The sequence below is a fragment of the Microbacterium gilvum genome (assembly GCF_039543865.1).
In the GTDB taxonomy this organism is placed as follows: domain Bacteria; phylum Actinomycetota; class Actinomycetes; order Actinomycetales; family Microbacteriaceae; genus Microbacterium; species Microbacterium gilvum.
In genome coordinates this window covers 1-56,233 of record NZ_BAABKO010000001.1, presented here as the reverse complement: position 1 = coordinate 56,233, position 56,233 = coordinate 1, and the positions used below count along the sequence as shown (strand labels likewise).

The window sequence follows — 56,233 nt, the reverse complement described above, 5'->3', positions numbered from 1 at the left end:
CCCGACGACGAACCCGTGGAGTCGAGGTCCTTCAGCTTGGTCTCGAAGTAGCTGCGCAGCTGCTGGCGGTAGTCGCGCTCGAACTGGCGGAGCTCCGTGATGCGACCCTCGAGCGTCTTGCGCTCGGAGTCGAGCTGCGCGGTGACCTCGCGCTGCTTCGCCTCGGCGTCCGCGACGATGCGGCTCGCCTGCGACTTCGCGTCGGAGACGATCTGCTCGGCGGTCGCCTGGCCCTCGGCGACGTGCTCGTCGTGGAGGCGCTGAGCGCGCTCGATGATGCTCGCGGCGCTCGACGCGGTCGCGGTCGGCGCGGGCGCGGCGGGCGCGGCCTCGACGACGGGAGCGGGCGCCGGAACGGGCTCCGGCTCGACGACGGGAGCGGGCTCGGCCACGGGCTCCTCGACGGCGGCAGGGGCCTCTCCCGACTCGTAGGCCGCGAGCTTCGCCTTCAGCTGCTCGTTCTCCTCGATGGTCTTGCGCCACTCGACGACGATCTCATCCAGGAAGTCGTCGACCTCGTCCGGGTCGAAGCCCTCTTTGAACCGGACGTGCTGGAACTGCTTGGTGACGACGTCATCCGGGGTCAATGCCATGGTGTTGGCTCCTCTTTCGATGAGTACTCGGTCGGCGGCCGGGATGCGCCCTGGGCCGTGTCCGTGGTTGACAGCATAACCACCGCTCCCGGACGTTGCCGTTCCGGAAGCGGCGGATGAGGGTCTAGATGAACGCCCGTGTGACCGACAGGAGGATGAAGCACACGAGCATCGTGAGGGCGAAGGCGAAGTCGATCGCGATGCCCCCCACGCGCAGAGGGGGGATGACGCGCCGGAACATCTTGATCGGCGGGTCGGTGAGCGTGTACGCGACCTCGGCGAGGACGAGAACGGCTCCCCGGGGACGCCACTCGCGGTTGAACATCGGGATGTACTCCAGGACGAGACGTCCGAACAGCACGAAGATGTACAGCAGGAGCGCGAAGTTCAGGATCGAGGCGATGACGCCGATGATGCTCACGACGGCGGATCCTGATCGATCGCGACGCGCGGACGCGTCACGACTGCGCGAACGGCGCCGACTCGATGTCGGCGTGCGCGATGCCTCCGTCGCCCGAGACGGCGATGTTCTCCGGCGAGAGGAGGAACACCTTGCTCGTGACGCGCTCGATGCGTCCGTAGAGTCCGAGCGAGAGGCCGCTCGCGAAGTCGACGAGCCGACGTGCGTCGGCGTCGCTCATCTGCGAGAGGTTGATGATGACGGGGATGCCCTCGCGGAAGTGCTCCGCGATGGTCTGCGCGTCGCGGTACTGCTTGGGGTGGACCGTCACGATCTCGTTGACGGCGCCGGCAGCGGGCTGCCGGACGACGGCGGGACGGCGCAGCGGCGTGACCGGTGCGGGGGCCAGCTCTTCGATGACCTTCTCCTCTCGGTGGGGGCGCTCGTCGCGCACGACGCGCTCCTCGCGGTGCGAGCGGGGCTGGGAAGCCTCCTCCTCGTACTCCTCCTCGTCGGCGAGGCCGAGGTAGACCATCGTCTTCTTGAGCGGGTTCGCCATGACGTCCTCCGTTGTCTTCGCGTCTTCTCAGAGGCTAGCCCCGCGTGTCGCGCGGGCCGGTGATTGCGGAGCCGATCCGCAGGTGTGTCGCGCCGCAGGCGATCGCCTCGGCGAGGTCGGCCGACATCCCGGCCGAGATCCAGGTCGCGTCGGGAGCGAGGGCGCGCACGCGGTCGGCGCATGCGGCCAGCCGCGCGAACGCGGCAGCGGGCGCCTCGTCGAGCGGCGCGACCGCCATGACGCCGCGCAGCGCCAGCGACGGCGCGGCGAGCACGCGCTCGGCGAGCGCCTCGACATCGGCGGCGGGGACGCCGCCCCGGGACGGATCGTCCGTGAGGTTCACCTGGACGAGCACGTCGAGCGCAGGGGCACCCGGCTCGGCTGCCGTGTCGAGCGCGTCGACGAGGCGCTCCCTGTCCACCGAGTGCACGGCCGACGCACGCCGACGCACGGCCCGCGCCTTCTTCGTCTGGAGCTGGCCGATGAAGTGCCAGCGCAGGGGGTCGAGGTCGGAGAGCTCCTCCGCCTTCGCCACGAGCTCCTGCTGCCGGTTCTCCCCCACGTCCGTCACGCCGAGCGCGTGCAGGTCCCGCACGAGCGCGGCCGGATGGAACTTCGTCACGACGATGCGCGTGATGCCTGCGGGATCGCGCCCCGCCGAGCGCGCCGCGTCCGCGATGCGCGCATCGACGGAGGCGAGGCGCTCGGCGAGACCGCTCACTTCAGGAAGTCGGGGATGTCGAGGTCGTCGTCGGCGAACGCCGGGTCGAATCCGCCGGCATCGGGCAGCACGGGGCTCGACGTCGCGGCCACGCCGACCGCCTCCCGCTCCGAGCCGGTGTCCGCCGGCTTGTCGGCGGCCGGCTGGGCCGCTGGCGCGACAGGGAGGGCGGTGGGCTTCTGGGGCTCCGTCCGACCGCCGAAGGCGGGGACGTCGACGCGCGGCTGGGGCTCTCCGCTGTCGAATCCGGCCGCGATGACGGTCACGCGCACCTCGTCGCCGAGCGTGTCGTCGATGACCGTGCCGAAGATGATGTTCGCCTCGGGATGAGCCGCTTCCTTGACGAGCTGGGCGGCGTCGTTGATCTCGAAGATGCCCAGGTTCGAACCGCCCTGGATCGACAGCAGCACGCCGTGCGCGCCCTCGATCGACGCCTCGAGGAGGGGCGATTCCACGGCCAGCTCCGCCGCCTTGATGGCGCGGTCCGCTCCACGCGCGGACCCGATGCCCATGAGCGCCGACCCGGCGCCCTGCATGACCGACTTGACGTCGGCGAAGTCGAGGTTGATGAGACCGGGGGTCGTGATCAGGTCCGTGATGCCCTGCACGCCGGCGAGCAGCACCTGGTCGGCGGTGGCGAACGCCTCCACCATCGAGATGCCGCGGTCGCTGATCTCGAGCAGGCGGTCGTTCGGCACGACGATGAGCGTGTCGACCTCCTCCTTCAGGGTCGCGACGCCCAGCTCCGCCTGGTTCTGGCGACGTCGCCCTTCGAACGAGAACGGCTTCGTCACGACGCCGATCGTGAGGGCGCCGATCGACTTCGCGATGCGGGCCACGACGGGCGCGCCGCCCGTACCCGTGCCGCCGCCCTCGCCCGCCGTCACGAACACCATGTCGGCACCCGCGAGGGCCTGCTCGATCTCCTCGGCGTGATCCTCCGCCGCGCGACGGCCGACCTCGGGGTCGGCGCCCGCTCCGAGTCCGCGGGTCAGCTCGCGTCCGACGTCGAGCTTGACGTCCGCGTCGCTCATCAGGAGCGCCTGCGCATCGGTGTTGACCGCGATGAACTCGACGCCGCGCAGCCCGAGCTCGATCATGCGGTTCACCGCGTTGACGCCACCGCCGCCGACGCCGACGACCTTGATCACGGCGAGGTAGTTCTGGTTCTGGCTCATGCCGGCCTCCGTATCGAACCCAAGCTTTCCGGGCTTCAACCTTCACGTTCAGCTGGAGGGTTAAAGTGTTGCCCGGTATGTATTTCTTCCGTGCTCGACGCTACGGGGCGCACCGTCGGGTGCGCGGCAATGCGCGTGGGCGTGTCGGCAGAAAGTGGCGGATCCGGTCGTCAGCGCACGATGACGTTGCCCGGCGCCGAGACGTCGAAGGTCGTCACGCCCTCGGGCAGCTCGGCGCCGAGGGCGGCCGTGAGTGCGCTCGCCTTCTCCGGCGAGTCGTCGACGCTCCCCCAGATGACCTGCAGCGCTCCGCCGTCGAGCGCGAACGCGACGTCCTCCGGCGAGGTCGCCGTGACGTTCGAGACGCGCGCACGCAGGTCGGCGGGCAGCGAGCGGACGACCTGCCCCGCCGCGAGGAAAGCCGAGGAGCCCGCTCCGCCCGAGGCGTCGATGAGGGGCAGTCCGGCCGGCGGCTCGGCGGAGGTCGCGAGCGCCACGCCCGCGGCGTCGACCGAGGTGAACCCGGCCTCGCCCTGCACGACGCCCACGGGGGTCCGCTCCACGACGCGCACGACGAGGTCGTGCGGCGGGCGCGCCTCGAGGGCGTACGTCTCGATGAGGGGGAATCCGACGAGAGCGGCCTTGACCGCGCTCGCGTCGACGAGCGGGAGCGGCGTCCCGACCTGCTCGGCGAGGGCGGCCTCCACGGCGGGGACGTCGAGCTGATCCGCGCCCTCGACGACGATCCGCTCGACGGCGAAGAGCGGGCTGTACGCCGCTCCGGCGCTCGCCGCCACGACCGCGAGCACGGCGCCGATGCCGATGAGCCAGGCGCGACGACGGCGGCGGGTGCGCGCCGTGAACCGCTTGACCTCGGAGCGCAGCGCCCTGCGGCGCGCCCGCGCCGCACGCCACACGGAGGCGCGCGGCGTCCGCGGCTCGTCCGAGACGCCGACGGACGGTTCGTCCCGTCCGTCGGCGGACGGGTCTGCGGGGCGCAGCACCGCGATCGGCGCGGTGTCGACGTCGGGCTCCCTCGCGGGCTCGCGATCCTCGATGCCGAGCCGCCGCATGGTGGAACGCCGTTCCGCCTCCCGACGCGTCTCGTCGGCGGAGACGTGCTCCGCCTCCGCGCGGGAGGAGGACGGCAGCGGACCCGGACGCCGCATGGCCGCCTAGTGGGCCGCCCCGTCGCCCGTGCGGGCGAGCGAGCCGAGGACCTGGGGGATGATGCGGTACACGTCGCCGCAGCCGAGGGTGATCACGTAGTCGCCCTCGCGCGCGACGGAGGCCGTGTAGTCGGCCGCCGCCTGCCAGTCGGCGACGAAGTGCACGTTCTCGGGGTCGGCGAACGCGCCGCTCACGAGTTCGCCCGTGACGCCGGGGATGGGGTCCTCGCGCGCGCCGTAGACGTCGAGCACGACCGTGTGGTCGGCGAGGTCCTCGAGGACGCGCGCGAACTCGCCCGCCATGAGCTGCGTCCGGGAGTAGGTGTGGGGCTGGTGCAGGGCGATGAGGCGCCCTGAGCCCACCACCGTGCGCGCGGCCGACAGCGCGGCCGCCACCTCGGTGGGATGGTGGGCGTAGTCGTCGTACACGCTGACGCCCCGCTCGACGCCGTGCAGCTCGAACCGGCGCACGGTGCCGCCGAATCCCTCCACGGCCCGCAGCGCCGGCTCCAGCGCGTAGCCGAGCGAGATCAGCACAGCGACCGCGCCGGCGGCGTTGACCGCGTTATGGCGGCCGGGCACGGCCAGGGCGCCCGGGACGCGGACGCCGTCGTGCTCGAGGGCGAAGGACACCGGGCCGTCCGTCGCGATGTCGACCACGCGGATGTCGGCGCCCTCGGCCTCGCCGAAGGTCAGCACGCGGGGATGCGCGAGACGCGCGGCGACGCGCTGGGCGCCGGCGTCGTCGGAGGAGATGACGACGGCCTCGCTCGCCGCGTCGGCGAAGCGCACGAACGCGTCGTCGAACGCCTCGTGCGAGCCGTAGTGGTCGAGGTGGTCGGCGTCGACGTTGGTGATGAGCGCGACGGCCGTGTCGTACAGCAGGAACGTGCCGTCCGACTCGTCGGCCTCGACGACGAAGAGCTCGCCCGAGCCGATGCCGCTGGACGCGCCGACCGACTGGATGACCCCGCCGTTGACGAAAGAGGGGTCGGCGTCGAGGGCCGTGAGCCCCGTGACGATCATCCCCGTCGACGTCGTCTTCCCGTGCGCGCCGGCGACAGAGACGAGGCGGCGTCCGCGGATGAGGTGGTGCAGGGCCTGCGAGCGGTGGATGACCGCGAGACCGCGCTCCTTCGCGGCGAGGAACTCCGGGTTCTCGGGCCAGATCGCCCCCGTGTACACGACGGTGTCGACGTCGCCCAGGTTCGCGGCGTCGTGGCCGATCGACACGGTCGCGCCGAGCGCCTCGAGATCGCGCGTGTTCTGGCTCTCCGCGCGGTCCGACCCCGACACCGGGATGCCGGCGGCGAGGAACATGCGGGCGAGCCCCGAGATGCCGGAGCCGCCGATGCCGATGAAGTGCACGGCGTCGATGCGCTCGGGGATGGGGACGGTGAGGTCGGGCTTGATCATGGCTCCCCGAGTCTACGTGCGGCGCCTGGCAGGTCGGCCGTGGCGCGCCCGGTCAGCGTGCGGCGCGGGCCGCGTCGAGGTGGGCGATGACGTTCTCGGTGCCGTGCCGCGTCCCTGCTCCCTCGGCGGCGGCGGCCATCGCGTCCAGCCGCGCCCGGTCGGCGAGGAGGGGCAGCACGGCGGTGCGCACGGAGGAGGGCGTGAACGCGGCGTCGTCGACGAGGACGGCCGCACCGGCTTCGACGGCGGAGGCGGCGTTGAGCCGCTGCTCGCCGTTGCCCACCGCGTAGGGGACGTAGACGGCGGGGATGCCGAGCGCGCTGATCTCGCTCACCGTCGACGCGCCCGACCGCGAGACGACGAGGTCTGCGAGCGCGAAGGCGAGGTCCATCCGGTCGACGTAGCGGCGCAGCGCGTACCCCGGCGCGCCCGGATCGGCGAGATCGGAACGCTCCCCCGTGATGTGGAGCAGCTGCCATCCCGCGTCGAGGATCTCCTGCCACGTCGCGGCGATCGCCTCGTTGATCCGGCGGGCGCCGAGCGATCCGCCGAAGACGAGCAGGGTGGGCGCGTCGGCATCCAGGCCGAAGTGCTGTGCCGCCTCGGCGCGCGAGCCCGCGCGGTCGAGGTGCACGATCTCGGGGCGCAGGGGCATGCCGACGACCTCGCCGCGCGCGAGCGGCGTGCCCTCGAACGCCACGCCGACCGCCGCGGCACGGCGCGCGCCGAGCACGTTGGCGAGGCCGGGGCGCGCGTTCGCCTCGTGCACGACGAAGGGCACGCCCTCCTTGCGGGCGGCGACGTAGGCGGGTGCCGAGGCGTATCCCCCCACGCCCAGCACGACGTCGACGTGGCGTTCGCGGATGTGCCGCCGCACCTCGCGCACGGCCTTCCGCCAGAGCGCGGGGAAGCGCAGGGCGTATCCGTCGGGTCGTCGCGGGAACGGCACCTTGTCGACGAACAGCAGCTCGTAGCCCCGTTCGGGCACGAGACGCGACTCCAGCCCCTCGCGGGTGCCCAGCACGAGGACGTCGTCGGAGGCGTCGCGCGAGCGGAGGCCGTCGGCGACGGCGAGGAGCGGGTTCACGTGGCCGGCGGTGCCGCCGCCGGCGAGGAGGTACGTCGTCACCCCCCGATCCTCGCATGGAGGCCGCGGCGCACAGGGGCGTCAGGCGCGCCGGGCCGCACCCGGGCGCGTCGGGGGCCGCGCCGGATCGGGCCGCATCGGGAGCGTGCGCGCGCACGCGAGCAGGACGCCGCAGGCGACGAGGAGCGCGATGAGCGAGGAGCCGCCCGCCGACATGAACGGGAGCGGGACGCCGAGGACGGGGAAGACCCGCAGCACGACCCCGATGTTGATGAGGGCCTGGCCGATGATCCACACCGTGATGCCGCCCGCCGCGATCTGCACGAAGAGATCGTCGCTGCGGCGGACGATGCGCAGCGCCGCCCACCCCAGGACGACGAACAGCCCCAGCACGACGAGGCAGCCGAGCAGGCCGAGCTCCTCCCCCACGATGGCGAAGATGTAGTCGTCGGCGGCGGCCGGCAGCCAGTCGTACTTCTCCTTGGAGTTGCCGAGGCCCAGGCCGAACAGGCCCCCGCTCGCGATCCCCCAGATGCCGTGCAGCGGCTGGTAGCAGTCGTTGAGGTAGCAGCTGAGGTCGTCGGGGTTCAGCAGGCTGAGGATGCGCTTGAGCCGGTTCTCGCTCGTCACCGCGAGGGCGACGACCGCGACCGCCCCCAGGATCGTGGGGAGGACGAACATGCGCAGCGAGGCGCCGGAGAAGAAGATCGCGCCGAGGACGATCAGCACGACGACGATGGCCGTGCCGAGGTCGTGGCCCACCAGGATGAGCCCGGCCGCGAGCACCGCGACGGGGATGACGGGCACGAAGACGTGCTTCCACGACGTGAGGAGCGTGCGCTTGCGGAAGAGGACCGCCGCGATCCAGATGACGAGGGCGAGCTTGATGAACTCGGACGGCTGCAGGGACACGCCGCCGATGTAGATCCAGTTCTGGTTGCCGCCCACGGCGCGTCCGAAGAGGATCACGAGGAGCTGCAGCGCGAGCGATCCGATGAGAGCCGGCCACGCGAAGCGCCGGAGCACCCGCACCGGCATGCGGCTCACGACGAGCATGAGCGGAACGCCGACGACGGCGACGATGAGCTGCGAGAGCCCGCCGTCGAAGGGGCTCTCCCCGCTCTGCAGCGAGGTCACCGTCGTCGCGGATGTGATCATGACGACGCCGAAGGCCGTCAGGAGCACGACCGCCGAGAGGATGAGGAGGAACTCCAGCGGGACGGGCTGGAGGGCCCTGCCCAGCGAGACGCGCGCCGACAGCGCGCGGCGCGGCCCGTCAGTGCCCGAGGGAGGCGTCGTCGTCTGCGTCATCGTCCTCCCCGAACCTCTCCCTCACCGCCGCGGCGAAGCGGTCCCCGCGGTCGCCATAGCTCCGGAACTGGTCGAACGAGGCGGCCGCGGGGGCCAGCAGCACCGTGTCGCCCGCGAGGGCGACGGAGGCCGCGAGCTCCACGACGCGCGCCATGACGTCTTCAGTGTCGGCGTGGTCGACCTCGAACACGGGCACCGCCGGCGCGTGTCGCGCGAACGCGTCGACGACCTCGGCGCGCTCCACGCCGATGACGATCGCCGCGCGCACGCCAGCGCCTCGCGCCGCGACGAGGTCGGAGATGTCGACGCCCTTGAGGAGGCCGCCCACGACCCAGACGGCACCGGGGTAGGCGGCGAGCGACGACGCCGCGGCGTGCGGGTTCGTCGCCTTCGAGTCGTCCACCCACGTGACGCCGCCGGACGCGGCGACGACCTCGATGCGGTGCGGGTCGAGGCGGAAGCCCGCGATGGCCGATCGGACGGCGGCGGGCGCGACGTCGAGGGAGCGTGCGAGGGCGGCCGCGGCCAGGATGTTCGCGACGATGTGGGGCGCGGCGAGCCCCGCGGCGGCGAGCTCGTCGACCGTCGCGAGCTCGAGGGCGCTCGTGCGGCGGTCGTCGAGGAAGGCGCGGTCCACGAGGATGCCGTCCACGACGCCGAAGTCGCTGGGCCCCGGCACGCCGAGGTCGAAGCCGATCGCCCGCGCGCCCTCCACGACGTCGGCGTCCTCGACCATCCGCCTGGTCGCCTCGTCGGCCTTGTTGTACACGCAGGCGGCGCGGGTGTTCCGGTAGACGACGGCCTTGGCATCGCGGTAGGCGGCGGCCGATCCGTGCCACTCGAGGTGGTCGTCCGCCAGGTTGAGGCACACGGCGGCGTGCGGGCTGACGGCACCGGGGCCCTCGCCGTCGGCGAGCCCGAGGTAGAACAGCTGGTGGCTCGAGAGCTCGACGACGAGCACGTCGAACCCGGCGGGGTCGCGTACGGCGTCGAGCACGGGCACGCCGATGTTCCCGCACGGAGCGGCACGCAGACCGCCCTCGGCGAGCATGGTCGCCGCGAGCCGCGTCGTCGTCGTCTTGCCGTTGGTTCCCGTGACGAGCACCCACGCGGCCGGCGTCCCGTCGGGGCGCACCACCTTGTCGCGCACGCGCCAGGCGAGCTCGATGTCGCCCCAGAGCGCGATGCCGCTCTCGCGCGTCCACCGGACGACCGCGTGCGACGGCGGGAAACCCGGCGAGGCGACGACGACGTCGGGCGCGAAGTCGACGAGCTCCTGCGGGGCGGCGTCGAGGGCGCCCTTCCACAGGCGTGCGCCGATGACCGGCAGCAGCCGTTCGTACTCCTCCGCGGCGGCCTCCGTCACGACCAGCACGTCCGCGCCGAGCTCGACCAGGGTGTCGGCGGCCGAGAATCCCGTCATCGACAGGCCGAGCACGGCGACGCGCAGGTCCTTCCAGTCCGCATGCCAGCTCGTGAGGGTGTCGAGCCGCGATCCGGCGGCGTCGTGCGCTTCGGTCATACCTGGGAGAGCCATTCGACGTAGAAGAGGCCCACGCCGCTGACGGCGAGGAGGCCTGCGATGATCCAGAACCGCACGACGATGGTCACCTCGGGCCATCCGCGCAGTTCGAAGTGGTGGTGGATGGGGCTCATGAGGAAGAGCCGCTTGCCCTTGGTCGCCTTGAAGTAGAGGCGCTGCAGGATGACCGACCCGGACGACATGACGAACAGGCCGGCGATGAGCACGCCGAGCAGCTCGGTGCGGGTGAGGATGGCGAGGGCCGCGACGACGCCGCCGATCGCCATCGAGCCGACGTCGCCCATGAAGACCTTCGCCTTGGGCGCGTTCCACCACAGGAATCCGACGAGCGACCCGACGAACGCGGCGGACACGATCGCGAGGTCGAGCGGATCGCGCGCCTGATAGCAGGCCTGCAGGTACTCGTCGGCGAGCTGCGTCGTCGAGCAGGCCTGGTTGAACTGCCAGAACGCGATGAGGCTGTAGGCGCCCACGACGAAGATCCCCGCGCCGGCGGCGAGGCCGTCGAGCCCGTCGGTGAGGTTGACGCTGTTGGAGAAGCCCACCCCGAGCAGCGAGAGCCACGCGAGGTAGAGGAACCATCCGAGCACGGGCCCGAGCGCCATGAACGACAGCACCGGGATGTCGCGGAAGAAGGAGATGTAGGCGCTCCCCGGCGTGAGCGCGTAGGTGTCGCCGAAGTTCATCGCCACGATCCCGAACGGGATGACGACGAGGATCTGGCCGATGATCTTCTTCCAGCCCGACAGTCCCGCATAGTGCTGCATGCGCACCTTGAGGAAGTCGTCGATGAAGCCGACGGCGCCGAAGCCCACCATCATCCACAGGACGAGCCAACCCGACGCGGTGGGCGGGTTGTAGCCCGTGTACGCCCCGACGAGGTAGCCGACGATCGTCCCCGCGATGAAGACGACGCCGCCCATGGTGGGGGTGCCGCGCTTGAGCTCGTGCTTGGGGGCGTTGAAGTTCTCGCCGTCCGTGCGGATGACCTGGCCCCAGCCCCATCGGCGGAACGCGCGCAGGAACAGCGGGGTGAGGAAGAGCGTGAACGCCAGTGAGATCGCCGCGGCCGTCAGGAGTGATCTCACGAGAACGATTCTCCCAGACGATCGCCGAGGAACCGGAGCCCCGCCGAGTTCGACGACTTGACGAGCACGCGGTCGCCGTCGCGGAGCTCGCCCGCGAGGTAGTCGTAGGCGGCGTCGGCGTCGGCGAAGAAGACGGCCTCGTCGTTCCAGGAGCCCTCCGCCACGGCCGCGAGGTAGAGCGCGCGCGCCTCCTGGCCGACGACCACGATGCGCGGGATGCGGAGGCGGACGGCGAGCAGGCCGATCTTGTTGTGCTCGTCGACGGCGTGCTCGCCCAGCTCGCTCATGGCGCCGAGCACGGCGACCATCCGCTCGCCCTCGCCCGTGATCTGCGCGAGGGTGCGCAGCGCCGCCTGCATGGAGTCGGGGCTGGCGTTGTAGGCGTCGTTGATGATGCGGACGCGATCGGAGCCCATCACCTGCATGCGCCAGCGCTCGGCCAGCTCGACCGTCTCGAGTCGGGCGATCGCGTCGGAGAAGCGCACCCCGAGCGCCATCGCGGCGGTCGCGGCGGCCAGCGCGTTCTTGATGTGGTGTCCGCCCAGCACGCGCAGGTGCAGCGGCAGCCGCTCGCCGGCGGCCGTGACGACGGAGTGCGTGCCCGACGCCGTGACGTCGAGCTCCGCGGCGCGCACGTCGGCGGACTCCGACTCGCCGAACCAGCGCACGGCGAGCCCCCGCTCGCGCGCGATCGACGCCATGCCCGCCACGCGCGCGTCGTCGGCGTTCAGCACGGCCGTGCCGCCGGGGCGGATGGCCGACACGAGCTCGGACTTCGCCCTGACGGTCGCCTCGATGCCTCCGAAGCCGCCGGCATGGGCCATCCCGACCATGAGGACGACGCCGACGTCGGGGGTCACGAGGCCCGCGAGCCGCGCGATCTGACCGGACGCGTCGGCGCCGAACTCGCACACGAGGTACCGCGTCGACTCCGTCACGCGGAGCATCGTGAGCGGAGCGCCGACGGCGTTGTTGTACGAGCCGACGGGCGCGACGGTCTCGCCCTCCTCGCGCAGGATCGTCGCGAGCATGTTCTTCGTCGTCGTCTTGCCGTTCGAGCCCGTGATGCCGACGACCTGCAGCGCGCCGAGGGCGCGCACGCGCGCGACGACCTCGCGGGCGAGGTCGGCGATGGCGCGCACGACGTCGGGGACGACGATCTGCGTGACGGGCTCGTCGACGATGCGCTCGACGAGGGCGAGCACGGCGCCCTGGGCGACGGCTCGGCCGACGAACAGGTGCCCGTCGGTGACCTCGCCGGGCTTCGCGACGAAGACGCCGCCGGCGCCGATGGCGCGCGAGTCGGTGTCGACGTCGCCGCTCACGGTCGTCTCGGGCGTGGCGTCGCCGTGCAGGCGCAGCTCGCCGCCGACGGCGCGCGCGATCTCGGACAGGGACAGGGCGATCATGTGATGGGGTTCCTCCGCGCGCTGCGCGTCATTCCGCGAACTTGGGAAGCGGGTCCTCCGACGTCTCCGAGGGCATCACCCGGTAGGTCTTCAGAGTCTGGGTCATCGCCTTCTGCAGGGCGGGCGCCGTGGCCGCAGACGATGTTACCCGGGTGGGCTCGTCGAGCGTGACCATGACGATGTACTGGGGGTCGTCCGCGGGGACGACGCCGAGGATGCTCGTGAAGTAGAGGCCCGCCTTGTAGCCGCCGTTGCCGTCGGACTTCTGCGCCGTCCCCGTCTTGATTCCGATGCGGTAGCCGTCCACGGCGACCTGGTCGGCGAGCGTGCCCTGCGTGGCGACGTTCTCGAGCAGCTGGATGGTCGTGTCGGCCGCCTCCTCGCTCACGACGCGCTCGGGGTCGCTCAGCTCGGGCTCCGTCACGGTGCCGTCGGCGGCCGTGCACGACTCCACGATGTGGAGGGGCTCGCGCACGCCGCCGTTCGCGAGCGTCTGGTAGGCGTTGACGACCTGCGGCATGGTCGTCGTGAACGCCTGGCCGAATGTCGTCGCGTAGTGCGTCTGGCCGTCCCACTGGTCGGCGGGGTAGATGAGCCCGGACTCCTCGCCGGGGAAGCCGATGTCCGTCGCGGTGCCGACCCCGAAGCGCTGCAGGTACTCGTAGCGCGTCTCGTCCGAGACGAGCTCGCCGAACTTCGACAGCGCCACGTTGGAGGAGTCGATGAGCGCGCCCGTCAGCGTGTAGTCGTACGCGGGGTGCACGAAGGCGTCGCCGACGACGGCGCCGTTCGGGAACGTCTCGTGCGACGACGCCGTGACCGAGGTCTCGGGCGTCGCCGCGCCCTGGTCGAGCAGGGTCGCCGCCGTGATCGCCTTGAACGTCGATCCGGGTTCGAACGTCGTCGAGAAGATGCGCGAGCCGCGGTCGGCCTCCTCCGTCGCGCCGGGGTCGTTGGGGTCGACGGTGGGATACTCCGCTGCGGCGCGCACGGCGCCTGTCGCGACCTCGACGACCATGACGGCTCCGGCCCTCGCGCCCTGGATGCCGACCTCCTCGGCGATCATCTGCTGCATGTACCACTGCAGGTCGCTGTCGATCGTGAGCTGCAGCGTGCCGCCGTCGACCGCCGCCTCGGTCGTCTCCGTACCGGGGATGATGAGCCCGTCGGAGCCCTGCTGGTAGGTGAGCGCGCCGTCCTCCGCCTGCAGGCAGGAGTTCTCGGCCGATTCGTAGCCGGCCAGCGGCTCGCCGTCCGTGCCCACGAAGCCGAGCAGGTTGCCCGCGACGGCGCCGTTGGGATACGCGCGGGACTGGCTCGATTCGAAGTAGAGGTACGGGAGGCCGAGGGACACGAGCTCCCGGTACTGCTCTGTCGTGAGGCCGTCCGCGAGCAGAGCGTACTCGCTGTCGGGGTCGGCGGCGAGGGCGTCGGAGATGATCTTCTCGACCTCGAGACCCGTCATGCCGACGATCGCGCCGATGTCGGCCGCGCTCTCCGCCCACGTGACGGTGTACTCCTCGCCGTCCTCGCCCTCGTGCTCGATGTCCTTCACGTGCTGCGGATCGAACTTCGCGAGGTACTCCATGGAGCTCGAGGCGAGCACCGTGCCGTCGGAGTCGACGATCGTCCCCCGCGTGCCGTAGAGCACCTGCGAGTTCGTGATGCCGCTGTACGCGGCGCGGTTCTCCATGTGCTCCTGCGCGTTGACGACCTGGATGTCGACGAGCCGCACGGTGAACCCCGCGACGATCACGACGACGACCGCGCCGGCGACGGCCGTGCGCCTGCGTACGCTTCGCCGGGCCTTGGCGTGCATCTGTCCTCCTCGGTCGGCGGGCGGGGTCTGTCGGCGTCGGCTCAGTGGGTGCTCGGGCTCGGAAGCCCCTCGTCGATCGCGGGGGGCAGCTGCTCCGCGGGCTCCTCCGCCGCGGCGGCCTCCTCTGCCGAGGGTGCCTCATCCGCCGCAGCCTCCTCGGAGGACGCCTGCGTGTCCGCGAGAAACTCGTTGCCGACCGCAGCGGTCCCGTTCGCGTCAACGGTCGAGGCGGACCCCGCCGCGACGCCGCCGCCGATGACGGCGCCGTCGCTCAGGCGCAGGTATCCGGGCGCGGCATCGATGACCATCCCGAGGTCGGCCGCCTTCTGGGCGAGGTTCTGCGGCGAGCTCAGACCCGCGACCTCCTCGTAGAGCTGCTGCGACTCGAGCGTGAGCTCGCGCTGCTGCGCGTCGAGCGCCGCGACCTCGAACGTGCTCTGCGTCGTCATGACGCTGAGCCCCATCTGCGCGGCGGCGATGAGCACGGCGCCGGCGACGGCGACGACGGCGTACGCGACGCGGGGGCGTCGGCGGCGGGACGGCGCCTCGACGGGACGCAGGTCGGGGCGGCGCCGCTCCTCGTCCCGGCGTGCGGGCGCGACGCGGGCGGCGGCCAGGGCTGCGGGGCTCATGCGGCCTCCTTCACTCGCTCGACGGCACGCAGGCGCACCGGCTTGGCACGGGGGTTCGACGCCGCCTCCTCGTCGCCGGCGAGCTCGGCGCCGCGCACGAGCAGGCGGAACTCGGCGGCGTGCTCCGGGAGTTCCATGGGGAGCCCGGCTGGCGCCTTCGAGGCGGTCGCCTCGCCGAACAGGCGCTTCACGAAGCGGTCCTCGAGCGACTGGTACGACAGCACGACGAGGCGCCCGCCGACGGCGAGCGAGGCGAGGGCCGCGGGGATGGCCCGTTCGAGCGCGGCGAGCTCGCCGTTCACCTCGATGCGGAGCGCCTGGAAGACGCGCTTGGCGGGGTGGCCGGCGTTCTTGAGCGCCGACGGCGTGGCCTCCTGCAGGATGTCGACGAGCCGGCCGGATCGCTCGATGGGCGCCTCGGCGCGTGCCGCGATGATGGCCCTCGCGTAGCGGCCGGCGAGCTTCTCCTCGCCGTAGCGCTCGAAGATGCGGCGGAGGTCGCCCTCGCCGTAGGCGGCGACGACGTCGGCTGCCGTCATGCCGCCCGTGGGATCCATCCGCATGTCGAGCGGCGCGTCCTGCGCGTAGGCGAAGCCCCGCTCCGCCTCGTCGAGCTGCAGCGACGAGACGCCGAGGTCGTAGAGCACGCCGTCCGCCCGCTCGAGGCCTGCCGAGGCGAGCGCCTCGCGGATGCCGTCGTACACGGTGTGCACGAGCGTCGTCCGCGATGCGAACCGCTCCAGTCGCGCCCCCGCGATGCGGAGGGCGTCGGGATCGCGGTCGAGCCCCACGAGGCGGATGCCCGGGAAGCGCTCCAGGAACGCCTCCGAGTGCCCGCCCATCCCGAGCGTGCCGTCCACGTACACGGCGCCGTCGTGGTCGAGCGCGGGCCCCAGCAGCTCGACGCAGCGCTCGAGCATGACGGGGGTGTGGATGTCGCGGATGCCCATGTCGTCTCCCTCGTCCGTCCCCGGCTCTGATTCCCAACCGCTCGACCTGCTGCCGGGGAAGTGGCGTCAGGGCTGCGGGTGGGGATCACAACCGGGGTCAGAACAGTCCGGGGATCACCTCCCCCTCCAGCTCGGAGTAGCTCTCCTCGTTGCTCTCGAGATATGCGTTCCAGGCGGCCGCATCCCAGATCTCTGCGTGTGCGCCGACACCCGTCACGACGAGCTCCTTCTCGAGGCCCGCGTAGGCCCGGAGATGCGACGGGAGCGTGATCCGGTTCTGGCCGTCCGGCGTCTCGGCGCTGGCGCCGGACAGGAACATGCGCAGGAAGTCTCGCGCCTGCTTGTTCGTGAGCGGAGCCTCCCGGATGCGCTCGTGCACGCGCTCGAACTCGGCCGTGCTGAAGACGTACAGGCAGCGCTCCTGTCCGCGCGTGACGACGATGCCGCCTGCCAGCTCCTCGCGAAACTTCGCGGGGAGGATGACGCGGCCTTTGTCGTCGAGCTTGGGGGTATGCGTGCCCAGCAGCATCGGCCATCACACCCCCCTTCGTTCCGGCCAACTCGAGGTGCGCTCCACTTTACTCCACTTACCTCCACTGTCTAGGGGCGAACGGAGATTCCCAGGGAGCTGCCACGACGAGAACCCCGTATTCCCAAGGGAAAGCGGGGGTGGAGGAAAAGGGAGGCCCTGTGGCGGACCGGACCGGTCGCGGGCACAGAAAAAGCGCCGACCCAGAGGTCGGCGCTTCTCGAGTGGAGCGGGGTGGAGGCTACTGGCCCTGCTGCCGGCGGTCCCATCGGTCGTTCATGCGGTCCATGAAGTTGCCGGACTGCGTGGGCGCCTGCGGCGGACGGCCCGTTCGCGGCTCGTCCCCGGCGTCGCCGCCCTTCGCCGGCGTGGTGGCGAGGATGACGCCGCCCACCATGGCCGCGAAGCCGACGACGCCGAGCGCGATGCCGACGGCGAGGACGCTGTTCCAGACGGCGATCCCCGCGACGACGGCGGCGAGGCCGACGAGCACGAGGACGGCCCCGTAGATGACATTGCGATAGCTCAGCGCACGGCGGCCGGAAGCGCTCACGACGTCCGCGTCGTTCTGCATGAGATGGCGTTCCATCTCGTCCAGCAGGCGCTGCTCCTGTTCGGAGAGTGGCATGGTGTCCCCCTCGGGTGAAACTCGTGGTTCATTCTATCGCCGCGTGCGCTCACTAGGCTAGGCCCGTGACGCCCGCCTCCCCGCTGATCGACGTGATCTCCCAGCGACTCGAAAGATTCTCCGCCGATCGCCTGGACGCGGCCGCCGATCTGGGAGACGAGGCGGTCGGATTCGTCGCCTCCGCAGCGGACGCGCTGCGCGGCGGGAAGCGGCTGCGCGGGCGCTTCTGCGCAACCGGGTGGCGCGCCGTGCGCGGATCCGACGGGGCGCTCCCGGCGCCCGTCGTGGACGCCTGCGCCTCCCTCGAGGTGTTCCAGGCGGCGGCGCTCGTCCACGACGACATCATCGACAACTCCGACACCCGCCGCGGACGTCCCTCCGCTCATCGCGCGCTGCAGGCGCAGCACGCGTCGGCCGGATGGACCGGCGACGGCGACGCGTTCGGGAGGTCGGCCGGCATCCTGCTGGGCGACCTGCTGCTCGCCTGGAGCGCCGACCTGTTCGACGACGCCCTCGACGGGATCGACGCGCCCCGCGCGCGACCGCGCGCGGAATACGCGCGGATGCGCGCAGAGGTGATGATCGGGCAGTACCTCGACGTCGCCGAGGAGTCGGCGTGGCCCCGCACCCCCGATGCGCAGCATGCCGGACGGGCGCTGCGCATCGCGTCGCTGAAGTCGGCCAGGTACAGCGTGCAGCAGCCGCTCGTCATCGGCGGCGCGCTCGCGGGTGGCGACGAGGAGCGGCTGTCGGCCCTCGCCGGGCTCGGGCACCCGCTCGGCCTCGCCTTCCAGCTCCGCGACGACGTGCTCGGCGTCTTCGGCGACACCGCCGTCACGGGCAAGCCGGCCGGCGACGATCTCCGCGAGGGGAAGCGCACGATCCTCATCGCCTACGCGCGCGAGCGGTCGGATGCCCCGGGTCGTGCGCGGATCGACGAGCTGCTCGGCGACCCGGACCTCGGCGCGGACGAGATCGAGGAGCTCCGCGCGGTCATCGTCCGGACCGGCGCGCTCGACCGCATGGAGGCGCTCATCGACGCTTACGTCGCGGAGGCAGGGCGCGCGCTCTCCGACGCTCCCTTCGACGCCCGCGCAGCGGAGGAGCTCGGCGATCTGCTCCACGCCGCCACACGGCGCTCCGCCTGATCCGCTCGCCCTGATCCGCTCGGCCTGATCCGGCTCGGCGTCAGGCCAGGGTCTGCGCGACGCGGCGGACCTCGCTCTTCCGGCCCGCCAGGAGCGCCGTGATCGGCGCGACGCCGATCGTCGGCTCCGGCGCGAGGAGCCAGTCGATGGCCTCGTCGTCGCTGAACCCCGCATCCGCGAGCACGATCGCCGTCCCGCGCAGCGACGAGAGCGGCTGCCCGCCGACGAGGAAGACGGCGGGCACCTTGACGGGGCCCTCGCGACGCGAGCCGAGGAGGACGCGCTCGTCGAGGAGACGGCGCACCCGGCTCTGGGTCTCGCCGAGGATCTCGACGAGGTCGGGGATGGTCAGCCAGTCGGTGGGCACGACGTCAGGGTTCTCCGCAGTCACTCCCCCAGTTTCGCATCCCGGACGGTCGTCGCGGCGGCCACGTCAGTCACATCCGTCACATTCGCCACTTCCGCTACCACACATCACGGCAGGTGTCAGCAATTGACTTGATAACACTTCCGTGACAGCGTGAGATCGTCCGACCGTTGGGGGTACCACCGTGCATCGACCGTCTCCGCGCCGCCGGCGCGACCTGCTCACCGCCGTTCCCGTCGCCGTCACCGGCGCGCTCGCCGTGACGATCGCCGCTCCCGCGGCCGCCGTCGCCGCCGAGCCGAAGCCGCGCGAGACGGGCCGTCAGCTGCCGTCCGCGTTCGGCCACACCGTGGGTGCCCTCGCACTCGCCACGGTGGCGAAATCCGTGCCGGCCGCCGTCTCGTCCGCGCCCTCGACCTACACGGTCGCGGCCGGCGACACCATCACGGGCATCGCCATCCGGCACGGGCTGCGCACGATCGACGTGCTGACCTGGAACGGCCTCAGCTGGTCGAGCACCATCTACCCCGGTCAGAAGCTGGCGCTGGCCGCCTCCGGCACGGCGACGGCGCAGGCGGCCCCCGTCGCGGAGCTGTCCGTCTCGACGGAGACGAACCGCACGACCCACACCGTCGAGGCCGGCGACACCGTCTGGTCGATCGCACAGCGGTACGACGTGCCTGTCGCCGACGTGCTCTCCCTCAACAGCCTGTCGTCCGACGCGGTGATCTTCCCCGGACAGAAGCTCGTGGTCGCGGGTGCCGTGGTCGTGAAGCAGCCCGCGCAGCCGGTGCAGGAGGCGCAGGCCCCCGCTCCCTCGCCCTCCGCCTCGGACGAGACCTACATCGTGCAGGCGGGGGACACGCCGTGGAGCATCGCCGACGAGCACGGCGTAAGCGTGAGCGAGCTGCTCGCGGCCAACGGCCTCGGCGGCTCGAGCATCATCTACCCCGGCCAGAAGATCGTCATCCCCTCGGCCGATGCGCCGGCTCCCGCCGCAGCCGACACCGAGACCCCGTCGACCGGCTCGATCTACGACTCCCCCGAGGACCAGCTCTGGCTCGCGCTCAACGCGCCGCAGACCGAGAACGCGCAGATGATCATCCGCATCGGCCGTGAGCTCGGCGTGTCGGACCGCGGCATCGCCATCGCGCTCGCGACGGCGATGGTCGAGTCGTCGCTGCGCAACGTCAGCTGGGGAGACCGCGACTCTCTCGGCCTCTTCCAGCAGCGTCCGAGCACCGGGTGGGGCACGGAGGAGCAGATCCTCGACCGCGACTACGCGATCCGCGTGTTCTTCGGCGGCCCCGGCGACCCCAACGGCTCCGCCACGCGCGGCCTGCTCGACCTCTCCGACTGGGCCGGCATGGAGTTCGGCGCGGCGGCGCAGGCCGTGCAGATCTCGGCGTTCCCCGACCGGTACGGCCGGTGGGAGAAGGCGGCCTACACCTGGCTGTCGCAGCTCGGCTGAGCCTCGCCGCGGGGCGCCGGGATCGTCATCGACCCGTGACCGGCGCCCTGGCGCGGCGCTCGCCGGCGACTCAGGAGCCCTTCCGTAGACTTCGAGGGTGTCCATGAGTCCGCAGGCCGACCCCCTCATCGGGCGGCTTGTCGACGACCGCTACCGCGTGCGTGCGCGCATCGCGCGCGGCGGGATGGCGACGGTCTACGTCGCGACCGATCTGCGGCTCGAGCGGCGCGTCGCGCTCAAGGTCATGCACAGCCACCTGAGCGACGACAGCGTCTTCCAGAGCCGCTTCATCCAGGAGGCCAGGACGGCGGCACGGCTCTCCGACCCGCACGTCGTCAACGTCTTCGACCAGGGCCAGGACGGCGAGCTCGCGTACCTCGTCATGGAGTACCTGCCCGGCATCACGCTGCGGGAGCTCCTGAAGGAGCAGCGGCGCCTCACGGTCACGCAGACGGTCACCGTGATGGACGCCGTGCTCTCCGGCCTCTCCGCGGCGCACCGCGCCGGGCTCATCCACCGCGACGTGAAGCCCGAGAACGTGCTGCTCGCCGAGGACGGCCGCATCAAGATCGGCGACTTCGGCCTCGCCCGCGCCACCTCGGCGAACACCGCCACGGGCCAGCAGCTGCTCGGCACGATCGCATACCTCGCGCCGGAGCTCGTGACGCGCGGCACCGCCGACACGCGCAGCGACATCTACGCCCTCGGCATCATGCTGTACGAGATGCTCGCGGGCGAGCAGCCCTACAAGGGCGAGCAGCCCATGCAGATCGCGTACCAGCACGCCACCGACTCTGTGCCGCGCCCCAGCGTCCGCAACCCCGGCGTCCCCGAGCAGCTCGACGAGCTCGTGCTGTGGGCCACCGAGAAGGAGCCCGACGAGCGTCCGCGCGATGCGGCCGAGATGCTCGACCGCCTGCGCGAGATCGAACGGGAGCTGGGCGTCTCACCCATCCCCACCCGCACGGCCGCCGCGAGCCGCTTCCCCGAGGCCGTCGACGACGAGCCGGCGGACACGGGGGGCCAGACGAAGATCCTCCCCTCCGACGGCGCCACCGCCGTGCTGTCGTCGACGGGCGCGGTGCCGTCGGCCGACGGCGCCGACAACGCGCAGACCCTCCGTCGTCGAGCGCGCGGACGGCGCTCCCGCGGGGTCTGGGCGCTCATCGCGACGCTGCTGCTCGCCGCAGGCGCCGCCACGGCGGGATGGTGGTGGGGCTCCGGACCGGGTTCACTCATCGCCGTGCCGCAGGTGGAGGGGCTCGCGTTCGCAGAGGCGCAGGACGCGCTGGAGGACCTCGAGCTCGCCGCGACGGAGCGCCAGGAGAACACCCTCGACGTGCCAGCCGGCGACGTCATCCGCACCGAGCCCGGCGCCGGCGCACGCGTGGAGCGGGCGACGGAGATCACGGTCGTGACGTCCGCGGGCCCGGCATCCGCGGAGATCGCGGCTCTGGCCGGACTCACCGCCGACGAGGCGCGGCAGGTGCTCGGGGAGAGCGTGATCGCGGTCGCAGACGACGAGACGCCGCTCTTCTCCGATCAGGCGGAGGGCACCGTGCTGGGCGCCGTCGTGACGCCGGCCGCGGGCGGCGACCCCGTCGACTGCGCCGAGGGGTGCACCGTGCACGAGGGCGACAGCGCCCAGCTCACGGTGTCGATCGGCGCGCTGCCGAACGTGGTCGGGATGACCGCCGACGAGGCAGCGGCGACGCTCGAGGCCGTCGGCGTGGGGACCGAGGTCGTGTCGGAGGAGTACAGCGACTCGGTCGCCGCGGGCGACGTCATCTACTACCTCGAGCGGGACGGCGGCGGCAGCTGGCGGCCCGGCGACACCGTGCGGCTCGTGACGTCGCTCGGGCCTCAGCTGTTCGAGGTCCCCGACGTCGTCGGCATGACGCGCGACGAGGCCAAGGCGGCCCTCGACGCCGCAGGGTTCGCGTACTCGTACAACGGCCTGTGGGACGCCGTCATCGACAGCTTCACGCAGGTGGTCGCGATGACGCCGGAGGGCCTGTCCGCGCAGCCAGCGGGTACCACGATCACGCTGACGATCAACGGCTCGTTCTGATCCAGGCTCGGCGGAAGCCGATGCCGCCGACCCGATCGACCGACCGGGACCGGCGGCGTGCGATCAGCGCTTCTCGAGCTCCTCGGCGACGAGGAAGGCCAGCTCGAGCGACTGCATGTGGTTGAGGCGCGGGTCGCACAGCGACTCGTAGCGCGTCGCGAGCGTCGCCTCGTCGATCTGCTCCGAGCCGCCCAGGCACTCCGTGACGTCGTCGCCCGTGAGCTCGACGTGGATGCCGCCGGGGAACGTCCCCACCGCGCGATGCGCCTCGAAGAAGCCCCGTACCTCGTCGACGACGTCGTCGAAGCGGCGCGTCTTGTAGCCCGTCGGCGTCGTGATGCCGTTGCCGTGCATGGGGTCGGTCACCCACAGCGGCTGAGCGCCGGACGCCTTCACGGCTTCCAGCAGCGGCGGGAGCGCCTCGCGGATCCGCCCCGCGCCCATGCGCGTGATGAAGGTGAGCCGGCCGGGCTCGCGCTCCGGGTCGAGCTTGTCGATGAGGGCGAGCGCCGTGTCGGTCGACGTCGTCGGCCCCAGCTTGACGCCGATGGGGTTGCGGATGTGCGAGAAGTACTCGACGTGCGCGCCGTCGAGCTCGCGCGTGCGCTCGCCGATCCACTGGAAATGGCTCGACGTGTTGTAGATCTCGCCCGTGCGCGAGTCGATGCGGGTGAGGGGGCGCTCGTAGTCCATGAGCAGCCCCTCGTGCCCCGTGTAGAACTCGACGCGGCGCAGCTCCTCGAAGTCGGCGCCGCATGCCTCCATGAACTTGATGGCGCGGTCGATCTCGTGGGCGAGGCCCTCGTAGCGCTTGTTCGCGGGGTTCTCGGCGAAGCCCTTGTTCCACGAGTGCACCTCGCGGAGGTCGGCGAAGCCGCCCTGCGTGAACGCGCGGATGAGGTTCAGCGTCGATGCCGACGTGTGGTAGGCCTGCAGCAGGCGCTGCGGGTCGGCCTGTCGCGACGCCGTCGTGAAGTCGTATCCGTTGACGATCTCGCCGCGGAAGGCGGGCAGCGTCACGTCGCCGCGCGTCTCGACATCGCTCGAGCGGGGCTTGGCGAACTGCCCGGCCATCCGCCCCATCTTCACGACGGGCATCGACGCGCCGTAGGTCAGCACGACGGCCATCTGCAGCACGGTCTTCACGCGGTTGCGGATCTTGTCGGCGGTGGCCCCCGAGAACGTCTCGGCGCAGTCGCCGCCCTGGAGGAGGAACGCGCGGCCCGCTGCGGCCTCGGCGAGCCGGGCGCGGAGGGTGTCGACCTCGCCCGCGAACACGAGCGGAGGGAGCGCGGTCAGCTCGGAGGCGACCTCCGCGACGGCCGCCGGATCGGGATACTCGGGCTGCTGCTTGATCGGCAGGGTCTTCCAGGCGTCGAGTGCATCCAGCGTTCGGGGCATTGTCCGATCGTATCGCGAGCGCGCGTCGCGCCGGTGCACGCGGTCGACGTCAGGAGGCCGCCAGACGGCTCTTTACGGTGGAGGCGTACTCGTCGCTGTACTCCTGCCCTCCGAGCCGCTGCAGCGCCACGATGATCTCGTCCGTGACCGACCGGAGCACGTAGCGGTCGTTCTCCATGCCCGCGTAGCGCGAGAAGTCGAGCGGTTCGCCGATGACGACGCCGGGGCGCATGATGCGCGGCAGCTTCGCGCCGATGGGCATCATCTCACCGGTGCCGACCATAATGACGGGGATGATCGGGACCCTCGCCTCGAGCGCCATGCGCGCGAGGCCCGTACGTCCGCGGTACAGCTTCCCGTCGGGGCTGCGTGTGCCCTCGGGATAGATCCCGAGCAGGTCTCCGCGGCCGACCACCTGGAGGGCCGTGTTGAGCGCCGCCTCCGAGGCCGATCCTCCCGATCGGTCGAGCGGGATCTGCCCCGTGCCCTTCATGAACCACCGGGTGGCCCATCCCTTCAGGCCCCTTCCCGTGAAGTACTCAGCCTTCGCGAGGAACGACATGGGGCGGTCGAGCATGAGCGGCAGAAAGATCGAGTCGATGACCGACAGGTGGTTGCTCGCGAGGATGGCCGCGCCCTTCCGGGGGACGTTCTCCCTGCCGGTGATCCACGGCCGGTAGACCGCCTTCACGAGCGGCCCCACGACGATGTGCTTCATGAGCCAGTAGAACATGTGCCCCTCCCCTGTCGGCATGGCGGCGCCTGGAAGTCTAGCCTTGTAGGAACCGTGCACGTGCGGTGGGAGACCCATGCGTCGGCATATGCTGGCAGCACCCGCAGCCGGTACCGAAGGAGATGCCGTGAACGAGACCTCGACGCCCGCGATCGTCCCCGCCGACCCCCACGCGAACGTGTCGGACCTCCTGGTCGACAGGGTCGCCGAGACGCCCGACCGCCCGCTCTTCGGCGTCCCCGACGGTGCGGGCGGATGGCGCGACGTCACGGCGCGCGCGTTCCACGACGAGGTGGTCGCGCTCGCGAAGGGCCTCGTGGCCGCGGGCGTCCAGCCGGGTGAGAAGGTCGGCTTCCTCGCCAGGACGACGTACGAGTGGTCCGTCGTCGACTTCGCCCTGTTCTTCGCCGGCGCCGTCATGGTGCCCGTGTACGAGACGAGCTCGCCCTCGCAGATCCAGTGGATCCTGTCGGACTCGGGCGCGACCGCTCTCATCGTCGAGTCGGCGGAGCATGCGGCACGCGTCGAGGAGGTCCGCGGGGAGCTCCCGCTCGTGCGCACCGTGTGGCGGATGGACGAGGGCGCGATCGCGACGCTGTCGGCCGAGGGCGCGGGTGTCGCCGATGCCGAGATCGAGCGCCGCCGCTCGCTCGCCGACGCCGACGACATCGCGACGCTCATCTACACCTCCGGCTCGACGGGCCGCCCCAAGGGATGCGTGCTCACGCACGGCAACTTCGTCGAGCTCGCGCGCAACTCGGCGCAGTCGCTCTCCGAGATCGTCCTGCAGCCCGGGGCGTCGACCGTCCTGTTCATCACGACGGCGCACGTGTTCGCCCGCTTCATCTCGATCCTCTGCATCCATGCGGGTGTCCGCACGGGGCATCAGCCCGACACGAAGCAGCTCGTCCCGGCGCTGGGGTCGTTCCGGCCGACGTTCCTCCTCGCCGTGCCGCGCGTGTTCGAGAAGGTCTACAACTCGGCCGAGCAGAAGACCGAGTCGGAGGGGAAGGGCCGCATCTTCCGCGCCGCCGCCAAGGTGGCCGTCGAGCACTCACGTCGCCTGCAGGACGGGGAGCGCATCGGTCTCGGCCTGCGTCTGAAGTTCGCGCTCTTCGACCGACTCGTCTACGCCAAGCTGCGCGCGCTCATGGGCGGCAGGGTCCGCTACGCGATCTCGGGCTCGGCGCCGCTCGGCGCGCGCCTCGGGCACTTCTTCCACAGCCTGGGCATCAGCATCCTCGAGGGCTACGGCCTGACGGAGACGACGGCCCCCGCGACCGTCAACCTGCCCGCGAAGTCGAAGATCGGCACCGTGGGCCCCGTGCTCCCCGGCGTAGGCGTGCGCATCGCGGAAGACGGCGAGGTTCAGGTGCGCGGCATCAACGTCTTCCGCGAGTACTGGCGTAATCCCGAGGCGACGGAGGCGGCGTTCGACGGGGAGTGGTTCCGCACGGGCGACCTGGGCGCGCTCGACGACGACGGCTACCTCTCCATCACGGGGCGGAAGAAGGAGATCATCGTGACGGCGGGCGGCAAGAACGTCGCGCCGGCCGCACTGGAGGACCCGATCCGCGCCAACCCGATCATCGGGCAGGTGGTCGTCGTGGGCGACCAGAAGCCGTTCATCGCCGCGCTCGTCACGCTCGACCCCGACATGCTGCCCGCCTGGCTCGCCACGCACGGCGAGTCCTCCGACCTCACGCTCGAGCAGGCGGCCGTCAACCCGACCGTGCGCGCGGAGGTCCAGCGCGCGATCGACGAGGCGAACACGCGCGTGTCGCGGGCGGAGTCGATCCGCAAGTTCGCCATCCTCGGCACCGAGTGGACGGAGGCGTCGGGCCACCTGACTCCGAAGATGTCGATCAAGCGCGCGGAGATCGTCCGCGACTTCGCCGACGAGATCGCCGGCATCTACGACGCGCCGATCGCCACGACGAACATCGCGATCGGCTGACGCCTCAGACGAGCCAGATCTTCTCGCGCACCTCGCGCATGGCCGACCGGCGGTCGTCGGGCGAGAGCCGCTTGAGGTAGAGCGTGCCGTCGAGGTGGTCGGTCTCGTGCTGGAGCATCTGGGCGAACAGCCCCTCGCCCTCGAGCACCACCCGCGCACCGTCGAGATCGACTCCCTCGACACGCGCATAGGGATGGCGGAGCGCGTCATGCCAGAGGCCCGGAACCGAGAGGCACCCCTCCCCCGTGGGGACGGGCTCGCCGCGCACCTCCACGATGCGCGGATTGAGCACGTAGCCGATGTCGCCGTCGATGTTGTAGCTGAAGGCGCGCACGCCGACGCCGATCTGCGGGGCGGCGACGCCCGCGCGGCCCGGCACCTTCACGGTGTCGACGAGGTCGTCGACGAGCGCGCGGACGCCGTCGTCGACAGCCCCCACCTCGCTGCACGCCTGGGCGAGCACGGGGTCGCCGATGACGCGGATCTCCCGGATGGCCATGTGCCCCGCCCTCAGACCGCCGCGCGCGTGCGCAGGCCCTCGACGACGCGCGCCGCGAGCTCGCGGGCCGCGTCGCGCGTGGACTCCTGGAGCTCGCCGAACGCGATCGAGCTGCCCGTCGCGAGGCGCGGGTCGTAGGGGAGGCGGACGACGGCGCGCACGCGCGTGCGGAAGTGCGCCTCCAGTTCGTCGAGCCGCACGAGCGGCGCTCCGGGGGTCGACTGGTTCAGCACGACGACGGCCTCGCGCACGCGGTCGGCGTAGCCGTTCGACTCGAGCCACGTCAGGGTCTCGCTGGCGAGGCGCGCCTCGTCGACGCTGAGGCCCGCGACGACGACGAGCTGGTCGGCGAGGCCGAGCGTCGCGCCCATGACCGAGTGCACGATCCCCGTGCCGGTGTCGGTGAGCACGATCGAGTAGTAGTGCGCCGCGACATCGGCGACGGCGCGGTAGTCGTCGTCGCCGAACGCCTCCGACAGACGCGGATCGGGGTCGGACGCGAGCACATCGAGGCGCGTCTCGTCGCGGACGACGTGCGCGGACATGTCGGCGTAGCCCTGGACGGACGCGCGGCTGCGCACCAGATCGCGCACGGTGCGGGTCGCGCTGCGCGCGATGCGCTCGGCGAGCGTCCCGCGGTCGGGGTTGGCGTCGACGGCGATGACGCGGTCGTCGCGGGCGTCGGCGAGGGCCATCCCCAGGAGGGCCGTCACGGTCGTCTTGCCGACGCCGCCCTTGCGGCTCAGCACGGGCACGAAGCGCGCGGCGCCGTCGAGCGGAGCCGCGATGCGCGTCAGGAGCTCCTTGCGCTCGCGCGTGCGGCGGCTGTCTCCCAGGTTCACGAGCCGGCCGGTCGCGCGGTAGACGAGCTGACGCCAGGGCCCCTCGGGGGCCGGGCGGCGGACGGCGCCCGTGTCGAGGAGCCTGTCGGCGGTCAGCACGTCGGCGCTCTCGCGCCGCGCGCTCTCGCTCACCTCTCCCGCACGACGCGATGCGACCTCCGCAGGGCGGACGGCCGGGGCCGCCGGTACCGCCTGCTCGATGAACGAGGGGCGCGTGAGCGGCGGGCGCTCGTCGTCGGCTGCGGGCATGTCGGTGTCCTCCTGTCGGTCGAGATCGGCGGCGTCCGCCGCGACCTCGTCGTCGTCTCGCGTCGCGGCGACCGAGCGGAGGAACGACTCGTACCCCGTCGGAAGGGCCGCGTCTCCCGCCTCATCGGCGCCGTCGGGCGCAGCGGCGTCCGTCTCGTCGGCCTCCTCCGCTTCGACAGCGGCGTCGTCGCCGGGGTCCGCCTCGTCGGCAGGCTCCGCGATCCCCGGGGCCTCGCCCCGGTCATCCGCCTCAGCGCGCGCGTCGCCGTCGACCTCGACCACGGCCTCGGCCTCGGCCTCGGCGGAGGCCTCCTGCGGCGCGTCGCGGGACGCCTCGTCATCCGCCGCCGGCGCGTCGGTCTCGTCGTCCTCTGCGCGGATGTCGTCCGAGCCGTCCGCCGGGACGTCCTCCACGTCCTCGCCGACCGGCCCGTCGTCCTCGGTGAGGGGGACGTCCGTCTCGAGGACGAGCTCCGCGTCCTCCGCGGTGGGCGCTTCGTCCTGGTCGACGATCTCCTCAACGGTCTCGGCGTCCTCGTCGACCGGCCCCGCGTCCTCGTCGACCGGCTCGACCTCGTCGACCGGCCCCGCGTCCTCGTCGACCGGCTCGACCTCGTCGACCGGCTCCACGTCCTCGTCGACCGGCTCGTCATCCTCGACGGCGGGCTCGGCCGCGTCTCGCGCGGCGGCCACGGCGCTCTCGTCGAGCTCACCCGAGATGACGTCGAGGTCGTCGTCCGGCTCGTCGGCCGGCAGCTCGATGACGATGCCGCCGCTGCGGACATCACCGCCTGGCAGGTCGTCGTCGACGACGTCGGCGTCGGGGTCCTCGAGGCGCTGGGGCAGCACGACGCGCACCTGCGCCGTCTGCGTGCCGAGGAGGCCCAGGGCCGTCGTGTCGATGCCGGCCTCGTCGAGGACGCCGTGGTCGTCGCCCGGCTCCTCCTCAGGCCGCCCGTTGCGGTCCGAACTCAATTCAGTCAACTCCCCATACGGGGCGCGGCAGGCGCCGCACCCCGCACAAGGTTACTGGGCGGGTGCGACGACGACCAAAAGGTCGCCGGCCTCCACCTGCTGCGTCGCCGCGATGGCGATGCGCTCGACGACGCCGTCGACCGTCGCCGTGATGGCGGCCTCCATCTTCATCGCCTCGATCGAGGCGACAGGCTGGCCGGCGCTCACGCGGTCGCCGGGCTCCACCTTGATCGTCACGACGCCGGAGAACGGCGCGGCGACCTGGCCCGGCCGCGACGTGTCGGCCTTCTCCGTCTCGTGCACCTCGACGGCGATCGTCCGATCGCGGGCCGCGACCGGCCGCAGCTGCCCGTTCAGAGTCGTCATGACCGACCGGATGCCCTTGTCATCGGCGGCGCCGATCGACTCCAGGCCGGCGTACAGCTGCACGCCCTTCTCCAGCTCGACGACGTGCTCGCGCCCGTCCTGCAGACCGTAGAGGTAGTCCGCCGTGTCGAGGAGCGACAGGTCGCCGTAGGTCTCGCGCTGCTCCTCGTAGATGCGCGTCGGCTGCGGGAACAGCAGCCGGTTGAGCGCCCGGCGCCGGGTCGCGGAGTCTCCGTCGAGCGCGGCGCGGTCGTCGTCCGACAGGGGCGTCACACCCGTGCGCGCCGTGCGGCCCGCGAGCACCTTGGTGCGGAACGGCTCGGGCCATCCGCCCGGCAGGTCGCCGAGCTCGCCCGCCATGAAGCCGACGACGGAATCGGGGACGTCGTACGTGTGCGGGTTCGCGGCGAAGTCGGCCGGGTCGGCCTTCACGGCGGCGAGGTGGAGGGCGAGGTCGCCCACGACCTTCGACGAGGGCGTCACCTTCGGCACGCGGCCGAGGATCTCGTTCGCGGCCGCGTACATGTCCTCGATGAGCTCGAAGTCGTCCGCGAGGCCGAGGGCGATCGCCTGCTGCCGGAGGTTCGAGAGCTGCCCCCCGGGGATCTCGTGCGCGTACACGCGGCCCGTGGGTCCCGCGAGCCCGGACTCGAAGGGGCGGTACAGGTGGCGCACCGCCTCCCAGTACGGCTCCAGGTCGGACACCGCCCGCAGCTCGAGACCCGTGTCGCGCTCCGTGTGCGCGAGCGCAGCGACGAGCGACGAGAGCGAGGGCTGGCTCGTGGACCCCGCCATCGGAGCGGACGCCGCGTCGACGGCGTCCGCGCCCGCGGCGCTCGCGGCGAGCAGCGTCGCGAGCTGGCCGCCGGGGGTGTCGTGCGTGTGCACGTGGACGGGGACGTCGAAGTTCTCCCGGAGCGCCGCAACGAGCTTCGCCGCCGCCGCGGGGCGCAGGAGCCCCGCCATGTCCTTGACGGCGAGCACGTGCGCGCCCGCGTCGACGATCTGCTCCGCGAGGCGCAGGTAGTAGTCGAGCGTGTAGAGGTCCTCCGCGGGGTCGAGTAGGTCGCCCGTGTAGCAGACGGCGACCTCGGCCACCGTGCTGCCCGTCGCGAGGACGGCGTCGATGGCCGGCCGCATCTGCGACACGTCGTTGAGCGCGTCGAAGATGCGGAAGATGTCGATGCCCGAGGTCGCCGCCTCGCGCACGAACGCGTCGGTCACCTCCGTCGGGTACGGCGTGTAGCCGACCGTGTTGCGTCCGCGCAGGAGCATCTGGATGGCGATGTTCGGCAGGGCGTCGCGCAGCTTGGCCAGGCGCTCCCACGGGTCCTCCCCGAGGAACCGCAGCGCGACGTCGTACGTCGCCCCACCCCACGCCTCCACCGACAGCAGCTGCGGCGTCGTCCGCGCGACGTACGGCGCGACGACGGCGAGGTCCCTGGTGCGGACGCGGGTCGCGAGCAGCGACTGGTGCGCGTCGCGGAACGTCGTGTCCGTCACGGCGAGCGCCGTCTGCTCGCGCAGCGCTCTGGCGAACCCCGCGGGCCCGAGCTCGAGGAGACGCTGGCGCGAGCCGGCGGGCGCAGGCGAGGAGAGGTCGACATCCGGCAGCTTGTCGCGCGGGTCGATCGACAGCGGGTTCTCGCCGTTGGGCTTGTTGACGGTGACGTCGACGAGCCAGTTGAGGATCTTCGAGCCGCGGTCCTTCGACTCCCGACCGCGGACGAGCCCGGGCCGCTCGTCGATGAAGGCCGTGGACAGGTCGCCTGCGAGGAACGCCTCGTCGTCCAGCACGGCCTGCAGGAAGGGGATGTTCGTGCTCACGCCGCGGATCCGGAACTCCGCGAGCGCGCGACGGGCCCGGCGGACGGCCGCCGTGTAGTCGCGCCCGCGGCACGTGAGCTTCGCCAGCATGGAGTCGAAGTGGGGGCTGATCTGCGCGCCCGCGGCGGTCGTTCCGCCGTCGAGGCGGATGCCCGCGCCGCCCGGCGAGCGGTAGGTCGTGATCTTGCCGGTGTCGGGGCGGAAGCCGTGCGACGGGTCCTCCGTCGTGATGCGGCACTGCAGTGCGGCGCCGTGAAGCCGGATGTCGTCCTGGTGGAGGCCGAGGTCGGCGAGCGACTCCCCCGCGGCGATGCGCATCTGCGCCTGCACGAGGTCGACGTCCGTGACCTCCTCGGTGACGGTGTGCTCCACCTGGATGCGCGGGTTCATCTCGATGAAGACGACCTCGCCGGCTCGGGGGCCGGCCGTCTCGAGCAGGAACTCCACCGTCCCGGCGTTCTCGTAGCCGATCGAGCGGGCGAACGCGACGGCGTGACGGTGCAGGTCGGCGCGCACGCCGTCGTCGAGCCCCGGGGCCGGCGCGATCTCGATCACCTTCTGATGCCGGCGCTGCACGGAGCAGTCGCGTTCGAAGAGGTGCACCGTCTCGCCCGTCTTGTCGGCGAGGACCTGCACCTCGACGTGGCGCGGACGCAGGACGGCCTGTTCGAGGAACATGCGCGGATCGCCGAAGGCGCTGTCGGCCTCGCGCATCGCCTCCGCGAGCGCCGGCGCGAGCTCGTCCTTCGTCTCGACCCGTCGCATCCCCCGGCCGCCGCCGCCCGCGACGGCCTTCGCGAACAGCGGGAAGCCGATCTCGTCGGACTGCGCGAGGAGCGCGTCGATGTCGTCTGACGCGTCGGTCGAGCGGAGCACGGGGACGCCTGCGGCGACGGCGTGCTGCTTCGCGGTGACCTTGTTGCCCGCCATCTCCAGCACGTCGGCGGACGGGCCGATGAACACGATCCCGTTCTCCGCCGCCTTCGCCGACAGCTCGGGGTTCTCCGACAGGAAGCCGTAGCCCGGGTAGATCGCGTCGGCGCCGGACTCGACGGCGACGCGGATGATCTCGTCCACGTCGAGGTAGGCGCGCACCGGGTGGCCCTCCGACCCGATCCGGTACGCCTCGTCCGCCTTCAGGCGGTGGAGGGAGTTGCGGTCCTCGTACGGGAACACGGCGACCGTGCGCGCGCCCAGTTCGTACGCCGCGCGGAAGGCGCGGATGGCGATCTCGCCACGGTTGGCCACGAGAACCTTCGAGAACATACGCCTCCTCGGCGACGACGGGCTGTGCGGGCTCTGCGCACCGGCGGGCTGAGCTCGCCCCCAGCTTAGGGGAGGGTAGGTTGGACACGTGCACGTACTCAGCGTCAGCTCTCTCAAGGGCGGTGTCGGCAAGACCACCGTGACCCTCGGGCTCGCCTCCGCGGCATTCTCGCGCGGCATCCGGACGCTCGTCGTCGACCTCGACCCGCAGTCCGACGTCTCGACGGGGCTCGACATCCAGATCGCCGGCCACCTCAACGTGGCCGACGTCCTGGAGAACCCGAAGGAGAAGGTCGTCCGCCAGGCGATCACGGCGAGCGGATGGACGAAGGTGCATCCCGGGGTCATCGACGTCCTCATCGGCAGCCCGTCTGCCATCAACTACGACGGCCCTCACCCCACGGTCCGCGATGTGTGGAAGCTCGAGGAGGCGCTCGCGGCGGTCGAGTCCGACTACGACCTCGTGCTCATCGACTGCGCCCCCTCGCTCAATGCCCTCACCCGGACGGCGTGGGCGGCGAGCGACCGCGTGGCGGTCATCACCGAGCCCGGCCTGTTCTCCGTCGCGGCGGCCGACCGCGCGCTGCGCGCCATCGAGGAGATCCGCCGCGGCCTCTCCCCCCGGCTCCAGCCGCTCGGCATCGTCGTCAACCGCGTCCGTCCGCAGTCGATCGAGCACCAGTTCCGCATCAAGGAGCTCCGCGACATGTTCGGCCCGCTCGTGCTGTCGCCGCAGCTCCCCGAGCGCACGTCGCTGCAGCAGGCGCAGGGCGCCGCCAAGCCCCTGCACGTGTGGCCGGGGGAATCCGCTCAGGAGCTCGCCTCCGACTTCGACCAGCTGCTCGACCGCATCGTGCGCGCCGGCCGCATCCCGGTTCCCGACGAGCCCGACGTCCCCTCCGACGAGGAGTGACCCGTACGACGAAGCGCCGGCTCCCGCGGGAGCCGGCGCTTCGTCGTACGGGTCAGGCGGAGCGTCGCGCGCGGTGGGCGGCGAGCTCGTCGACGGGGTCGGGGGCCGTCGGGTCGAACTCGACGAGGGTCGACTCGACCTCGCGCAGCACGCGCCCGACGGCGATGCCGAACACGCCCTGCCCGCGGCTGACGAGATCGATGACCTCGTCGTTCGAGGTGCACAGGTAGACCGATGCGCCGTCGCTCATGAGCGTGGTGCCGGCGAGGTCGCGGATGCCCGATGCGCGGAGCTGGTCGACCGCGATGCGGATCTGCTGCAGCGAGATGCCCGTGTCGAGCAGCCGCTTGACGAGCTTCAGGACGAGGATGTCGCGGAACCCGTAGAGACGCTGCGAACCAGAGCCGCTCGCGCCGCGCACGGTGGGCACGACGAGCTCGGTGCGCGCCCAGTAGTCGAGCTGACGGTAGGTGATCCCCGCCGCGCGGGCCGCGACGGCGCCGCGGTAGCCGGCTTCGGGGTCGAGCTTCGGCAGGCCGTCGGTGAAGAGCAGGTCGTCGGCGAAGCCGTTGTCTGCGGCGTCTTCGGCCATCGTGTTCCTCACTCCTCGCGGTCGATTCCTGTCCACCGTATGGCAGGGGCATGCCTCCGGCAACGACATCCGCGTGGAAGGGGCGGCGTGTCGATGCAAGCGTGATCGAACGTTATAAACCGCTCGGCGCCGTCAGGGCAGCAGTCGCTCGAGCGCCTGCCGGACGAAAAGCCGGCGCACCTCGTCGAGCCGCTGCGCGAGCTCGGGGGCGAGCTCGGCGGCGCGTGCGCGGGATCGCGCGTCGGGCCGGCGCAGCAGCGAGCCGAGCGCCTGGTCGACGAGATCCGCGTCGCGATCGGCGCTCTGCTTGACGGCACGGAGATGCCGGGGCTCGATGCCGTGGCGGTCGAGCGCGACGAACGCCCGGAGCAGCTGCACGGCGTCCTCTTCGTAGGCGTCGGACGCCTGGATCAGGCCGATGCTGACGGCATCGTTGAGCAGCTGCGGCGCGGCGCCCGCCGCCGCGAGCAGGTCCGCGCGCGAATAGGTTCGCGCGACCGGGTGGATCGACGCGGGCAGCGCCATCCGGGCGCCGCCGTCCGCGTCGACCGCGTCGAGATGGTCGCGGATGACGCTCAGCGGCAGGTAGTGGTCGCGCTGGAGCACGAGCCCGAGACGGACGCGCTCGACGTCGGCGGGCGAGAATTTGCGGTAGCCCGACGGCGTCCGCGTCGGCGACACGATCCCCTGCTCCTCGAGATAGCGCAGCTTGCTCGAGGACAGACCGGGGAACTCCGGCGTGAGCTTGGCGAGCACCTGGCCGATGCTCAACAGGACCGCTGACGCGCCTCGTTCTGCGGCAGCGGCCGCCATCAGGCGCCCGCCCCCGGCAGGTCCCGAGGGGAGGCGAAGAAGTTGAAGCGGAACTTGCCGATCCGCACCTCTGCCCCGTTGCGGAGCACGGCGCGATCGACGCGATCGCCGTCGACGTACGTCCCGTTGAGCGAGCGCTGGTCGATGATCTCGAACACGGTGCGGTCGCGTGTGATCTCGGCGTGGCGACGCGAGACCGTGACGTCGTCGAGGAAGATCGCCGCCTCGGGGTGGCGGCCCGCCGTCGTCACATCGGTGTCGAGGAGGTAGCGGGCGCCTGCCGTGGGACCCGAGCGCACGAGCAGGAGCGCGGCTCCGGACGGGAGCGCGCCGACCGCCTCCAGCTCGACGGGCGAGAGCTCGCCCGCGAACGGCACGAACGACAGGTCGACCTCGTGCCCGAACGTCTGGGTCGTGTCACCCGAGCCGTCGTGGCCGGCCGCCGGCCGGTACTGCGCATCTGTCACGCTCGACCTCCCTTTCGTTCCACCCTAACGGATCGACGCCCGACGCCGACCGCCCTCCCAGGCGCCTGGGAGGGGCTTCGGGAGAGTCTGCCGTCTCGCGCGGCCGAGCGGAAGATCCATCCAGTTTCGGCCGATAGGTTCGACGTGTGATGAGCGCATCCCGCATCCCCGCCCGTCCTCGCCGCGCGCGGCGCCTGCTCGCGGCCGTCGCCGCGGTCGCGGCCGCCGTCGCCCTCCCGCTGCTCGCACCCGCGGCGGCATCCGCTCACTGGGCCGTCGTGGAGACGTCGCCGGCCGACGGTTCGACGGTCGACGTCCTGCCGGATGAGGTGTCCTTCACGTTCAGCGGCGCCCTCCTCGACGGCGCGCCGCAGTCGATCTACGTCACGGACGACACGTGCGCCGGCATCGACGGCGCCGTCGACAACGCCATCCCGATCGATCCCGCCTCGTGCACCGACTACGCCTCCGGCGACGCCGTCGTGAACGGGTACGTCCTCACCCAGCCGCTCGACACGGCAGGCGCACCGGCCGGCGAGTACACGATGATCGCGACCGTGACGTACAGCGACGGGCACAGCGAGTCGCTCGTGCGCCGCTTCACCGCGAGCGAGCCGGCCGACGGCGCCGGCGAGCCGAGCGCCACGCCCTCGGCCGACCCCACGTCACAGCCGGAGGAGACCACGTCCCCCTCTGCCGGGACCGCCTCCCCCGAACCGGAGCCGTCCGCGACGGGGACGCCGGCCGACACGGACTCGTTCTCCCGCAATCTGCCCTGGATCATCGGCGGCGGCGTCCTCGCCGCCGGCGGCGGCGCGCTCGTCGCCGTCCTCGTCGCCCGCTCGCGTCGCCGCTGAGCCGGCCGCGGCCATCCACCCCCTCCCGCACAGATAGGCTTTCTCCCATGGCTCACTACGACGTCGTCATCCTCGGCGCGGGCCCCGGCGGGTACGTCGCCGCCGTCCGCAGCGCCCAGCTCGGTCTCACGACCGCCATCATCGAAGAGAAGTACTGGGGCGGTGTCTGCCTCAACGTGGGCTGCATCCCCTCGAAGGCGCTCCTGAAGAACGCCGAGATCGCCCACACCTTCACCCACAAGGCCGACCTGTTCGGCATCTCGGGCGATGTGCACTTCGACTTCGGCGCGGCGTTCGACCGCAGCCGCAAGGTCGCGGACACGCACGTCAAGGGCATCCACTTCCTCATGAAGAAGAACAAGGTCGTCGAGTACGAGGGCCGCGGCACGTTCACGGGCCCCAAGGCGATCTCCGTCGCGAAGTCGGACGGCACGAGCGAGGAGGTCACGTTCGACAACGTGATCATCGCGACCGGCTCGACCGTGCGCCTCCTCCCGGGCGTCCAGCTGAGCGAGAACGTCGTCACGTACGAAGAGCAGATCCTCACGCGCGAGCTGCCCGAGTCCATCGTCATCGTCGGCGCCGGGGCCATCGGCATGGAGTTCGCGTACGTCCTGTCGAACTACGGCGTCAAGGTCACGATCGTCGAGTTCCTCGACCGCGCCCTCCCCAACGAGGACGTCGAGGTCTCGAAGGAGATCCAGAAGCAGTACAAGAAGTACGGCATCGACATCCTCACGTCGACCGCCGTCAAGACCGTCACCGACAACGGCTCGTCCGTGCACGTCACGTACGAGTCGCGCGACGGCGTGGCCGGCGAGATCACGGCGGGCAAGGTGCTCATGTCGGTCGGCTTCGCGCCCAACGTCTCGGGCTTCGGCCTCGAGAACACGGGCGTGCAGCTCACCGAGCGCGGCGCCATCGCGATCGACGACTTCATGCGCACGAACGTCGAGGGCATCTACGCCATCGGCGACGTGACCGCGAAGCTGCAGCTCGCGCACGTGGCGGAGGCGCAGGCCGTCGTCGCGGCCGAGACCATCGGCAAGGCCGAGACGATGCCGCTCGGCGACTACCGGATGATGCCGCGCGCGACGTTCTGCTCGCCGCAGGTCGCGAGCTTCGGCCTCACCGAGGAGCAGGCGCGCGCCGAGGGCCGCGAGATCAAGGTCGCGAAGTTCCCGTTCAGCGCGAACGGCAAGGCCAACGGCCTGGGCGAGCCCGTCGGGTTCGTCAAGCTCATCGCCGACGCCGAGCACCTCGAGCTCATCGGCGCCCACCTCATCGGCCCCGACGTCTCGGAGCTTCTGCCCGAGCTGACGCTCGCGCAGAAGTGGGACATCACGGCCCTCGAGGCGGCCCGTAACGTGCACACGCACCCGACGCTCTCGGAGACGCTGCAGGAGGGCTTCCACGGCCTCCTGGGTCACTTCATCAACATGTGACACCCCAGACGCAGAAGGGCGCCCGGTCCGATCGGACCGGGCGCCCTTCTGCGTCTGTCAGCGGCCGAGCGCGCGGGCGAGCTTCGAGGTGCTCGAGGCGTCTCGGGCACCGGCGGCGAGGGCCGCGCGCTCCACATCCGCGAAGAACACGTCCGGATCGGCAGGGGCCGACTCGCCCAGCTCGATCTCCCACTCGTGCCATTCGCGTTCGACGCCGGCCCGCAGGTCGGTCGTGCGCACGTGGTCGTCCACGAACTCGGCGACGACACCGCCGTCGGCGTCGAGCAGTTCGTACGCGGTGCGGTCGTTCACGATCCGCGCGAGCGGTCGCAGCGGCGCGGTCGTCCAGGCCGACACCTCGGCGAGGACCGCCTCCGGCACGCCGTCGCCGTCGCCGAGCGGCCATCCGAGCTCGACCCGCGCGCCGTCGACGAGCGGGCCCTTGATGTGCCAGCCGGCGTCCGGGCCGCCCGTGCGGCGCCGCAGCGCGACGCCCGCGCGTCCCAGCGAGAGCGCATCGTCGTCGAGGTACAGCGCGTCGAGGTGACGGAGCTCGCCGTCCGTGACGGACGCGACGCCGGCGACGCCCGTCCACACCGGGACGGGCGTCCCCGCGTCGACGTCGAACTTCCGCTCGACCTCGACGAAGCGCGACGGCTCCGCCATGTCAGCGGCCATCCGAGGGCTCGTCGTCTCCGTCCTCGACGAGCTCGCCCTCCTCCTCGACGAACAGGAAGGCTGCCTCCGTGGGTCCGTCGCCCTCTCCCGTGTTCAGGACGTCTCCGGAGCGCTGGTAGACGACCTGCGTCTCCGAGTACGGGACGATGAGGCGGTCGAGGTCGGGGTTCTCGAGCGGCAGGACCTGTCCATCGAGGGGTCCGCCGTGCAGTCGTGCGATGGCCATGCCTCTCACGATAGACGCGCGGACAGCTTCGCGCGCTCCTCCGCCTCGGCCTTGCGCGCCCCCTCGAGAGACGCTACGGCGACGCGGACGTCGCGCTCGGCGGACCGAACGCGCCGCTGCGCGAAGGTCTCCGCGCCGAACCGCTCGCCGATGCGGTCGCCCTCCTCCTCCGTCCGCACGATGACGTACGTGCAGGCGATGAGGATGACCTGCGCCGACAGGTTGAACCACAGCAGGAGCGCGATGAGCGATCCGAACGAGGCGAGCAGCGGGTTGTTCCCCGCGCCGCCCGCGAAGAGGCCGGACAGCTGCTGCAGGACGGTGAGCCCGAGGCCCCCCAGGAACCCCCCGGCCCACAGGGCGCGGGCGGACGCCTTCACCCCCGAGAGCAGGCGGAAGACGAGCGCGACGATGACGGCGTCGAGCACGAACGTGACGACGATCGACGCAAGCCTGGTCAGGGCCTCCGCCCATCCGCCTCCTGCGAGCCCGAGCCAGCCGAGGCCCGTCTCGATGAACGCGGACCCGAGGAAGGTGAGCAGCGCCGCGGCGAGGAACAGCACCCCGACGGAGAGCGCGAAGAGGAGGTCGCGGAGGACGAGCCAGACGAACAGCGCCTCGTCGTGCGTCGTCCCGGCGATCATCCGGATGGCGGTGCGGAGGTTCCCGACGGCGCTGATCGCCGCCCAGGCGAGTGCGGCGGCGGACACCGCGCTCAGCCACAGGTTCGAGCCGAGCGACGCTCCCAGCGAGCCGGAGTCGATGATGCCGTCGTCTCCGACGAGCCCGGGGATGGCCGTGCCGACGGCGTCGACGAGCGCCTGCCACAGGTCGTCGCGCGAGCTCAGCCAGATGGCGGCGATGGAGAAGCCGAGCGCGACGGCCGCGAAGACCGAGAACAGCGCGCGGAACGTCACGGCGGCCGCGAGGAGCCCGCCCTTCTGCTCCGAGAACAGGAGCGCCGCCCTCACGATCCGCAGGCTCAGCACCCAGGCGATCGCGTTCCGTATCCACTTCTCCGCCCCTGACATGCCTGCCACGTTACCGACCGCGGACGGATCGGCCGCAACCCCTTGCGCGTCACGCCGGGAGCAGCCCCGCCCACGCCCCCACGACCATCCACGGGCCGAACGCGATGGCGGTCGCGGGGTCGGCGCGCCGGGTGGCGAGGAGGACGAGCGCCCACGCGCCGCCGAGGAGGAACGCCGCCGCCCCGCCGACGACGAGCGGGACCCATCCGTGCCAGCCGAGGAAGACGCCGACGAGAAGCGACAGCTTCACGTCGCCGCCGCCGAGCCCGTGCGGCTGCACGGTGCGCAGCACCGCGTAGAAGGCGCCGAGGGCGATTCCGCCCGCGAGGGCGCGCCCGAACGGCAGCGCATCCCCCGCCGCGAACGCGGCGGCGGCCAGGACGACGACGAGCGCGCCGGTCGCAGGGAGCACGACGCGGTTCGGCAGTCGGTGCTCCTGGATGTCGATCCAGATCAGCCATGCGCCGACGCCGAGGAACCCCGTGTAGAGGACGGCGACGACGAGCAGATGCATGCCGCCACGCTAGGAGCGTGCGCGGGGGTGGCGGGGATGCCTGTGGAGAGGCGTCACTCCCCCATGCGGTTGCGCGTGCGCATGGCGCGCTCGGCCTCGCGCTTGTCCTGCCGTTCGCGGAGCGTCTGGCGTTTGTCGTACTCGCGCTTGCCCTTGCCGACGCCGAGCTCGACCTTCGCCCGGCCGTCGAGGAAGTAGAGCCGCAGGGGGACGAGCGTGTACCCGCCCGCCGACACCTGGTGGCTGAGCTTGATGATCTCCTCGCGGTGGAGGAGCAGCTTGCGCGTGCGCTTCGACGAGTGGTTCGTCCACGTTCCCTGCGAGTACTCGGGGATGTGCACGGCGTCGAGCCATGCCTCGTTCCCGTCGATGTACGCGTAGCCGTCGCTGAGGTTGGCGCGGCCCTGCCGCAGCGACTTCACCTCGGTGCCCGTGAGCACGAGGCCGGCCTCGTACGTCTTCTCGATGGTGTACTCGTGGCGCGCGCGACGATTCGTCGCGACGACCTTCTCTCCCTGTTCGCGGGGCATGCGCTCACCTCCTCGGCTCTCGGGCGCAGCCTTCCACCTTAGCAAGGCGGGAAGCCGCGCGACGCACGGGGCTACGCCCGCAGCCACCGCCGGATGGCGAACCCGGCCGAGAGCGCGGCCAGCACGACGCCGATGACGACGAGCACGGGCACGACGGCCCACGCCTCCGCCGTGCCCACCCACGGGATGGCGTACATCTCGCCGGAGAGGTACCCGTCGACGCCGAAGTGCACGCCCGCGAGCACGGCGGCGCTCGCGAGCGCCGCGCCGATGAACGCCGCGAAGACGCCTTCCAGCACGAACGGCGTCTGGATGAAGCCGTTCGAGGCCCCCACGAGCCGCATGATCGCGACCTCGCGGCGACGCGCGTATGCCGACAGCCGGATGGTCGTGGCGATGAGGAGCACAGCGGAGACGAGCATGAGCGCGGCGATGCCGACGGCGATGTAGGTCGCGATCGTCAGGGTCGCGAACAGGGGGTCGAGGTACTCGAGCTGGTCGGTGACCTCCTCCACTCCCTCGCGGCCCGCGAACGCCTCCACGATGACGTCGGACTGGCTCGGGTCGACGAGGTTGATGTGGAACTCGGCGCTCGTCTGCTCGGCCGTGAGCAGGCCGGCGTAGTCCTCGCCGAGGTTCTCGACGATCGAGTCGTAGGCCTCCTCCGGCGTGAGGTACGTGTAGTCCTGGATGAGCGGGGCGAGCGTCGCCCCGTCGAGCTCGGACTGGACGTCGGCGATCTGCTCCTCGGTGGCCGCGCCCCCGGCGCAGGTGTCGCCCGATGACAGCGGCGAGCACATGTACACGTCGACGAGCGCGCGGTCCTGGAAGTACGCGTTCGTCTTGGCGATCTGCGCCTGCATGAGCACGGCTGCGCCGACGAACGTGAGCGACACGAACGTGACGAGGATGACCGAGACGACCATGGAGGCGTTGCGCCGCAGGCCCTGCAGCGCCTCGCCGAGAACGAGTCCGAACCTCATGACGTGGGACCCACTTCCTCGTCGTCGTCGGCCGATCGGAGGCCGAGCCGGTCGGCCATCCCCAGGGCGTCGACGTCGACGGGCGGGATGGCCGCGTCGACGGGCTCCGACGGGCGCACCGCAGGTCGATCGGCCGCAGCAGACGGCGCGGCAGCGGGCTGCTCCGCCGCAGGCGGCTCTGTCGCGGCGGGAGCGGCGACCGCGTCGACGACGTCCTCGACGGCGTCGACCGCCTTCTGCACGGCGGCCTCCGCCTGGGGCTCGCCCGACACCTCGCGCTGCACCTCGAGCACGGCGGTGAGCGCCGCGATGGCGGCGGCCCCCCGCTCCGCCTCCGGCTGCAGGGTGCGGATGACGGAGGTGTCGCCGTAGCCGCCCTGGCGCTCGTCGCGGACGAGCTCGCCCTCGCTCAGCTCGATGACCCTCCGCTGCATCTGGTCCACGAACGTGGCCTCGTGCGTGGCCATCACGACCGTCGTGCCCGTGGCGTTGACCTGCGCGAGGATGCGCATGATGTCGACGGACGTTCCGGGGTCGAGGTTTCCCGTCGGCTCGTCGGCGAGGAGGATCTGCGGCCGGTTCACGAGCGCGCGCGCGATCGCGACGCGCTGCTGCTCTCCGCCGGAGAGCTCATGCGGCATCCGCCGTCCCATGTCGGCGAGGCCCACGCGGTCGAGCGCCTCGGGCACGGCCTGCTTGATGAACGCGCGCGAGCGCCCGATCACCTGGAGCGTGAAGGCGACGTTCTGGGCGACGGTCTTCGACTGCAGCAGCCGGAAGTCCTGGAAGACCGCGCCGATCTGCCGGCGGAAGTAGGGTGTGCGGCGCGTCGTGAGGCTCGTGGTGTCGCGCCCGAGCGCGACGACGCGGCCCGAGGACGGCAGGTCCTCGCGCAGGATGAGGCGGAGGCAGGACGACTTCCCCGAGCCGGAGGCCCCGACGAGGAAGACGAACTCGCCGCGCTGCACCTCGAAGTCGATGTCGCTGAGGGCCGGCTTCGCCGTGCCCTTGTAGCGCTTGGTGACGTGTTCGAACCGGATCATGGCGTACCGAGCCTAAGTCGGCGCGCCGCCCACTCCCCCAGCGACACCCCCGAGTGCGCGGTTGCCAGGCGGTTCGCAGGCCGCGCCGCTACCCCATGTCCTCCAGCTCGCGGCCCTTCGTCTCCCGCACCTTCCACAGCACGAAGAACAGCGACAGCAGCGAGAAGAACGCGTAGAACCCGTAGGCGAACGTGAGGCTGATGCCGCTGAAGACGGGGAACGTCGTGGAGATGAAGAAGTTCGCGAGCCACTGGGCTGCGGCGGCGACGGCGAGCGCGCTCGCACGGATGCGGTTGGGGAACATCTCGCCGAGGAGCACCCACACGACGGGGCCCCACGTCGCGCCGAAGCCGACGACGAAGAGGTTCGCGGCGACGAGGGCGATGATCGACCAGGGGGCGGCGAGCTCGGCACTGGTCGTGCCGTCGGCGGCCGTGACGAGGTCGGCGAACGAGAATGCGACCGCCATCGTGCCGAGAGCGATCGTCATGAGGACCGAGCCCGCGACGAGCAGCGCTCGCCGGCCGACGCGGTCGACGAGCAGGATGGCGACGATCGTGACGACGATGTTCGTCACGGACGTGATGACGGAGGTCGTGAGGGCGCTCGACTCGTCGAAGCCGACGGACCGCCAGAGCGTCGTCGAGTAGTAGAAGATGACGTTGATGCCGACGAACTGCTGGAACACCGACAGCAGCAGTCCCACCCACACGATGGGCTTGAGCCCGAGCGCGGGGCCGGCGAGGTCCCGGAGCGACTCGCGCTTCTCCGAGTCGAGCGAGTCGCGGATCTGCTGGATGCGCAGGTTGACGTCGGGCTCCCCCGTGAAGTCGAGGAGCACCTGCGACGCCTTGTCGTACTCGCCGCGTCGCACGAGGAAGCGGGGCGACTCGGGGAGCCGCAGCGACATCACGCCGTAGACGACGGCGGGCACGGCCTCCGCGAGGAACATCCACCGCCACGCGTCGACCCCCCACCAGAGCACCTCGTTCGCTCCACCGGACAGGGCGGCGAGCAGCGCGTTGGAGAGCAGCGCGGCGAAGATGCCCAGCACGATGGCGAGCTGCTGCAGCGAGCCGAGCCGTCCCCGGATGCGGGCGGGCGACACCTCCGCGATGTAGGCGGGGGCGATGACCGACGCCGCTCCGACGCCGATCCCGCCCACGACGCGCCAGACGATGAGGTCGACGACCCCGAACGCGAGCCCCGAGCCGATCGACGAGACGAGGAACAGCGCGGCCGCGACGAGCATGACCGGCACGCGGCCCCAGCGGTTCGCGATCGACCCCGCGAACCAGGCGCCCACGACGCAGCCGAGGAGCGCCGACGACACGGCGAAGCCCTTGAGCGCCGCGCCGAGCGCGAAGTCGGCGGCGAGCGCATCGACGGCGCCGTTGATGACGGCGGTGTCGAAGCCGAACAGGAATCCTCCGAGGGCGGCGGCGACGGCGATGCCGATCACGCGTCCGCTCGCTCTGGTCTGGGGTGTCATCGTTCTCCTCTGCTGAGCGCCGCATCGGCGGCCTCGTGAGCCTCGCCGCGGCGCGTCGTCGGTGTCAAGGTCTTGCGGCGCCGCGCGGGATGCGCACGATGCGGTCGATCCCGACGAGGGCGTCGGGGCGGTGCGCGATGAGGATCGCCGTGAGATCGGCGCGCCGCGCGAGGGCACGGCGGATCGCCTCCTGGGTGAGCGCGTCCTGGGAGGACGTCGCCTCGTCGAGCACGAGCACCCGGGGCTCCCGTGCGAGAGCGCGGGCGAGACTCAGCCGCTGGCGCTGGCCTCCCGACAGCGCGAGGCCCTCGTCGCCGATCCGCGCGGCGAGGCCGTCGGGGTGCGCGCGGACGTCGTCGCCCAGCGCCGCCTCGTCGAGCGCCGCCCACGCCCGCTCCTCCATGAGCCGCGGATGGCCGAGACGGAGGTTGTCGAGCACGGTTCCGCGCAGCAGGACGGGCCGCTGCGCGACGAGGGCGACGGCGGAGCGCAGCTCGGCGAGCGCGACCTCTCGGATGTCCACCCCGCCGAGGAGCACGCGCCCCGCGTCGGGGTCGTGCACCCGCAGGAGCAGCGCCGCGAGCGTCGACTTGCCGCTGCCGCTCTCGCCGACGAGGGCGAGGCGGCCTCCCGCCGGCACCTCGAGCGACAGGCCGTCGAGGACGGCCGCCCCGTCGCGGTAGCGGAACGACGCGCCCTCGACGCGCACCTCGAGGGCGCCGTCGGGGAGCGCGCGCGGCGAGGCGGCGTCGGCGACGAGAGGGCGCCGATCGAGGACGGCGAGGTAGCGGCGTGCGGCGGCGAGCGCGGCGGGGAGGCTCCGGGTGAGCGCCTCCACGGCCGACAGCGCGGGCGCCGCCCCCACGACCGCCGCGGCGAGGACGAGGTGGGCGGCGACGTCGCCGCCCGCCAGGGCGATGATCGCCACGACGGCGGCGAACGGCCACAGCGTGCCGATGCCGGCGCGGAGCGCCTGCGCACGCCCCTCGGATCGCAGCGACCGGGAGACGCGGGCGTCCTTCTCGGCGAGCGCGGCCATCCGGGCCTCCTCGGCGCCGAGCGCGCGGATCTCGATGCGGCCGGCGGCATCCTCGGCGACGTGCTGGGCGATGCCCGACCGCTCGCGCAGCAGCGCACGGGCCGTCGCCGACGACGCGCGCGCGCCGACGAGCGGCGCCAGGGCGCCGCCGAGGAGGAACGCGGTCGCGACGACGGCGCCCTCCGCGGGGCCGACGGCGAACGCCCACACCGCGACGGCGCCGGGGACGAGGACGGCGGCGACGGCGGGGACGAGCGTGTGCGCGAAGAACACCTCCACGCGGTCGATGTCGCGCGTCGCGATCGCCGTGAGGTCGCCCGATCCGTCGCGCAGCTCGCCGGGGGCGAGCGGGACGACGGCGTCGTAGAAGCGCAGGCGCATGCCCGCGAGCAGGTCGAACGCGGCCCTGTGGCCGAGGAACTGCTCGAGGTAGCGCAGGACGCCCTTCGCGGCGGCGAGGCCGACGAGGAGCGCCGCGAACGGCCAGAGCGGCGGCGGCGAGCCCACCGCCGCGGCGCCGATCGCGGCAGCGGGTGCGGCGAGGAGCGCGATGCCCGCGGCGAGACCGGCGATGCGCGCGGCCAGCGACGCGGCGAGCCACGGCCACGCGGGCGCAGCGATCCGGAGGAGCCGGGTGATCATACGCGCGTCCCCTCGACGGTGCCCGCCGCGAACGCCGCCCGCAGGAACGGGCTGGCGTCGATGTCGGCCGGGGTTCCGGAGAACGTCGTGGTGCCGCCTTCGACGACCGTGATCCGGTCGGCCGCGCGCACCTCGTCGAGGCGGTGGGTGATGAGCACGACGCAGCGGTCGCGGGCGATCTCGCGCAGCGTCGCGGCGACGCGCGCGGCGGTGCCGGCGTCGAGCTGGGCCGTCGGCTCGTCGGCGACGATCACGCGGCGGTCGGAGAGGAGAGCGCGGGCGATCGCGATGCGCTGCGCCTGACCGCCGGAGACGCCCGCCGCTCCCTCGCCGACTCGCGTGCCGAGCCCGTCGGGGAGCTCGGAGCGGTCGACGCCTGCGCGGGAGAGCGCCGCCGTGAGCTGCTCGTCGGACGCGCCGGGTGCGGCGAGGAGGAGGTTGTCGCGGACCGTCCCGGTGAACAGCACGCTGCGCTGCGGCACGTAGCCGACGACGCCCCGGAGCGCGGCCTCGTCGGCGGGCGCCCCGTCGACGAGGAATCCGTCGGCGGGGATCAGGCCGGCGAGCGCGAGGCCGAGCGACGACTTGCCCGACCCGGACGGCCCCGTGACGACGGCCATCCCGTCGGAGAGGTCGAGGTCGGCGCCCACGACGACGTCGCGTCCGCCGCGCCGCACGTGCACGCCCGTCGCGGCGACCGACGCGCCCGCCGTCGCGGGTGCGGCCTCGAGGGCATCGGATGCGGCCGCGGCGCGCACGCGCTCGCCCGCGGCACGGCCGGCGAGGCCGACGTAGAACGAACGGCCCAGCCGGTCGACGGGCTCCCGGAGCGGCACGGTGAGCAGGAGGAGCGAGAAGGCCGCGCCCGCCGTGAGCGCGCCGTCCGCCGTGCCAGCGACCGCGAGGACGCCGACGAGCGACAGCATGACGACGCCGAACACCGCATCCGTCACGAGGAGGACGACCTGGTTGCGCCGCAGCAGCCGCATCGCCTCGGCGCGGAGCGCCTCCGCCTGCCGTGCGAGGCCCCGACGGCGCTGCTCGTCGGCCCCGAGCAGCCGGATGGTGCCGAGGGCGCGCACGGTCTCGAGGAACGCGGCGGAGAGGCGCCCGGAGACCATCCGGAACCGGCCGGAGCCCGCGCGGAAACGCGCCATGAACCAGGCGATGACGGGCGGGATGAGCGCCGCGCACACGGCGAGCGGCGCCGCGATCCCCCAGGACGCGAACGCCCCGATCACGACGATGACGACCACGGGGACGACGATCCCCGCGGCGAACGGCCCCAGGAACGCGGCACGGTAGTTCGCGAAGCGCTCCACCTCCTCCGTCGCGCGCGCCACCCGGTCGCCGGCCGGCGTGTCGTCGTCGAGGGGGGCCGCGAGCTGGGCCCGCACGACGCGGGCGCGCCAGACCCGCTCCTCCCGCGCCGCCTCACGCGGGGGCAGGATGGCCTCGATCGCCGCGAGCAGGGCGGCGGCGAGCACCGCGACCGCGGCGACCGCGAGCGCCGCGGCGGGGTCGCCGCCGGCCCGCACGTCGTCGACGGCGGCCCCCGTCGCGAGGGCCGCCGCGGCGAGCGCGAGTGCGCGGACCGCGGCGAGCGCGACGATCGTCCATCCCGCGGGGGTCAGATCGGCGATCGCGGAGCGACGGACGGAGAAGGGCATCGCCCTCCATCCTAGGAACGCGCGGAGGTCCCCGGCTTCGGGCAGACTGGGGTGATGTCCGACGACCCCCGAGCCCTCCGCAGCCGCCAGCGGCTGCAGGACGCGCTGCGCGTCCTCCTCACGCGGGAGGACCTCACCGAGATCGGCGTCGCGGAGCTGTGCCGCGAGGCCGGCGTCCACCGGACGACGTTCTACGGCCACTACACGACAGTGGGCGACGTCGCGGCCGACCTGTACGCGAGCTGGCTCGACGAGGTGGGCACGGTGTCGGCCCTCCCCGGCGAGACCCTCGCGGAACTCGCGGCGCGGTACGCCGACACGACGGTGACGGTGCTGCGGAGCGTCACGGCGGAGCGCCGCACGCTGCGCGTGCTGCTCGCGTCCGAGCTGTCCCTCAGCTTCCGCCGCCGCCTGCAGGCGCTCTTCGACGAGCGCTGCCTCATCGCCGTGCAGCTCTTCCGCGAGCGGGGGCTCGACGTCGACTTCGACGACGAGCTCGCGGCGGCGTTCGTCTCGGGAGGCATCGTCGGCGCCATCCTGCACTGGGCGGGCGAGGACGACGCCGACGAGGAGGCGTACGCCCGGGCGATCATCTCGCACATGCCGCCGTGGTGGCCGCGCGTCGCGTGACGGCCGCTCCCCGCGCTAGCGTCGGGTCATGAAGCACCGCCGCGGACGGGTCGTCGTCGTCGAGTCGCTCTCCGAGTTCGACTCCCGGATCGCGGCGGGGGCCCGCCGGCTGCGCGGATGGCGGCTGCTCGGCCTCGATCTGCGCGAGCGGTCGGACGTCCTGCGGGCGTGCGACACGTCGCGCACGACCTTCGCGGGATGCCGTCTCTCCCCCGGCGACGCCGAGGAGCATGCCGCCCGAGGCGCGCTCGTGCTCCGGGACGAGCCGTCGGCGCCGGTGGATCCGCACCGCGGCGCCCTCTACACGGCCGGCGAGCTCTACGACGCTCCGCACTGGCGCGACGCCCTCGACGGCCGCGCGTACGCGTGGTCGCAGCGCGACCGCTCCCCCGAGGCCGTGCTCGCGCGAGTGCTGCACGACGCCGGCGTCGACGACGCGCTGGAGGACTGGATCCGCGGTCGGCACGTCGTGGGCGTCATGGGCGGGCATGCACTGCAGCGCGGCGACGCGGGATACGCCGACGCCGCGCGGCTCGGACGGCTGCTCGCGGAGCGTCTCGTCGTCGCGACGGGCGGCGGCCCCGGCGCCATGGAGGCCGCGAACCTCGGGGCGCGGCTCTCGGCGCTGCCGCCCGGAGCGCTCGACGACGCGCTCGCGACACTCGCGGCCCATCCGTCGTTCCACCCGTCCGTCGACGCGTGGGCCGACGCCGCACGCGCCGTCCTCGTGCACGACCGCGATCCCGTCGCGACGCTCGGGGTGCCGACGTGGCACTACGGTCACGAGCCGCCCAACCTCTTCGCGACGGCGATCGCGAAGTACTTCCGCAACGCGCTGCGCGAGTCGGTCCTCCTGCAGGTGTGCGACCGCGGCATCGTCTTCCTCCCCGGCGCGGGCGGCACCGTGCAGGAGATCTTCCAGGACGCGTGCGAGAACTTCTACGCGTCCGGGGACGCCGTCGCCGAGATGGTGCTCGTCGGCCGCGCGTACTGGACGGAGACGTACCCCGCCTGGCCGCTGCTGCGCGCCCTCGCCGCCGGCCGCTCCATGGAGCGCCACGTGCATCTCGTCGACACGGTCGACGAGGCGGCGGCGGTCGTCCTCGGCTGAGCGGGCCTCAGACGGCGCGCTCGGGCGCCGCGAGCACGTGCGTCACGATGGGGCGCGTCGCGCGCAGCGCGAGGAGGACGAGCAGGATGCCGCCGGCGAAGCACGCGAGCACGACGAGGACCGACACGGGCGCGAACAGCACGGCCGCCCCGAGCAGGGGAAGCACGAGGACGCCCGCGGCGACCGCCGACACGACCACCGTGAACAGCAGCGGGCCGAGCGTCGCGCGCGTGCGCGCCGACTCGGCCACCGCGCGCGGCATGCCGAGGCGGTCGAGGGAGACGTGGAGGTCACGGCGGTCGAGGATGGCGGCGGCCTGGCCCACGCCCACCGAGCAGGCGACCATGGCGAACGAGACGACGAGCGTGATCAGGATGCCCGTGCGGATGTCCGCCATGAGCACGTCCTCCTCGCCTCCCGCCGACGCGAAGGCCATCCCCGCGCCGCCCACGACGGCGACGAACGTCGTCATGGCGATCCCGCCCACCTGCCGCCACGCGGCCTGCGGCGACTCCAGGACGGTGCGGGCCGCGATGAGCTGCGCGGCGGTGGATGCGCGCTTCACCCGGAATCGCGCGTGGACCGCGATCGCCCACGGGCCGACGACCCCCAGCACGGCGACGCCCGCCGCGAAGCACCCGGCGAGCGCGGCCACGACGACCGCGAAGCCGGGCAGCGCGCCGAGCGCGCCGAGGACGCCCGCGGCCGCGCCGACGACGGCGAGCGCGACGACCGCCCGCAGCCAGTGCGGGCGAGGCGCCTCCTGGCGGGCCCGCACCCCGAGCGGTGTGACGACGACGCGGCGCAACCCGACGACGGCGCTCAGCGCGGCGACGAGGGCGACTCCCGCGACGACCGCCAGCAGCGGACCCGGCCCCACCCAGAGCGATGCGGCGCCGATCGGCGCGCCCCCGAACGGCACGAGCCCCACGACGGGCATGAGCAGGAGGTAGAGGCCGCTGCCAGCGACCGCGCCGGCGAGGCCCACGGCGAGCTGCTCGAGCGCCGTCATGCCCGTCACGAAAGCGGGCGTGGCGCCGAGCAGCCGCAGGGTCGCCAGGCGGTCGTCGCGGCGCCGCGCGGACAGCCGCGCGGCCGCACCGCCCAGGGACAGCAGCGGGACGGCGAGCAGGGCGAGCGCGACGACGCTGAGCGTCTGGTAGAGCCCCGAGAAGCCCTCGTCGTCCGCGGGCATGCGCCAGAACATGAGCACGCCGCCGAGTACCGTGAGGAGCAGCGCCGTCGTGACGGCGAAGGCCACGGCGGGCAGGGCGATCGCGGCCCCGCTCTGCGCGCTCGGCCGGGCGAGGTGCCAGGTCAGCCGCAGGAGCGGGGCGCGTCCGGTCGCGCGCGGCGGCGCGGCCGGGGCGACGGCGCTCATCGGCTCGCCCCGTGCGCGGGCACCGCCTGCACGCGGCCGTCCCGCAGGCGGATGGTCCGGGTGCAGCGGGCGGCGACATCGGCGTCGTGCGTGACGACGACGAGCGCGTGCCCCTGGCGCAGGGTCGCATCGAGGAGCGCCGTCATCACCTCGGCAGACGTCGCGGAGTCGAGGGCTCCCGTCGGCTCGTCGGCGAACACGACGCGCGCGCCCGTCACCTGCGCGCGGGCGATCGCGACGCGCTGCGCCTGCCCTCCGGAGAGCTGTCCTATGCGGCGGTCCTCGAGCCCCGAGAGCCCGAGCGCCGCGAGCCACTGCGCGGCGTGCGCCTCGGCGGCCGCGCGCGGGTGGCCCGCGAGCAGGAGCGGGAGCGCGGCGTTCTCGAGCGCCGTGAGCTCGGGCAGGAGCAGCCCCTGCTGGAACACGAAGCCGAGCTCCTCGCGCCGCAGCCGGGAGCGCTCCGCCTCGCGGAGGTCGTTGACGAGCCGGGCTCCCGACCGGGCCTGCAGGGTGACGGTGCCTGCGTCGGGGGTGACGATGCCGGCGAGGACGTGCAGAAGCGTCGTCTTGCCCGAGCCCGACGCGCCCATGATCGCGACCGCCTCGCCCCTGCGTACGTCGAGGTCGACGCCCCCGAGGGCGGTCGTCGGGCCGTAGGTCTTCGTGAGCCCGCGCGCGCTGAGCAGGGGCGCGTGCGGGGTGGCGTGTGCATCGTGCATGCCTCCATGCCATCGTGCGGGAGGGCGGTACGGCATCGGCCGCCCGTCGCGTCCGTCTCATCCTCGCGATGTATCCGAGGTCATAGGCGTCTCATAGCCCTCCGATGAGCCGCTCACCGGCCCGACTGATGTCATCGAGGCGTACCGACAGAAAGGGACGCCCATGGACGAGCACCTCCACCCCGAGCAGGCCGCGACCGCCACCTCGACGGCCGCCACCTCGACGGCCGACGCGAAGCGGCGGCCCTGGTACCGGAGGCGGCTCCCCGTCGCGTGCGCCGCAGGCGCCACCCTTATCGCGGGCGCATTCGCCGCCGGCATCCCCGTCGGCGCCGCGACCTCGTCGGCTCAGGCGAGCGCGACGACGGCCGCCGCGCAGGCCGCGACGGCCCCGGGTGAATCGACCCAGGGCGAATCGACGCAGGGCGAGTCGACGCAGACCCCGTGGGGCGGGACCTCCTCGGGCGGAACGGGCACGACCGTCCCGACCATCCCCGATGGATCCGCGGGCGACGCCTCCGGTTCCGCCGGCTCGGCGAACGCCGAGGCCACGGAGGCCTCCTCCGACGAGTCGACGGGCGTCGTCGTCATCGAGACCGTGCTCGGCTACCAGGACGGAGAGGCGGCGGGAACGGGGCTCGTGCTCACGAGCGACGGCCTCATCCTGACCAACAACCACGTCGTCGAGGGTTCCACGGAGATCTCCGTCACGATCGCGACCACGGGCGAGACGTACGCGGCCACCGTCGTCGGCACCGACGCGGAGGACGACGTCGCCGTCCTGCAGCTCGAGGGTGCGTCGGATCTCGCCACCGTCGCGATCGACGACGACGGCGTCTCGGCGGGAGACGCCGTCACGGCGGTGGGCAACGCGGAGGGCGGAGGCGTGCTCATGGCGGCGGACGGCTCGATCACGGCCGTCGACGCGTCCGTGACGACGACCGCGTCGGCGACGACCGACGGCGAGACGCTCGACGGGATGATCGAGATCGCGGCGGATGTCGTCTCCGGCGACTCGGGCGGCGCCGTGCTGGACGCGGAGGGCGAGGTCGTCGGCGTCACGACGGCGGCGTCCAGCGGATCGTCGACGACGATCGCGTACGCCATCCCCGTCGAGGAGGCGCTGGGCATCGTCGACGAGATCCTCGCGGGCGACGAGTCGAACGGGGCGACGATCGGGTACCCCGCCTTCCTCGGCGTGCAGATCGCCGGCGCGACCTCCTCGGCGTACGGCCAGGGCGGGCAGACCACGACGACGGCGGGCGCGACGATCGCGGGCGTCATCGAGGGGACGCCCGCGGCATCCGCCGGGCTCGTCGCGGGCGACGTCGTCGCGGCCGTCGACGGTGTCGCGGTGGCCGACTCGGAGTCGCTGAGCGAGCTGCTGGCCGGCTACGAGCCCGGCGACGCGGTCACGATCACGTGGACGGACGCGGCAGGCACGTCGGAGACGGCCGTCGTGACGCTGATCGAGGGACCCGCCGCCTGATCCGCGCCTGGTGCCGGCGGGCGCGAGAGGATGGTCGCATGGTCATCGCAGGTCTCGCGCTCGCCGGCATCGCTGCGCTCGTGCACGTCTTCATCTTCTATCTCGAGTCGATCGCGTGGACGAGCCCGCGCGCGCTCGCGACGTTCGGGCAGACCCGCGAGGCCGCGGAAGGGCAGAAGGAGCTCGCCTTCAACCAGGGCTTCTACAACCTCTTCCTCGCCATCGCGACCGCTCTCGGCATCGTGCTCTTCGTCGCGGGGGCGACGACGGTCGGCGCGACGCTCGTCTTCACGGGCGCCGGGTCGATGGTCGCGGCGAGCCTCGTGCTGCTGCTCTCCAGCCCCGACAAGGCCGGCGCCGCGCTCAAGCAGGGCGTCGTGCCGGCGCTCGGGGTCGCCGCCCTCGCGATCGGGCTCGCGGTCAGCTGAGCTCCGGCTGACGCGCGCGCACCCGCAGGTCGCGCGCGAGGTGGTCGCGCTGCTCGACGACGAGACGGCGCAGCGCACCGGGGGCGTCGGCGTGGGCGGCGAGCCATCCGTCGACCGCAGCGAGATCGTCGCGCTGCGGGAAGAGCCCGCGCACGAGGCGCTGGGCGATCTCGATGCTGCGGTGAGACCAGGTCGTCGCGATGCGCGCGAAGTAGTCGTCGTCGAACGGCGCGGCGAGATCGCGGCGGGCGCCCGCGCGGAAGCCCGTGATCGTCGCCGTGAGGTGGTCGTTCGTGAGCGTCGTGTCGCCCCAGGCCGACGCCCACGCCGTGGCGCGCACGTCGGCGGACGGCCGGGCCGCCCTCGCCTGCACGGCCGCCGTGCGGCCCGTGGCCGTCGCGTCGCGGGCCAGCTCGCGGTCGATGTCGGCCTCGTCGGCGTGTCCCGTCGCGACGAGCGCCGTGAGCCAAGCCCAGCGCAGCTCGGCGTCGAGGGGCAGTCCGTCGGGCAGCGGCGCGGCGCCGTCGAGGAGGGCGCGGAGATCGTCGGCGCGCGCGTCGTCGACCGATGCGGCCGCGCCGAGCGCTCGCGCCCAGGCGAGCTGCGCGTCGCCGCCGGGCGCCGCCGCAGCCATCCCCTGCCAGACGGCGTCGAGCCATCCGGAGCGCGCGGCGGCCCGCTCGCGGTCGGCGACGTAGTGTCCGACGGCGTAGGCGGCGTTGGCGACCGCCCCCGAGAGCAGGGCGACGTTCCCCTCGGCGGGAGCGTGCCGGCGGACGATGCCGATGTAGCGCGTCGCGGCGAGCTCGCCGTCGCGCGTCGCGTTCCACAGCGCCGACCACACGAGGCCGCGCGCGAGCGGGTCCTCGATGGTCGACAGCGCCTCCTCCGTGGCGGCGACCGAGCGCGCGTCGAGGCGCACCTTCGCGTACGTGAGGTCGCCGTCGTTCGGGAGGAGGAGATCGGCATCGGCGAGCGGGACGGCCGTGCGGGCGTCGACGATGTCGATGTCGACGGCGCCGAGACGGCGGAGCGCCCCCTCCGCGAGGCCGTACCGCCCGATGCGCAGCCGATGCGGCCGCGGGTCGGTCTGGACCACGACGGGGGTCTCGCCGCGCTCGACGGAGATCGTCGACATCCCCGTGGTCTCGAGCCACGCGCGCGACCACGCGCGCACGTCACGGCCCGACGCCGCCTCCAGCTCGACGAGCAGGTCGTCGAGGGTCGTGTTGCCGAAGGCATGCGCGGCGAAGTACGTCCGGGCGCCTCGGAAGAACGCGTCCTCGCCGACGAACGCGACAAGCTGCTTGAGCACCGACGCGCCCTTGGCGTACGTGATGCCGTCGAAGTTGAGCTTGGCCGCCTCGAGGTCGGGGATGTCGGCGACGACCGGATGGGTCGTCGGCAGCTGGTCCTGCTGGTACGCCCAGGCCTTGCGGCGGTCGGCGAAGGTGACCCAGGCGTCTCGGAAGCGCGTGACGGCCGCGGCGGCGTGCGTGCCCATGTAGTCGGCGAACGACTCCTTGAGCCAGAGGTCGTCCCACCAGCGCATCGTGACGAGGTCGCCGAACCACATGTGGGCCATCTCGTGGAGGATCGTGTTGGCTCGGCCCTCGCGCTGGGCGGTGGTGGCGGCGCCGCGGAAGACGTAGGCCTCCGTGAAGGTGACGAGGCCGGGGTTCTCCATCGCACCGAGGTTGTACTCGGGGACGAAGACCTGGTCGTAGGCGCCCCACGGGTACGGGGAGGCGAACGCCTCCGTGAAGAAGTCGAGGCCCTGGCGCGTGATCTCGAGGATCTCGTCGGCGTCGAGGTGCGGCGCGAGCGATGCGCGGCAGAGGACCCCGAGCTCGACCTCGCCCCAGGCGCCGTCGACGCGATGGTAGGGGCCGGCGGCGACGGCGGTGATGTAGCTCGAGATCGGGAGCGTGGGTGCGAAGGCGACATGCTGAGCTCCCCCGTCCGTCGTCGTCGAGACGGCGCGCTGGTTCGAGAGCACGTGCCATCCGGCGGGTGCCGTCACCTCGAACGCGTAGCGCGCCTTCATGTCGGGCTGCTCGAAGCACGCCATGACACGGCGGGAGTCGGCCGGCTCGTACTGCGTGTAGAGGTACGTCTCGCCGTCGACGGGATCGACGAAGCGGTGCATGCCCTCGCCGGAGCGGCTGTAGGCGGCGCGCGCGACGACGCGGACGGTGTTGCGCTCGGCGAGGCCCGTGAGGCGGATGCGGGCGCCGTCCCATTCCACGGGCCGCGGAGCGCCGTTCACCTCGACCGACACGACCTCCTCGCCGAGGAAGTCGAGCCACGTCTCCGCCGTCGTGGCGGAGAAGTCGAGCGTGCTCGCGGTGGCGAAGCCCGTCTGCGCGGGGTCGGGCGCGCTCGTGAGGTCGAGCTCGACGCGGATGGTGTCGACGGAGACGGCAGCGGATCGCGCCGCCGTCTCCTCACGGGTGAGGTTGGCGCTGGTCACCGGTCCATGCTGTCACGCGTAGGCTGGCTGTCGATGAGCGCCACCGACACCGACGGCATGAACTTCCACACGCGCAAGTGGGTGCGCCCCGAGGACCTCAACGCGAACGGCACGCTGTTCGGCGGCAGCCTCCTGAAGTGGATCGACGAGGAGGCGGCGATCTACGCCATCATCCAGCTCGGCAACTACCGCGTCGTGACGAAGTTCATCTCGGAGATCAACTTCGAAGCGTCGGCCGTGCAGGGCGACCTCGTGGAGATGGGCCTCATCGCGACGCACTTCGGGCGCACCTCTCTCACGATGCGGGCCGTCGTGCGGAACATGATCACGCGCAGGACCATCCTCACGATCGAGAAGATCGTGTTCGTCAACCTCGGCGACGACGGCAACCCGACCCCGCACGGCTACGACTCGATCACCTACAAGCGCGATCGGATGCCCACGCAGCACTCCGCGACAGGCGCCATCCGCCTGCCGTAGGCCCGGGCGGGCCCCGATCCGGTCGTCGAGCGAGCGGAAACGTGGCGACCTTCCCCTCCCGCTTCGCCGCGCGCCCCTTGCGGTCGTCGAGCGAGTGGACACCTCGCAAGGTCCCTCTCGCTCGGCCAACCTTGGTGGTCGAGTGAGCGGAGCGAGCTCAGACGCGGCGACCGTTCCCCTTCTGCGCGGTCCGTTTCGTGACAATTCCGTGACCTTCGCGGGGTCGGTATGGTCTCGTTCGTTCGTTCGAATGTCAGTGGTGCCTTGGATGATGGGTGTATGTCAGGGCGGAAGCCGAGGTTCGCAGGAGGGCCGTCGTGGGAGGCGACCCCGGGCGAGGTGCGCACGATCGGGAACGTGCGCGACCTGATCCTGGAGCTGCG

The 56,233-nt window shown here is 72.4% G+C and carries 50 protein-coding genes and 1 pseudogene (1 of these 51 cut by a window edge); 12 read left to right on the top strand and 39 right to left on the bottom strand.

Features of this window, described 5'->3' with window-relative positions; all coding sequences use genetic code 11:
• From ABD998_RS00255 to ABD998_RS00175, 17 genes are all read right to left on the bottom strand, one after another.
• Positions 1-593 carry the 5' portion of a DivIVA domain-containing protein gene (locus tag ABD998_RS00255; protein ID WP_345434735.1) on the bottom strand. The gene continues 31 nt to the left of window position 1, outside the view, so the window shows 593 of its 624 coding nt (coding positions 1-593); the start codon lies at positions 591-593; its stop codon lies off the left edge, out of view.
• A 124-nt stretch (positions 594-717) separates the two neighbouring features.
• A complete protein-coding gene (locus ABD998_RS00250; RefSeq protein ID WP_345434733.1) occupies positions 718-1,014 on the bottom strand; it encodes a YggT family protein in 297 nt (98 codons plus the stop codon).
• 37 nt (positions 1,015-1,051) lie between these two features.
• A complete protein-coding gene (locus tag ABD998_RS00245; RefSeq protein ID WP_345434731.1) occupies positions 1,052-1,552 on the bottom strand; it encodes a cell division protein SepF in 501 nt (166 codons plus the stop codon).
• A 34-nt stretch (positions 1,553-1,586) separates the two neighbouring features.
• Positions 1,587-2,273 (bottom strand): YggS family pyridoxal phosphate-dependent enzyme, encoded by a 687-nt coding sequence (locus tag ABD998_RS00240; RefSeq protein ID WP_345434729.1) that lies wholly within the window; start codon positions 2,271-2,273, stop codon positions 1,587-1,589.
• Positions 2,270-3,451, bottom strand: a complete 1,182-nt coding sequence (ftsZ, locus tag ABD998_RS00235) for a cell division protein FtsZ (protein WP_345434726.1) — start codon at positions 3,449-3,451, stop codon at positions 2,270-2,272. The genes ABD998_RS00240 and ftsZ overlap by 4 nt, the downstream gene beginning before the upstream one ends.
• 170 nt (positions 3,452-3,621) lie before the next feature.
• Entirely contained in the window at positions 3,622-4,620 is a 999-nt protein-coding gene (locus ABD998_RS00230) for an FtsQ-type POTRA domain-containing protein (RefSeq protein ID WP_345434724.1), read from the bottom strand.
• A gap of 6 nt (positions 4,621-4,626) precedes the next feature.
• The gene (gene murC, locus ABD998_RS00225) at positions 4,627-6,036 is read right to left on the bottom strand and encodes a UDP-N-acetylmuramate--L-alanine ligase (RefSeq protein WP_345434722.1); all 1,410 of its coding nucleotides are present in this window, start codon (positions 6,034-6,036) and stop codon (positions 4,627-4,629) included.
• Between the two features lie 52 nt (positions 6,037-6,088).
• Positions 6,089-7,165 carry a UDP-N-acetylglucosamine--N-acetylmuramyl-(pentapeptide) pyrophosphoryl-undecaprenol N-acetylglucosamine transferase gene (locus tag ABD998_RS00220; RefSeq protein ID WP_345434720.1) on the bottom strand — a complete coding sequence of 359 codons (1,077 nt, stop codon included), beginning with the start codon at positions 7,163-7,165 and terminating at the stop codon, positions 6,089-6,091.
• Between the two features lie 39 nt (positions 7,166-7,204).
• A complete protein-coding gene (gene ftsW / locus ABD998_RS00215) occupies positions 7,205-8,434 on the bottom strand; it encodes a putative lipid II flippase FtsW (RefSeq protein ID WP_345434718.1) in 1,230 nt (409 codons plus the stop codon).
• Complete coding sequence (gene murD / locus ABD998_RS00210) at positions 8,400-9,956, bottom strand: UDP-N-acetylmuramoyl-L-alanine--D-glutamate ligase (RefSeq protein WP_345434716.1); 1,557 nt, start codon at positions 9,954-9,956, stop codon at positions 8,400-8,402. The genes ftsW and murD overlap by 35 nt, the downstream gene beginning before the upstream one ends.
• Positions 9,953-11,065, bottom strand: a complete 1,113-nt coding sequence (gene mraY, locus ABD998_RS00205; RefSeq protein ID WP_345434714.1) for a phospho-N-acetylmuramoyl-pentapeptide-transferase — start codon at positions 11,063-11,065, stop codon at positions 9,953-9,955. Before mraY ends, murD begins: the two co-directional genes overlap by 4 nt.
• On the bottom strand, positions 11,062-12,474 hold the full coding sequence (locus ABD998_RS00200) for a UDP-N-acetylmuramoyl-tripeptide--D-alanyl-D-alanine ligase (RefSeq protein ID WP_345434712.1): 1,413 nt from the start codon (positions 12,472-12,474) through the stop codon (positions 11,062-11,064). The genes mraY and ABD998_RS00200 overlap by 4 nt, the downstream gene beginning before the upstream one ends.
• Positions 12,475-12,502: 28 nt before the next feature.
• On the bottom strand, positions 12,503-14,293 hold the full coding sequence (locus ABD998_RS00195; RefSeq protein ID WP_345434710.1) for a peptidoglycan D,D-transpeptidase FtsI family protein: 1,791 nt from the start codon (positions 14,291-14,293) through the stop codon (positions 12,503-12,505).
• 41 nt (positions 14,294-14,334) lie between these two features.
• Complete coding sequence (locus tag ABD998_RS00190) at positions 14,335-14,925, bottom strand: hypothetical protein (RefSeq protein WP_345434708.1); 591 nt, start codon at positions 14,923-14,925, stop codon at positions 14,335-14,337.
• Entirely contained in the window at positions 14,922-15,875 is a 954-nt protein-coding gene (gene rsmH / locus ABD998_RS00185) for a 16S rRNA (cytosine(1402)-N(4))-methyltransferase RsmH (RefSeq protein ID WP_345434706.1), read from the bottom strand. Before rsmH ends, ABD998_RS00190 begins: the two co-directional genes overlap by 4 nt.
• Before the next feature lie 97 nt (positions 15,876-15,972).
• Entirely contained in the window at positions 15,973-16,404 is a 432-nt protein-coding gene (mraZ, locus tag ABD998_RS00180; protein ID WP_345434704.1) for a division/cell wall cluster transcriptional repressor MraZ, read from the bottom strand.
• A gap of 241 nt (positions 16,405-16,645) precedes the next feature.
• The gene (locus ABD998_RS00175) at positions 16,646-17,032 is read right to left on the bottom strand and encodes a DUF3040 domain-containing protein (RefSeq protein ID WP_345434702.1); all 387 of its coding nucleotides are present in this window, start codon (positions 17,030-17,032) and stop codon (positions 16,646-16,648) included.
• A 65-nt stretch (positions 17,033-17,097) separates the two neighbouring features.
• On the opposite strand from ABD998_RS00175, the gene ABD998_RS00170 reads away from it, so the two are divergent.
• Positions 17,098-18,180 (top strand): polyprenyl synthetase family protein, encoded by a 1,083-nt coding sequence (locus tag ABD998_RS00170; protein WP_345434700.1) that lies wholly within the window; start codon positions 17,098-17,100, stop codon positions 18,178-18,180.
• A gap of 40 nt (positions 18,181-18,220) precedes the next feature.
• Here ABD998_RS00170 and ABD998_RS00165 read toward each other — a convergent pair whose 3' ends face one another.
• Positions 18,221-18,571 (bottom strand): Rv2175c family DNA-binding protein, encoded by a 351-nt coding sequence (locus tag ABD998_RS00165; protein ID WP_345434698.1) that lies wholly within the window; start codon positions 18,569-18,571, stop codon positions 18,221-18,223.
• A gap of 160 nt (positions 18,572-18,731) precedes the next feature.
• Here ABD998_RS00165 and ABD998_RS00160 point away from each other — a divergent pair, with 160 nt between their 5' ends.
• Together ABD998_RS00160 and pknB are read left to right on the top strand one after the other, a co-directional pair.
• Positions 18,732-20,018, top strand: a complete 1,287-nt coding sequence (locus ABD998_RS00160; protein WP_345434696.1) for a muramidase family protein — start codon at positions 18,732-18,734, stop codon at positions 20,016-20,018.
• A gap of 97 nt (positions 20,019-20,115) precedes the next feature.
• Positions 20,116-22,089 (top strand): Stk1 family PASTA domain-containing Ser/Thr kinase, encoded by a 1,974-nt coding sequence (gene pknB / locus ABD998_RS00155; RefSeq protein WP_345434694.1) that lies wholly within the window; start codon positions 20,116-20,118, stop codon positions 22,087-22,089.
• A gap of 63 nt (positions 22,090-22,152) precedes the next feature.
• Here pknB and ABD998_RS00150 read toward each other — a convergent pair whose 3' ends face one another.
• Both ABD998_RS00150 and ABD998_RS00145 read right to left on the bottom strand, forming a co-directional pair.
• Complete coding sequence (locus tag ABD998_RS00150) at positions 22,153-23,490, bottom strand: class II 3-deoxy-7-phosphoheptulonate synthase (RefSeq protein WP_345434692.1); 1,338 nt, start codon at positions 23,488-23,490, stop codon at positions 22,153-22,155.
• Positions 23,491-23,539: 49 nt separating this feature from the next.
• Complete coding sequence (locus tag ABD998_RS00145; RefSeq protein WP_345436874.1) at positions 23,540-24,223, bottom strand: lysophospholipid acyltransferase family protein; 684 nt, start codon at positions 24,221-24,223, stop codon at positions 23,540-23,542.
• Positions 24,224-24,311: 88 nt separating this feature from the next.
• Between ABD998_RS00145 and ABD998_RS00140 the strand changes: the two genes are divergently transcribed.
• Positions 24,312-26,180, top strand: a complete 1,869-nt coding sequence (locus tag ABD998_RS00140; RefSeq protein WP_345434690.1) for an AMP-dependent synthetase/ligase — start codon at positions 24,312-24,314, stop codon at positions 26,178-26,180.
• 4 nt (positions 26,181-26,184) lie between these two features.
• On the opposite strand, the gene ABD998_RS00135 is transcribed toward ABD998_RS00140, so the two are convergent.
• The 3 genes from ABD998_RS00135 to ABD998_RS00125 are packed head-to-tail and all read right to left on the bottom strand — an operon-like array spanning position 26,185 to position 32,204.
• A complete protein-coding gene (locus ABD998_RS00135) occupies positions 26,185-26,679 on the bottom strand; it encodes a peptide deformylase (RefSeq protein WP_345434688.1) in 495 nt (164 codons plus the stop codon).
• 11 nt (positions 26,680-26,690) lie between these two features.
• The gene (locus tag ABD998_RS00130) at positions 26,691-28,745 is read right to left on the bottom strand and encodes a nucleotide-binding protein (protein ID WP_345434686.1); all 2,055 of its coding nucleotides are present in this window, start codon (positions 28,743-28,745) and stop codon (positions 26,691-26,693) included.
• Positions 28,746-28,796: 51 nt separating this feature from the next.
• Entirely contained in the window at positions 28,797-32,204 is a 3,408-nt protein-coding gene (locus tag ABD998_RS00125) for a pyruvate carboxylase (protein WP_345434684.1), read from the bottom strand.
• 88 nt (positions 32,205-32,292) lie between these two features.
• On the opposite strand from ABD998_RS00125, the gene ABD998_RS00120 reads away from it, so the two are divergent.
• Positions 32,293-33,117, top strand: coding sequence for a ParA family protein (locus ABD998_RS00120; protein ID WP_345434682.1), 825 nt, complete (start codon positions 32,293-32,295; stop codon positions 33,115-33,117).
• Positions 33,118-33,169: 52 nt separating this feature from the next.
• Here the strand turns inward: ABD998_RS00120 and ABD998_RS00115 are convergent, their stop codons facing one another.
• From ABD998_RS00115 to ABD998_RS00105, 3 genes are all read right to left on the bottom strand, one after another.
• Positions 33,170-33,709: a MerR family transcriptional regulator gene (locus ABD998_RS00115; protein ID WP_345434680.1), complete on the bottom strand. Its 540-nt coding sequence runs from the start codon at positions 33,707-33,709 to the stop codon at positions 33,170-33,172.
• A 132-nt stretch (positions 33,710-33,841) separates the two neighbouring features.
• Positions 33,842-34,522, bottom strand: coding sequence for a transcriptional regulator FtsR (gene ftsR, locus ABD998_RS00110; protein WP_345434677.1), 681 nt, complete (start codon positions 34,520-34,522; stop codon positions 33,842-33,844).
• Complete coding sequence (locus tag ABD998_RS00105) at positions 34,522-34,989, bottom strand: FHA domain-containing protein (RefSeq protein WP_345434675.1); 468 nt, start codon at positions 34,987-34,989, stop codon at positions 34,522-34,524. The genes ftsR and ABD998_RS00105 overlap by 1 nt, the downstream gene beginning before the upstream one ends.
• A 149-nt stretch (positions 34,990-35,138) precedes the next feature.
• Between ABD998_RS00105 and ABD998_RS00100 the strand changes: the two genes are divergently transcribed.
• Complete coding sequence (locus ABD998_RS00100; protein ID WP_345434673.1) at positions 35,139-35,846, top strand: copper resistance protein CopC; 708 nt, start codon at positions 35,139-35,141, stop codon at positions 35,844-35,846.
• Between the two features lie 47 nt (positions 35,847-35,893).
• Entirely contained in the window at positions 35,894-37,291 is a 1,398-nt protein-coding gene (gene lpdA / locus ABD998_RS00095; RefSeq protein WP_345434671.1) for a dihydrolipoyl dehydrogenase, read from the top strand.
• Between the two features lie 57 nt (positions 37,292-37,348).
• Here the strand turns inward: lpdA and ABD998_RS00090 are convergent, their stop codons facing one another.
• The 10 genes and pseudogenes from ABD998_RS00090 to ABD998_RS00045 all read right to left on the bottom strand — a co-directional run bounded on the left by ABD998_RS00090 (position 37,349) and on the right by ABD998_RS00045 (position 47,139).
• Positions 37,349-37,969: a CYTH domain-containing protein gene (locus ABD998_RS00090; RefSeq protein ID WP_345434669.1), complete on the bottom strand. Its 621-nt coding sequence runs from the start codon at positions 37,967-37,969 to the stop codon at positions 37,349-37,351.
• A complete protein-coding gene (locus ABD998_RS00085) occupies positions 37,959-38,195 on the bottom strand; it encodes a response regulator (RefSeq protein WP_345434667.1) in 237 nt (78 codons plus the stop codon). Before ABD998_RS00085 ends, ABD998_RS00090 begins: the two co-directional genes overlap by 11 nt.
• A 5-nt stretch (positions 38,196-38,200) precedes the next feature.
• Positions 38,201-39,226: a YihY/virulence factor BrkB family protein gene (locus ABD998_RS00080; RefSeq protein WP_345434665.1), complete on the bottom strand. Its 1,026-nt coding sequence runs from the start codon at positions 39,224-39,226 to the stop codon at positions 38,201-38,203.
• 49 nt (positions 39,227-39,275) lie between these two features.
• On the bottom strand, positions 39,276-39,740 hold the full coding sequence (locus tag ABD998_RS00075; protein WP_345434663.1) for a prepilin peptidase: 465 nt from the start codon (positions 39,738-39,740) through the stop codon (positions 39,276-39,278).
• A 53-nt stretch (positions 39,741-39,793) separates the two neighbouring features.
• Positions 39,794-40,270 (bottom strand): SsrA-binding protein SmpB, encoded by a 477-nt coding sequence (gene smpB, locus ABD998_RS00070; protein ID WP_345434661.1) that lies wholly within the window; start codon positions 40,268-40,270, stop codon positions 39,794-39,796.
• Between the two features lie 71 nt (positions 40,271-40,341).
• Entirely contained in the window at positions 40,342-41,253 is a 912-nt protein-coding gene (gene ftsX / locus ABD998_RS00065) for a permease-like cell division protein FtsX (protein ID WP_345434659.1), read from the bottom strand.
• Entirely contained in the window at positions 41,250-42,296 is a 1,047-nt protein-coding gene (gene ftsE, locus ABD998_RS00060; RefSeq protein WP_345434657.1) for a cell division ATP-binding protein FtsE, read from the bottom strand. Before ftsE ends, ftsX begins: the two co-directional genes overlap by 4 nt.
• Before the next feature lie 88 nt (positions 42,297-42,384).
• Positions 42,385-43,821: pseudogene (locus tag ABD998_RS00055) on the bottom strand (sugar porter family MFS transporter); the annotation flags it as partial.
• 31 nt (positions 43,822-43,852) lie between these two features.
• The gene (locus ABD998_RS00050; protein ID WP_345434653.1) at positions 43,853-45,469 is read right to left on the bottom strand and encodes an amino acid ABC transporter ATP-binding/permease protein; all 1,617 of its coding nucleotides are present in this window, start codon (positions 45,467-45,469) and stop codon (positions 43,853-43,855) included.
• Positions 45,466-47,139 carry an ATP-binding cassette domain-containing protein gene (locus ABD998_RS00045; protein WP_345434651.1) on the bottom strand — a complete coding sequence of 558 codons (1,674 nt, stop codon included), beginning with the start codon at positions 47,137-47,139 and terminating at the stop codon, positions 45,466-45,468. Before ABD998_RS00045 ends, ABD998_RS00050 begins: the two co-directional genes overlap by 4 nt.
• A gap of 54 nt (positions 47,140-47,193) precedes the next feature.
• Between ABD998_RS00045 and ABD998_RS00040 the strand changes: the two genes are divergently transcribed.
• Both ABD998_RS00040 and ABD998_RS00035 read left to right on the top strand, forming a co-directional pair.
• Positions 47,194-47,769 (top strand): TetR/AcrR family transcriptional regulator, encoded by a 576-nt coding sequence (locus tag ABD998_RS00040; protein ID WP_345434649.1) that lies wholly within the window; start codon positions 47,194-47,196, stop codon positions 47,767-47,769.
• 28 nt (positions 47,770-47,797) lie between these two features.
• Positions 47,798-48,880 (top strand): LOG family protein, encoded by a 1,083-nt coding sequence (locus ABD998_RS00035; protein ID WP_345434647.1) that lies wholly within the window; start codon positions 47,798-47,800, stop codon positions 48,878-48,880.
• A gap of 7 nt (positions 48,881-48,887) precedes the next feature.
• Here the strand turns inward: ABD998_RS00035 and ABD998_RS00030 are convergent, their stop codons facing one another.
• Both ABD998_RS00030 and ABD998_RS00025 read right to left on the bottom strand, forming a co-directional pair.
• The gene (locus tag ABD998_RS00030; RefSeq protein ID WP_345434645.1) at positions 48,888-50,261 is read right to left on the bottom strand and encodes an FtsX-like permease family protein; all 1,374 of its coding nucleotides are present in this window, start codon (positions 50,259-50,261) and stop codon (positions 48,888-48,890) included.
• Entirely contained in the window at positions 50,258-50,980 is a 723-nt protein-coding gene (locus tag ABD998_RS00025; RefSeq protein WP_345434643.1) for an ABC transporter ATP-binding protein, read from the bottom strand. Before ABD998_RS00025 ends, ABD998_RS00030 begins: the two co-directional genes overlap by 4 nt.
• Before the next feature lie 163 nt (positions 50,981-51,143).
• On the opposite strand from ABD998_RS00025, the gene ABD998_RS00020 reads away from it, so the two are divergent.
• Both ABD998_RS00020 and ABD998_RS00015 read left to right on the top strand, forming a co-directional pair.
• On the top strand, positions 51,144-52,469 hold the full coding sequence (locus ABD998_RS00020) for a S1C family serine protease (RefSeq protein WP_345434641.1): 1,326 nt from the start codon (positions 51,144-51,146) through the stop codon (positions 52,467-52,469).
• 38 nt (positions 52,470-52,507) lie between these two features.
• Positions 52,508-52,897, top strand: coding sequence for a DUF1304 domain-containing protein (locus ABD998_RS00015; RefSeq protein WP_345434639.1), 390 nt, complete (start codon positions 52,508-52,510; stop codon positions 52,895-52,897).
• Here ABD998_RS00015 and pepN read toward each other — a convergent pair.
• Positions 52,890-55,370, bottom strand: a complete 2,481-nt coding sequence (gene pepN / locus ABD998_RS00010; RefSeq protein WP_345434636.1) for an aminopeptidase N — start codon at positions 55,368-55,370, stop codon at positions 52,890-52,892. The two genes, ABD998_RS00015 and pepN, sit on opposite strands and share 8 nt — an antisense overlap.
• A 33-nt stretch (positions 55,371-55,403) precedes the next feature.
• Here pepN and ABD998_RS00005 point away from each other — a divergent pair, with 33 nt between their 5' ends.
• A complete protein-coding gene (locus ABD998_RS00005) occupies positions 55,404-55,850 on the top strand; it encodes an acyl-CoA thioesterase (RefSeq protein ID WP_345434634.1) in 447 nt (148 codons plus the stop codon).
• The last annotated feature ends 383 nt before the right edge of the window (positions 55,851-56,233 follow it).

What these genes read in the sequence shown, in the direction of transcription:
- ABD998_RS00005 (WP_345434634.1), top strand. Translation starts at nt 55,404, where the DNA reads ATGAGCGCCACCGACACCGACGGCATGAACTTCCACACGCGCAAGTGG.
- lpdA (WP_345434671.1), top strand. Translation starts at nt 35,894, where the DNA reads ATGGCTCACTACGACGTCGTCATCCTCGGCGCGGGCCCCGGCGGGTAC.
- ABD998_RS00030 (WP_345434645.1), bottom strand. Translation starts at nt 50,261, where the DNA reads ATGAGCGCCGTCGCCCCGGCCGCGCCGCCGCGCGCGACCGGACGCGCC.
- ABD998_RS00115 (WP_345434680.1), bottom strand. Translation starts at nt 33,709, where the DNA reads ATGGCCGAAGACGCCGCAGACAACGGCTTCGCCGACGACCTGCTCTTC.
- murC (WP_345434722.1), bottom strand. Translation starts at nt 6,036, where the DNA reads ATGATCAAGCCCGACCTCACCGTCCCCATCCCCGAGCGCATCGACGCC.
- ABD998_RS00200 (WP_345434712.1), bottom strand. Translation starts at nt 12,474, where the DNA reads ATGATCGCCCTGTCCCTGTCCGAGATCGCGCGCGCCGTCGGCGGCGAG.
- ABD998_RS00135 (WP_345434688.1), bottom strand. Translation starts at nt 26,679, where the DNA reads ATGGCCATCCGGGAGATCCGCGTCATCGGCGACCCCGTGCTCGCCCAG.
- ABD998_RS00140 (WP_345434690.1), top strand. Translation starts at nt 24,312, where the DNA reads ATGCTGGCAGCACCCGCAGCCGGTACCGAAGGAGATGCCGTGAACGAG.
- ABD998_RS00040 (WP_345434649.1), top strand. Translation starts at nt 47,194, where the DNA reads ATGTCCGACGACCCCCGAGCCCTCCGCAGCCGCCAGCGGCTGCAGGAC.
- smpB (WP_345434661.1), bottom strand. Translation starts at nt 40,270, where the DNA reads ATGCCCCGCGAACAGGGAGAGAAGGTCGTCGCGACGAATCGTCGCGCG.
- ABD998_RS00085 (WP_345434667.1), bottom strand. Translation starts at nt 38,195, where the DNA reads ATGGCCATCGCACGACTGCACGGCGGACCCCTCGATGGACAGGTCCTG.
- ABD998_RS00190 (WP_345434708.1), bottom strand. Translation starts at nt 14,925, where the DNA reads ATGAGCCCCGCAGCCCTGGCCGCCGCCCGCGTCGCGCCCGCACGCCGG.
- ABD998_RS00090 (WP_345434669.1), bottom strand. Translation starts at nt 37,969, where the DNA reads ATGGCCGCTGACATGGCGGAGCCGTCGCGCTTCGTCGAGGTCGAGCGG.
- ABD998_RS00080 (WP_345434665.1), bottom strand. Translation starts at nt 39,226, where the DNA reads ATGTCAGGGGCGGAGAAGTGGATACGGAACGCGATCGCCTGGGTGCTG.
- rsmH (WP_345434706.1), bottom strand. Translation starts at nt 15,875, where the DNA reads ATGGGCATCCGCGACATCCACACCCCCGTCATGCTCGAGCGCTGCGTC.
- ftsR (WP_345434677.1), bottom strand. Translation starts at nt 34,522, where the DNA reads ATGGCGGCCGCTGCCGCAGAACGAGGCGCGTCAGCGGTCCTGTTGAGC.
- murD (WP_345434716.1), bottom strand. Translation starts at nt 9,956, where the DNA reads ATGACCGAAGCGCACGACGCCGCCGGATCGCGGCTCGACACCCTCACG.
- ABD998_RS00125 (WP_345434684.1), bottom strand. Translation starts at nt 32,204, where the DNA reads ATGTTCTCGAAGGTTCTCGTGGCCAACCGTGGCGAGATCGCCATCCGC.
- ABD998_RS00045 (WP_345434651.1), bottom strand. Translation starts at nt 47,139, where the DNA reads ATGCCCTTCTCCGTCCGTCGCTCCGCGATCGCCGATCTGACCCCCGCG.
- ABD998_RS00025 (WP_345434643.1), bottom strand. Translation starts at nt 50,980, where the DNA reads ATGCACGATGCACACGCCACCCCGCACGCGCCCCTGCTCAGCGCGCGC.
- ABD998_RS00245 (WP_345434731.1), bottom strand. Translation starts at nt 1,552, where the DNA reads ATGGCGAACCCGCTCAAGAAGACGATGGTCTACCTCGGCCTCGCCGAC.
- ABD998_RS00145 (WP_345436874.1), bottom strand. Translation starts at nt 24,223, where the DNA reads ATGTTCTACTGGCTCATGAAGCACATCGTCGTGGGGCCGCTCGTGAAG.
- ABD998_RS00150 (WP_345434692.1), bottom strand. Translation starts at nt 23,490, where the DNA reads ATGCCCCGAACGCTGGATGCACTCGACGCCTGGAAGACCCTGCCGATC.
- ftsW (WP_345434718.1), bottom strand. Translation starts at nt 8,434, where the DNA reads ATGACGCAGACGACGACGCCTCCCTCGGGCACTGACGGGCCGCGCCGC.
- ABD998_RS00075 (WP_345434663.1), bottom strand. Translation starts at nt 39,740, where the DNA reads ATGCATCTGCTCGTCGTCGCCGTCCTCTACACGGGGTTCCTCGGCGTC.
- ABD998_RS00035 (WP_345434647.1), top strand. Translation starts at nt 47,798, where the DNA reads ATGAAGCACCGCCGCGGACGGGTCGTCGTCGTCGAGTCGCTCTCCGAG.
- ABD998_RS00050 (WP_345434653.1), bottom strand. Translation starts at nt 45,469, where the DNA reads ATGATCACCCGGCTCCTCCGGATCGCTGCGCCCGCGTGGCCGTGGCTC.
- ABD998_RS00175 (WP_345434702.1), bottom strand. Translation starts at nt 17,032, where the DNA reads ATGCCACTCTCCGAACAGGAGCAGCGCCTGCTGGACGAGATGGAACGC.
- ABD998_RS00020 (WP_345434641.1), top strand. Translation starts at nt 51,144, where the DNA reads ATGGACGAGCACCTCCACCCCGAGCAGGCCGCGACCGCCACCTCGACG.
- ABD998_RS00100 (WP_345434673.1), top strand. Translation starts at nt 35,139, where the DNA reads ATGAGCGCATCCCGCATCCCCGCCCGTCCTCGCCGCGCGCGGCGCCTG.
- ABD998_RS00015 (WP_345434639.1), top strand. Translation starts at nt 52,508, where the DNA reads ATGGTCATCGCAGGTCTCGCGCTCGCCGGCATCGCTGCGCTCGTGCAC.
- mraZ (WP_345434704.1), bottom strand. Translation starts at nt 16,404, where the DNA reads ATGCTGCTGGGCACGCATACCCCCAAGCTCGACGACAAAGGCCGCGTC.
- ftsZ (WP_345434726.1), bottom strand. Translation starts at nt 3,451, where the DNA reads ATGAGCCAGAACCAGAACTACCTCGCCGTGATCAAGGTCGTCGGCGTC.
- ftsE (WP_345434657.1), bottom strand. Translation starts at nt 42,296, where the DNA reads ATGATCCGGTTCGAACACGTCACCAAGCGCTACAAGGGCACGGCGAAG.
- ABD998_RS00195 (WP_345434710.1), bottom strand. Translation starts at nt 14,293, where the DNA reads ATGCACGCCAAGGCCCGGCGAAGCGTACGCAGGCGCACGGCCGTCGCC.
- ftsX (WP_345434659.1), bottom strand. Translation starts at nt 41,253, where the DNA reads ATGAGGTTCGGACTCGTTCTCGGCGAGGCGCTGCAGGGCCTGCGGCGC.
- ABD998_RS00230 (WP_345434724.1), bottom strand. Translation starts at nt 4,620, where the DNA reads ATGCGGCGTCCGGGTCCGCTGCCGTCCTCCTCCCGCGCGGAGGCGGAG.